Raw genomic sequence first — 57,671 nt, forward strand, 5'->3', positions numbered from 1 at the left:
GAGGAAATATTAAAGATGTCGCGATAATTTGAAACAAAAACGTAAATGAAAAAAGGGCCACCAACGTGGCCCTAAGTAGAGATATCAGCGTTTTTTAAATGCCGCCGCCAGTGCATCACTCATGGCACTGTTGCTACCAGAGTTACTGTCTGCCCGGCCCTTGGCTGCTGGGCGACTGTTCGAATCATTGCTGTTACGAGGCTGGCTGGCACCTCGATTGTCATTACGGCCCTTGGTGCTGCTATTCGCACTATTAGCGCCATTGTTACCACGACGCGGGCCGCCTTCACCAGGCTGTTCATCAAGGCGCATGGTCAGGGCAATGCGCTTGCGTTGCAAATCCACTTCCATGACTTTCACTTTGACGATATCCCCGGCTTTCACCACCTTATGTGGGTCATCGACAAACTTATCCGCCAGTGATGAAATATGTACCAAACCATCCTGATGAACACCAATATCAACAAAGGCACCAAAGTTGGTCACGTTAGTGACCGAGCCTTCGAGGATCATGCCCGGAGTCAGGTCATTGAGTGTCTCTACACCTTCAGCGAAGGTTGCGGTTTTGAACTCAGGGCGTGGGTCACGGCCTGGCTTTTCTAACTCGCGTAGGATATCGGTGACCGTCGGGACACCAAATTGCTCGGTGGTGAAATCACGCGCATTAAGATTACGCAGCGCGGTAGCATTACCCATTAGGTCCTGCAAGGCCTGTTCAGTTGCAGCCAAAATGCGCTCAACAATCGGGTAGGCTTCTGGATGCACGGTTGATGCGTCCAGCGGGTTATTGCCATGATTGATACGCAGGAAGCCGGCACACTGCTCGAAGGCTTTCGGCCCGAGGCGGCTGACTTTGAGCAATTGCTCACGGTTATGGAAGCGGCCATTCTCATCACGCCAGCTAACAATGTTTTGCGCCATCATGCGGGTTAAACCCGCAACCCGGGTCAGTAACGGCACTGACGCGGTGTTTAAATCCACACCCACGGCGTTTACGCAGTCTTCCACTACCGCATCCAGCTTTTTCGCCAGTTGGCTTTGGCTAACATCATGTTGATACTGGCCGACCCCGATAGATTTTGGGTCAATTTTTACCAGTTCAGCCAGTGGGTCTTGTAACCGCCGGGCAATAGACACTGCACCACGGATGGAGACATCCAGATCTGGGAACTCCAGCGCCGCCAACTCAGAGGCGGAGTAAACCGAGGCCCCTGCTTCGCTGACAATCACTTTTTGCGCGGTGACCGCCGGATACTGTTGCTGTAGCTCGACAAAGAAACGCTCGGTTTCCCGCGATGCGGTACCATTCCCGATAGCCACCAGTTCAACCTGATGCTTGATGCACAGGGCGGCCACCACGGCGGCGGCTTTAGCAGCCTGCCCGGTATGAGGATAGATGGTATCAAAGGCAACCAGCTTGCCGGTAGCGTCCACTATCGCCACTTTCACCCCAGTCCGCAGGCCCGGATCAAGGCCCATGGTGGCGCGCATGCCGGCAGGGGCTGCCATCAACAGATCTTGCATGTTACGGGCGAATACGTTGATTGCTTCATCTTCGGCTCGTTCGCGCAGGGTGCTCATCAGCTCGGTTTCCAGATGCATCAGCACTTTGATACGCCAGGTCCAGTTGACCACCGCTTTGCGCCAACCGTCTGCTGGCGCATTATTCAGCCGCAGGTCGAGATGGTTAATAATTATCTGCTCGCCCTGACTTTCGCGCGGCGGTTCGTCAAACTGCGGATCAGGATTCAGTGCCAGTTGTAACACGCCTTCGTTGCGGCCACGGAACATAGCCAGTGCGCGATGAGAAGGGACATGGGCGATAGGTTCGTGGCTGCCAAAGTAATCGCGGAATTTAGCCCCTTCCAGCTCCTTACCTTCCACCACTTTTGACACTAAATGGGCATTTTTCCACAAGTACTGGCGCACTTTCGCCAGTAGGGTTGCATCTTCTGCAAAGCGCTCCATCAGGATATAGCGTGCACCATCCAGTGCCGCTTTCGTATCTGCAACACCTTTATCGGCATCAACATAAGCGAGAGCAACCTGTTCTGGCTCTTGCTGTGGGTCATGCCATAAACTGTCCGCCAATGGCTCCAGACCGGCTTCAATCGCAATCTGACCACGGGTGCGGCGCTTCGGTTTATAAGGGAGATATAAATCTTCAAGCTCAGTTTTACTCATGGTGCCATTGATGGCACCGGCCAATTGCTCAGTGAGCTTGCCCTGATCTTCAATTGATTTAAGAATGGTTTGGCGGCGCTCTTCGAGTTCACGCAGATAGCCCAAACGACTTTCCAACTGGCGCAACTGGGTATCATCCAACCCGCCGGTAACTTCCTTACGATACCGCGAAATAAACGGCACGGTATTACCTTCATCAAGCAGGCGGATAGCAGAGATAACTTGCTCCGGCCGCGCCTGTAGTTCGCTTGCAATAATGCTGCTCAGTTGTTCATTCATAAGTCTGATGTCAAGTCTGATAGTGAGTAGGAAAAATGGCAGAAGATAGTTATACGGATTGCCCGGATAAATTGCCAGTAGAGCGGCAGCAGAGCTTGAGGTAACGTGGACTTATCGGTAAAAAGTTAGGGTATAGTAGAAGCATCAATGCCAAAGGGATAATTATATGGCGAAAAGTAATTACATTACCCGCGAAGGCTGGCAGGCGCTGGATCGTGAATTGCATTATCTGTGGCGGGAAGAGCGCCCGGTGGTAACACAGGCGGTGTCTGAAGCCGCAGCAATGGGTGACCGTTCGGAAAATGCTGAATATATCTATGGTAAGAAGCGGCTACGAGAGATTGATCGCCGGGTACGCTTTCTGACCAAACGCCTTGAGGTGCTGAAAGTTGTCGACCCTGACCCGCGTCAGGAAGGAAAAGTCTTTTTTGGTGCCTGGGTGCGGGTAGAAAATGAATTAGAAGAGCAGCGCATCTTTCGCCTGGTTGGGCCGGATGAGTTTGATCCGGCAAAAAAATGGATTTCTATCGATTCACCGGTTGCCCGTGCCTTAATTGGCAAGCAGGTGGAGGATGAGGTGACGGTTCAGACACCAAATGGTGAAGCAACCTACTGGATATTAGAGATCCGCTACCGCCCATTTGACGAAAGTGTTGATAATTAGGCACAACAATAAGCTTTGTAACAATTTCGACTAGAATGTATACCATAAAAAGCTGTCTGTTATACACGTCATACTTCAAGCTGCATGTGTGTTGGCTTCCTTCGTTCACCCTCCGTCACTGACTCATGTAAGTGACCGGGGGCTCGCTCAGTTGCCGCCTTCCTGCGACTCGAATTATTTAGGGTATAAAGTAAGTTTTTTTAACAATGTACAGGTTCGAGCAATACGGCCTTTGGGAGTAATAAAATGCAAGAGAATCACAAGATTCTGGTCGTTGATGACGATATGCGCCTGCGCGCGCTGTTGGAACGTTACCTAACAGAGCAAGGTTTCCAGGTGCGCAGCGTTGCCAATGCTGAACAGATGGATCGCTTGCTGACCCGTGAGTCTTTCCACCTGATGGTGCTTGATCTGATGTTACCGGGTGAAGATGGCCTATCTATCTGCCGCCGTCTGCGTAGCCAAAGTAACCCGATGCCGATCATTATGGTGACGGCGAAGGGTGAGGAAGTTGACCGTATCGTCGGATTGGAAATTGGTGCTGACGATTATATTCCTAAGCCATTCAACCCCCGAGAATTACTGGCCCGTATTCGTGCGGTGTTACGCCGTCAGGCTAACGAGCTACCGGGTGCACCTTCACAGGAAGAAGCAGTGATTGCGTTTGGTAAGTTCAAACTCAATTTAGGCACGCGCGAGATGTTCCGTGAAGATGAGCCTATGCCACTGACTAGTGGTGAGTTTGCAGTGCTGAAAGCCTTGGTGAGTCATCCACGTGAGCCGTTGTCACGCGATAAGCTGATGAATCTGGCCCGAGGTCGCGAATACAGTGCGATGGAGCGTTCCATCGACGTACAGATTTCACGTCTGCGCCGTATGGTCGAGGAAGATCCGGCGCATCCGCGCTATATCCAAACTGTATGGGGCTTGGGCTACGTATTTGTACCGGACGGCAGTAAAGCATGAGGCGATGGCGCTTTTCTCCACGTAGCTCATTTGCCCGAACCTTATTACTGATTGTGACCTTGCTGTTCGTCAGTCTGGTCACCACGTATTTGGTGGTGCTGAATTTCGCCATCTTGCCCAGTTTGCAGCAGTTTAACAAAGTGTTGGCGTATGAAGTTCGTATGCTGATGACTGACCGGCTGCAATTGGAAGATGGCACGCTACTTGAAGTCCCGCCGGCGTTTCGGCGTGAGATTTACCGTGAATTGGGGATTTCGCTTTATACCAATGCTGCGGCGGAGGAAAGTGGCCTGCGTTGGGCACAGCATTACAAATTTCTCAGTGATCAAATGGCCCAACAATTGGGTGGGCCAACCGATGTTCGGGTCGAAGTTAATAAAAACTCCCCTGTTGTCTGGCTAAAGACGTGGTTATCGCCGGATATTTGGGTACGAGTGCCATTAACTGAGATCCATCAGGGCGATTTCTCGCCACTGTTCCGTTATACCCTGGCAATTATGTTATTGGCTGTAGGGGGAGCCTGGCTGTTTATCCGTATTCAGAATCGGCCATTGGTTGAGCTGGAACATGCTGCTTTGCAGGTGGGGAAAGGGATTATTCCGCCGCCGTTACGAGAGTATGGTGCGTCAGAGGTGCGTTCGGTTACCCGGGCATTTAACCAAATGGCCGCCGGCGTGAAGTTGTTGGCGGATGACCGGACCTTGCTGATGGCTGGGGTTAGCCATGATTTACGCACGCCGTTGACCCGTATTCGTTTGGCGACTGAAATGATGAGTGAAGCCGATGGATACCTTTCTGAGTCAATCAATAAAGATATCGAAGAGTGCAACGCCATTATTGAGCAATTTATCGATTATCTACGCACCGGGCAGGAGATGCCGACAGAGTCGAGTGATTTGAATGCCGTACTCGGTGAAGTGATCGCGGCTGAAAGTGGTTATGAGCGGGTAATCGAGACTGATTTGTGTGCAGGTGAAGTGCTGGTGGATATCCATCCGTTATCGATTAAGCGTGCGTTGGCCAATATGGTGGTGAATGCGGCGCGTTACGGTAATGGCTGGATAAAAGTCAGTAGTGGCACTGAGCTACAGCGTGCGTGGTTCCAGGTTGAGGATGACGGCCCTGGTATCAAGCCTGAAGATTTGAAGCATCTGTTCCAGCCTTTTGTGCGTGGCGATAGCGCGCGGAGTACCAGTGGTACTGGGCTGGGCTTGGCGATTGTGCAGCGGATTATTGATGCCCACGCCGGTTCGTTGGATATCGGTACCAGTGAGCGGGGCGGTTTACGGATCCGGGCGTATATTCCGTTGCCGTTAGATATGAAGCCTAAGCCACCTGCGGTGGTGTGAGTTTTATTTTGGTTATTTAGTATGGTGATCAGGTTCGGTTGTTAAAGCAATGGAGTTTACTTAACCTCCGTAGCCTCAACCGCCAAAGGGTGCGGGCGCGCACCCTTGTGGAATCCCGCGCTTCGCACGTATCGCCTGCCCACTGCGTGGGTTCCCTCACTCATCATTTCGCTGGCGGGACGGCTTTATTCGCATCCCTGCTCATGACGCCTAAATCCGCCGTCCATGGCGGATTTCCCTTGCTCCATTCTTCACTCGGCTGCTCAAATGTGCTTTTAAACTTCAGAATCTAAAACCATGATTTTGATTTTCTCTTTTGATGTTAAGCGCAATCAGGAATATTACCGACCAAGACGGTGGCCCGAGTGAGCCGCCATGGACAAATCTGCTGGGAGCAGATTTGAACGCTGCTAGCAGCGGCCCCGAAGGGGTGAGTCCCAAGGTTCCAAGGGAGTCACGCGCTTGTGACCCCTTTGGCGGTTGAGGCTACGGAGATAAGTTAATCACTGAACTCATGTCAACCGAACCGGATAACTGAACAATTAATAATGAGCACTCGACCCCGATCACTCATCCACCAAACCTGATCTAATCCATTTTTGATTTGCGAAAAACAAAAGGGACACAAATGTGTCCCTTCCATAATCATTACAAAATCAACGCTAACTTAGAGCTTTGGCCCTGCGCTAACCAATGCAGCACCTGCTGGGGTATCAGTATACTTATCAAAGTTAGTGGTAAAACGCTTCGCCAGATCTTCGGCTTTCTCTTGCCACTGCGCCACATCAGCGTAAGTGTCACGAGGATCGAGGATCTCTGGGTTCACGCCCGGTAATGCTGTTGGCACCGCCAGATCAAAGATTGGCAGAGTGAAGGTTTCTGCTTTATCAATCTCACCGTTCAGAATGGCGTCAATGATGCCACGGGTATCCTTGATGGAAATACGTTTGCCAGTACCATTCCAGCCAGTATTGACCAGATAGGCTTGTGCGCCCACCGCTTGCATACGTTTAACCAGCACTTCTGCATATTGTGTTGGATGCAGCGACAAGAAAGCTGCACCAAAACAGGCTGAGAAGGTCGGTGTTGGCTCAGTTACACCGCGCTCAGTACCAGCCAGTTTAGCGGTGAAGCCAGACAGGAAGTGATATTGGGTTTGATTTGCTGTCAGGCGTGATACTGGTGGCAATACACCAAAGGCATCAGCAGTCAGGAAGATAACCTTAGTGGCATGACCCGCTTTAGAAACCGGTTTAACGATATTTTCAATATGATAGATCGGGTAAGAAACACGGGTGTTTTCCGTTTTGGAACCATCATTGAAATCAACGGTACCGTCGGCCAGTACTACCACGTTCTCCAGCAAGGCATCACGCTTAATTGCATGATAAATATCCGGTTCTGCCTCTTCAGATAACTTGATGGTTTTGGCGTAGCAGCCACCTTCAAAGTTAAATACGCCGTCATCATCCCAACCGTGTTCGTCATCACCAATCAACTTACGTTTTGGATCAGTCGACAGCGTGGTTTTACCGGTACCAGACAGGCCGAAGAAGATAGCCACATCGCCTTTCTCGCCGACGTTGGCCGAGCAGTGCATGGAAGCAATGCCTTTCAGTGGCAGCAGGTAGTTCATCATCGAGAACATACCTTTCTTCATTTCGCCGCCATACCATGTGCCGCCAATGAGCTGCATACGTTCTGTCAGGTTAAAGGCAACAAAGTTCTCGGAATTCAGACCTTGCTCTTTCCAGTCCGGGTTGGTGCATTTAGCGCCATTCATGACGATAAAATCAGGCTCGAAATGGGCCAGTTCTTCGTCTGATGGGCGGATAAACATGTTTTTGACAAAATGAGCCTGCCACGCGACTTCAGTGACAAAGCGAACTTGCAGGCGAGTATCGGCGTTAGCACCGCAGAAGGTATCAACAACAAACAGACGTTTACCGGACAGTTGCTCGGTTACCAACCCTTTCAAGTGGCTCCAGGTTTCCTGACTCAGTGGCTTGTTATCATTTTTGCCTTTGCCCTGATCGGCCCACCACACGGTATCTTGAGTGATGGCATCGCGGACAATATATTTATCTTTTGGCGAGCGGCCGGTAAAAATCCCGGTATCTACCGCTATTGCTCCTGTGGTGGTGAGGATTCCGCGCTCGTATCCTTCAAGCGTGGGTTTGGTCTCTTCCTGGAACAGTAAATCATAGCTTGGGTTGTAAACAATCTCGCTGACGTTATGGATGCCATAGGCGGCGAGCTCCTGCGGGGTAATTCCTTTAACACTCATGTCATAACTCCTGGATCGTCAATTTTCTACCAGCGATTGTAAATCCTCATCTCTGATTAACAGCGATAGCTATCAAATATTTCAACATATGACCTATTTTTCGCTAGGTTATGAGAGATAGGACACGGATTGTCGCAAGTATGAAACGCCAGAAGAAATAGCTGGGCACGAGTCAGCACCCAACCAATCATTATGCTTATTAATGAATTTGTTCTGAGGAAGTGCTGTTACCACTCTTTAATGAGGCGATATCAACGGCATCAAACAGGTAGTGATTGCCGCAATACTCACAATGCATATCAATATTGCCATCTTGTTCCAGCATTTCGGTGATGTCATCTTCCGACAGTGTGACTAATGCATCAGCACAACGCTCGCGGGAACAGGTGCAGCAGAAACTGACGTTTTGCGGCTCATATAACGTTACTTCTTCCTGATGATATAAACGATACAGCACTTCATTCGCTGGCAGCGTAAATAGCTCCTCAGCTTTGATGGTAGTGGTAAGCTGTGCCAGGTGATCAAACTCATCTTCATTGCGCTCTTCGGCTGGCAACACTTGCAGCAGCATCCCGCCCGCAGCGGCTTTACCTTCCACACTGCCGGTACGAATAAACAGGCGTGTTGGTAATTGTTCAGACTGCATAAAGTAATTTTCCAGACAGGCGGCGATAGTCTCCCCTTCCAGTGCTACCACACCCTGATAGCGCTCGCCTTTTGCCGGGGTGATAGTGATAACCAGATAGCCGTTGCCGACCATCTCTTTCAGCGTGCTTTCATCGCTGATTTCACCTTTAAAGCGGGCGACACCCCGCATCTGCTGCTGGTTATTACCGTTAATCACTGCCAGTGACAATGGGCCATCCCCTCCTTGTAACTGCACGGTAATATCACCATCAAACTTGAGCGTGGCGGTCAGTAAACTGGTTGCGACCAACATCTCACCCAACAGTTTTTGTACCGCTGGTGGGTAATCATGATTGGCTAATACTTGCTGGTAGGTTTCATTGACTGAAACCAGCTCACCGCGCACAGCATGGTTAGCAAACAGGTAGCGGTGTAATTGGTCGTGATTAGACATAGTTTTCTCTCTTTCTGGCTGCAAGCAAAGCCGTCATCTTTCAAGTTGCAGGTGTGTGGGCTGCCGTCCTGCATGTTGAAATCTATAGGGTTTACTCAGACTCGCCTTGTTTAAATTTAATCAGGTTGCGACGCTCTTTTTTATCCGGCCGTCGGTCAGGATGTGGCATGGTCAGGGCATTCAGTTTACGCGCCTGTGCCACCTTATCGCGATTGGCAATACTGGCTTCAGTCTCTTCATACAATGCCTGTGCTTCGCTTGCACCACGGCGTTGACCGTGTAATGCCAATACCCGCACCGTGCGTTCATCATTGCCCTGACGCAGGCGGATTTCAGCATTGAGTTCAACCAACTTGCTCGGTTTACCGCGCTGGCCGTTGTAGTGGACTTTACCGCCATCCACCATTTCCCGGGCGATTGCTCTGGTTTTATAAAACCGGGCTGCCCAAAGCCATTTATCCAGCCGAACCGATTCGTCAGAAACTGCTTTATCCTTCATGAATACTCCTGCCTGTTATCTCCGTCATATTTCACGTCGCATGCGTGTTGGTCGCCTTGTTGCAACGCGAATTATTTAGGCTATAGGGCTAAACATCTTTTTAGTCACCACGTAACTGTAGCGCGGGTAATAGCTTACGGTAATCATTGATTGCAGGGTGGCTGTGAAATGCTTTGTCAGCACAACTGGAATCCGGATTTTCTATACCCAGACAGTAGCGGATACCAAATGTGCGCGCGGCATCCAGAATCGTTTCACTGTCATCGACGAATAAGGTTCTGGCCGGATTCAGCCCGGTATGCTGCGCGACAGCTTGCCACAGTCGTTGATCTTCCTTCGGATAACCAAATGTATGGGTGGAAAGTAATAAATCAAGGTGCTGGTCCAGTGCAGTATGCTCAATTTTGACTGCCAGACTGTGTGGATGGGCGTTGGTGAGCAAAATGGTTTGTAACCCTTGCTGGCGTAAACTGGACAAAAACGGCTCAGTATCCTGGCGCAGACGAACCCGGTTGCCAGCGGCTGTGGTCATGGCGTAAATATCCAAATCCAGTCGCTCACTCCAATAATCGAAGCAATACCAATTTAAGGTATGTTGCACTGCCAAGTATTCATCATGAATAATTTTGTGGGCCTGCTCCAGCGGGATCCCTCGGTGTTGGCTAAGGGTTTCCGGCACCTGCTTTAGCCAGAAATGGCTATCGAACTCCAAATCCAACAGGGTGCCATCCATGTCCAACAGCACGGTATCAATCTCTTGCCAATTAAATTCTGGGGGCATAGCGACTCCACAATCACATTATTTTTATGCAAACAAATAATACGGGTTACAACGAATACCAGCGCCATCAGGGTGATGTCCCGATAACAGCCACAGATAAAGTTAGCCTAGCATATCAAAGTTACAGAGCCTGCCAGAGATGAATGATATGGCCTGAAAGAAAGCTAACGCAGGAAAGGCGCGGGAGTGAGGGTTTGGTTAAAACAATTATCATAATAGCGTTGAATATTATCCATCCGGTTACGGTTTCGTAGTATCCGTTGAATTAATAAAGTGATATTCACGGCCAGACAGGCAATCAGTATTAGCAGCAATAGGCTGGTACCCAGATAGCGGCCGAGTGTGACGATATCCGGCTCACTGTGTAGCGCGATATGCCGTGTGCCATTGGCATCAATGGTGATATTGGTAATGATGCCTTCGGCCTTAAATGGAGTATTAAGTAGCAGCCCGGAGAGCCGTTGTAATTCCCGCCACTGCTCCAGTGCGCTGTAATCAAACAGGGGGACGGCAGGGGCAGGGTGATTAACTAACTGCTTACCTTCATCACTGGTTAGCAAGAAGCCACCCGGCGGCGGGCTATTTAATGCTTCAGTTGCCAAATGCGTTTCACGATAAACAAACGATGAGGTAGCAGTTTTAACCAGACTTTCCAGGGTATCGGCACTGACTGGGCGCAACAGCACATTCATCCCTTTCAATGTGCCAGATTGTGCTCGTTTAACCAGCCCCGGCCAATTCTTGGCATTACCTAAGTTAACCAAGGCATTTTTCAGGCGGACACAGTCGCTATCTCCACCGCATAATGCCTGTGTTTTTAAAACGATATCTGCAAAATCATTCAGTAAAATCATGCCAGATTTTTCAATGGCGGTTGCCAACTGTGGGTTGACGTTGGCATCAGTACCTTGCGGATGCAACTGCTGATTGACTGTTGCCACCAGTGCGGCGGCTTTTTCAATGGTGTCAGATTCAGGTTGTGGCAGTGGTGCTGCGTTATTCCAATAGATCCCAGAACAATCAAACGGCGTAAAAACAAAACTATGCGGATTTTGAGTATTCGGCGGGACATAACACATACCGGTACCCTGAGCTTTCAGCATATCGCCGATGCGCAGAGGCATTTTATCCAGAGCTTCAACACTAGTAACTTGCTGGCTTTGTGCGCCTTGCAACCAGGCAATACTCAATTTCAATGGCAAGCTGAGCGGCACATAGATTAGCAATAACACCATTATTAACAGTGAACCGGCGATAAGCGTCAGGTTTTTCCCCCAGCGCTGTAACGGGAAATGTTTCATTTCGTCATGCAGGGATAAAAAAGGCCCCTGACGCACGACCTGACGGTTGAGATAGATATCAATGTTGGTTTTCTTGCCCAGGTCATGAGCAAAATAGGGCCCCCAATGGGCCGGATAAATCAGGTCGACAATCCCGAGCGAGATGTTATTCATCTGCCCTTGGTTCGATTCACCAAACAGCCCCCAGCGCTTTGGCGTACCGCTCAAGCAATGGACTTCACGCAAATCTTTTTCAGATAACGGGCGGAACATATTCCAGCATGCCCAACCGGTTAACGTTATCGCCACAATAATCAGCCAGGGCAGTGTAACCACCGGACCGGTGAGTGCGAAAAACAGTAATAACAATGCCAGACAGATCGCAGCGGCTTCTTTTAAGCCATTAGCACCATGTAAGGCATATTCTTCGGGGGTTTCCTTGCGGATATTCAACAGCTCTATATGTTCGCTGTCTGCTTTGCGGATTGAGGCATTTTGCGCTGGAGAAGGCAAAATAGGCTGGTAGCTATTCTCAGCCTGGTGATTTTTAAGCGTATGCCCATTAAGGGAGATCACCAAAGGAATCGTCTGCGTTTGGATAAGTTCTACGTCATTATCCTGAGCGATATATTGCTCCCACGAAGCCGGTAGGTGAACTTCAATCGAATCAAGGTAATAACGCCATTTATTGGGTTCGTCACTTGCCACGCCGTAGCGGGTGATGGCGCGGGTAACCGAATAAACATTTTCGCTTTGTGGCGTCAGAGTCAGCTTTGCTGGCGCAAGATTGGTGTTCGTCAGTGTGCGGGTGTCAAAAGTTGACTGAGATTTGAATCCGAGCTTCTCTTGCTGACCGAGCAGATAATTCTCAATATTAACCCGTTCCTCCGCGGTGAGTTTACGGTGCATGGGTTTAGCGAACGGCAGTATTGCAGTTACGGGGGCGGGGTGGCGGAATCGGAACCACCATAACAAACCTACCGCGATCAGACTGGTCAACAGTAAGGCCAATATTAAGACTATTGTGCTCATCCCATCCCCATCCGAGCGCCTCTGACTTACGTCAACTCTATGAAAGAATGCATATTATGCGTAAAAACAGTACCAAGGCATATAACAGAGTCATTCAGTGAACTAGCATTTTACACGCTATTATTCATCAAAAAACCTAATGCAAGTGCTCTTAAACTGCCCGTAGATTGATAAGGATAGCAAGGCTAAAACAGCGGTAATATCAGCATAATCCTATTTTCAAACACATTTTTTAACGTGTGTTGAGTGGGGGTAGGATGAAATTTAACCGGTTGAATCTTGACTAAACTCGACGTCATGTTAAAAACAGGTAAATTATATCTAACTGAGATTGCGATAAAGGTTCTCACTAACGCACAATGTGATCAAGTTCTAATAAATTCCAGTATAAAGTGTTGGGTTAATCGTTATTGGCAAAAAGTGGCTTACTAAGTAACCATAAAATAGCTCTGGTTATCCTGATGCAAGTCCGATAGGCGGTGAGTATTTAAATTGGGGCTATCATGAAACACCTGCAAAAACCTAAAATTCTTAAAATAGAAACGGTTGCCCACTCCCGCTTGTTTACTGTTGAAGCGGTGGATCTGGAGTTCAGTAATGGCGTGCAACGCGTTTATGAACGAATGCGGCCATCAAACCGTGAAGCGGTGATGATAGTGCCGATTATTGGCGATGATCTCCTGCTGATTCGTGAATATGCCGTGGGTATTGAAGAGTATGAGCTGGGCTTCCCCAAAGGGTTGATTGATCCGGGCGAAGGTGTGCTGGAGGCGGCGAATCGTGAACTGATGGAAGAGGTTGGCTTTGGTGCTAAAAGCTTTGATTATCTCAGTAAGCTGACGATGGCTCCGTCCTATTTCTCTAGCAAAATGAATATTGTTATGGCCCATAACCTCTATCCACAAAGTCTGGAGGGTGACGAGCCGGAACCCTTGCCACAAGTCCGCTGGCCGATCGCCAATATGATGGCACTGCTGGATGAGCCTGATTTTCGCGAGGCCCGTAATGTTAGTGCCCTTTTTCTGGCTCAGGCATTTCTTAATAAGTAATGGTCAGAGATAAAAAAACCGGGACTCTGTTACGAGCTCCCGGCTTTTATATTGGCGCTGCTCCGTCTTGATACTCAGGCAATCAGCGTTTACAGAACAACTCCATCAGAACAGCTCGTGAGTCTGCCCGTTATCCATTAGAGTCGTCCCTGCTTCATGTACTGAATACTCGGTGGGTTGTGTCCCCTCGATAAAGTACTCTGAACGACTGCCTGGCCCGCCACTGGATAACTTACCCGTCTGCTTATCAATCACTACGCTGACAATACCCGGCGGTGGAGAAACCGGTTTTTCTGGCAAACCGTCAAGGGCCGCTTTCATAAAGTCATCCCATGCAGGTTGCGCACTCTTCGCCCCACCTTCAGCACCAGAGATCTGATCTGATATGGCCCCTGATGCAGAGCTGCGGCCTAAGTCGCGGCGATGGTCATCGAAGCCAATCCAGACGGAGGTCACGGTATCCGGGCCGTAGCCAGAGAACCAGGCATCTTTTGAGTTGTTAGTGGTACCGGTTTTACCGCCAATATCCTTGCGTTTCAGGTCACGCCCGGCACGCCAGCCGGTACCCATCCAACCCGGTTCTCCGAAGATATTTGAGTTCAACGCATCGCGAATCAAAAAGGCCAACGGCGTGCTTATCACATGGGGTGCGTATTGCTGGTCACCGTTGAGCTTGGCCTGTTCAGGCGTCACTTTTTCTAACTCAGGCATTGGCACATTACTGGCGTTATTGTTCTGCGAGGTGGCGACGTTTTCGATGTTATCATCAGACAGAACAACTGAGCGCTGAGTGTCACCGTAAATAACCGGTAAGTTACACTCTTCACAGACAATCTTCGGTTTCTCTTCGAACAGCACATTGCCCACATCATCAGTTATCTTGGTGATGAAATAGGGATCGACCAGATAGCCGCCGTTTGCCAACACGGCGTAACCACGGACTAACTGCAATGGTGTAAAGGAGGCGGAACCTAATGCCAGGGATTCTGAGTGCACAATATTTTGTGCCGGGAAACCAAAGCGTTGCAGGTATTCAGCCGCATAATCCACACCCATAGCACGCATTGCCCGCACCATCACCACGTTCTTCGACTGACCTAAACCTTGGCGTAAACGAATGGGGCCGTCGTAAGTCGGTGGTGAGTTTTTTGGCCGCCAATCGGTACCTGCACCTGCATCCCAGCGCGTAATTGGCAGGTCATTGAGGATGGTTGCCAGCGTCAGACCTTTGTCCATTGCCGCGGTATACAGGAAGGGTTTGATATTCGAACCGACCTGGCGTAGTGCCTGTGTCGCACGGTTAAACTTACTTTGGTTAAAGTCAAAACCGCCGACCAGCGCTTTAACCGCACCATTGTTTGGATCGATAGAAACTAAGGCTGAGTTGACGTCCGGCACCTGTGCCAGCCACCAATTATCTTCTACTTTTCTTACCCAAATCTGCTGGCCAGGCTGCACCACATCGGTCACTTGTTTTGGTGTTGGCCCTTGGGCGTTATCCGATTTAAACGGACGAGCCCAACGCATGCCGGACATTGGTAAGGTCACGTTGCTGCCATCTGCCAACAGTGCCGTTGCTTGCGTTGTATTAGCTTCGGTCACCACCGCAGGCAGCAGTGGGCCATAGACCGGCAAGGTTTTCAGTGAATCGATAATCTGCTCGCGGCCCCATGCGCTTTCGCCCACTTTCCACAACACATTGGACGGGCCTCGATAACCATGGCGCATATCATAAGCCAGCACATTGGCACGCAATGAGTCGACTGCCGCCAATTGGAGCTTTCTGGTTATGGTGGTATAGACCTGATAGCCGTCGGTATAGGCATTCTCACCGTAACGCTTAATCATCTCCTGCCGCACCATTTCTGACAGATAAGGTGCTGAGAAGGCGATTTGCGGAGCATGGTAGTTGGCAACCAGCTCTTCACTGCGCGCCTGATCGTACTGCGCCTGGGTGATGTACTTTTCATCCAGCATACGCGAGAGCACTACGTTACGGCGTGCCACTGCTCTGTCATGTGAATAGAGCGGGTTGAAGGTGGATGGCGCTTTTGGCAAACCGGCGATCATCGCCATCTGGCTGAGGGTCAACTCATTGACTTCTTTGCCGAAATAGACCTGAGCTGCCGCACCGACACCATAGGCACGGTAGCCGAGATAAATCTTGTTCAGGTACAGCTCAAGGATTTCATCTTTGGTCAGTAACTGTTCGATACGAATGGCCAGAAAGGCTTCCTTGATTTTACGTATCAAAGTCCGTTCCGGGCTTAAGAAGAAGTTGCGAGCCAATTGCTGGGTAATGGTACTTGCCCCTTGTGAGGCACGCCCAGAAACCATAGCAATTGAGGCAGCACGTAGGATCCCAACCGGGTCCACACCGTGATGCTCATAGAATCGGCTATCTTCCGTAGCAATAAATGCATGCACCATTTCTGGTGGAATTTGTTTTAATGTCAACGGGATACGGCGTTTTTCACCGTATTGAGCGATCAATTCGCCTTCAGCGCTATACACCAACATCGGTGTTTGCAGCCGGACATCTTTCAGCGTGGCAACATCGGGTAGCTGTGGCTCAATATATTTGTACAGGCCAAATATCGAGGCTGCTCCCAGTAAAATGCAACACACTGTAAGGATCAAAAAATACTTTACGAACTTCACCTGAGATTTCCCATTCAATGTCAATTGGGCAGTTTATAAACAACCGCGCCGTAGTATAAAGGCAAGCCCGTAACATGGATACGTTCTTTTATTGTCTCTCGACATGGAGGTCGACAAAGATGTACTCACAATATTGGCAGGTTGGGCTAGATATTCAAATAGATGCTATACGCGCTTTGGCTGTTGTCAGACGCCGCTATGGCTGGCAACTGCGCTACTGGTGGCATCAAACCTTACCTTCTGGCGTTTTGCGGGAGGGTATTTTACAACAGCCAGATATGGTTAGCGACAAACTCAAATTATTGCGCAAACAATTACCAAAACATATTTCATTACGTATCGCATTGCCCGCACAGCGCATATTGCAACACACTATTGCGACACCGGACCGGCGTTTACGCGAACCGCAGCGTGATGGTTTTATCAAAGCCGCAGCAAGTAAGGTCTTTCCGCTCGGCAGTCAGGCTTTAGCCCTCGATTATCGTAGTGAAACCACAGCCAGTAGTGAGTTAATCATCACCGCCGCCCGTCAGTCAGAAGTTCAGCAATGGCAGGCGTGCTTGCATCAAGCGGGTTTACCCTCCGATATGATTGATATTACCCCCTGCGCTCTTCGTTATATGGCGGTGGCGGCAGGATTATCGGGACCATATTGGTTGGTTCATCGTTTGGAGAGTGAGTGGTTGTGGGTGTCATCGGCTGACATGCCGTTTGACTTTGGTGTGGTAGCAGCCGACTCAGAGGATGTAGCACCAGGCCTGCCGCCTACTACATTCAATCCATTACCGACGTTGCTGAGACAACTTCAGGCGCGTTATCCCGAGCAGAGTGGAATACCGATAACGGTGTATTACAGTAATGTGGCGGATGATGCCCCGGTTGAAAATACCACCGGCTGGTCACCCTTTACGGCTTTTGCCCAGTATCAACCGCCACTGCCACCATCCCCCGCTGCATTTATTCTGGCCGGAGGGCTGGCATTACGCCCGGCAGACGACTGATGTATCAAGTTAATTTTTCGTTATGGCGTGCAGAACGTCAATCATCCCGTTACCGTTTTTGGCGCAATCTAGGTTTATGCCAATGCCTGTTTTTAGCCATCCTACTGGTTGTAATACAACTGCAATCACGGGTAGTAAATTCCAGCCAACAAATCCGTCTGGCAGCGCTATCCCAGCAGCAAATAGCCTTAGGCCAGCACCATCAAGAGGTGCAACAGGCAATGGCACAACTACGGCATCGGGAACAGCGCGCTCAGATTTATCGTCAGGCCCACCAACTTGCCCAGCGATATTCAATATTATTGCAGCAGCTATCGCAGCAAATTCCAGATAGCTGCTGGTTGGTCAGCCTGATACCACAAGGCGATAAGGTGGTTTTTGAGGTAATTAGCCAGAGTTATGCCGCAATTAATCTCTTTTTAGTGCGTTTAGGCCGCTTGCCTCTCTTCACAACAGTGCATTTACAAAAAATTGCTCAGCAGGATGACGGTAATTTTCGCTTTGCGGTTTGGGCCGACTGGCAGGACAGAGATAGTGATGAAAGAGGTAGTGATGAATAAGCGGCTGCAACATTGGATGGATAGGCCGGGTTGGCAAATCTTGATAGGGCAGTGGGTTTTTGTTGGGCTTTTAAGTGTAATGGCTTATGGCATGTTATTACGCCCTGCATGGCAACAGCAGAAGCTCACCGCAGATAAGATTATTCAACATCAGCAACAGGTTGATCATCATCAGGCGGCTTTGGCACCGTTACCCTCACTTTCTCTGGTTCGTCAGCAAATGATGGTATTGAAAGAAAAGGAGGCATCGTGGTTGTCACTTGATAGTTCAATGGCCCATCTGACCGGTGAATTGATTGCCCCGTTTGGCGGGCAAGTCATTCGCTGGCAGCGGCAATCCGGGCCAGTTGGCGAGGCCGCAGTGGATTCCATAAGGCACCAACAGTGGCACGCTACTCTGCGGGTCAATTTCTATGGATTGCTCCATTTATTTCGTCAACTAGCCGAAATCCCCACCCCTGTTCAGACCCAGCTAGTTGAGATTAATAGTGATAATTCCGTACTGTCGGTGAAATTAAGCCTGAAAGAGTATCTCGCAGGTGGCGTCAATGAGTAGCGGCAAAGGGAGCACGGTATGGGGCCTCTAAAGATAGTCTCTCTGATAATCGTATCACTGGCACCTGTGGCTTATGCCGACCCCTTATTGACCGCCACAGGGCGTAATCCTTTTCAGGACCTATCAGCACAGCCATGTGATGGTGAGCGGGAGAAACTCACTCATTGGCGATTACAAGGGGTTGTCAGGGGAGGAGATTACTCTTCTGGTTGGATACTGCGGCCAGAGGGCCGCTGGCAGAAGCTGGTGGTCGGCTCACGGCTGTTGTCAAATTGGCAAGTTATCCATATTGGCTCACGGCAGGTGAGCCTGCAGAATACTGGCTTAGTTGGCTTTTGCTCTGGGTTATCGGAGCCAGTGGTGCTGCTGATGCGCTAACTAACGGGTTGTTTTAGATAATGATTATCATCACTAAAGAGCTTGGACGGGCAGCAAAGCACTCTTACCGTTTCAAATATACAGGACATAAAAGGAATTAGTCTGATGAATGTTTCTACTACGAAAACCCGGAGTGGGCTTACCCTAACACTCAGTGCTGGGGTGATGCTGCTGCTGGTATTACTCACAAGTCGTGCCTTTAGCGCAAAAAGTGGGCCGCCGGTAACCGTGGAGTTTCAAGATGCGCCGATAGCGGTAGTGTTGCAGGCACTGGCGGATTATCAGCAACTGAATTTAGTCATTGCCGCTGGGGTTGAAGGTAATCTCAGCCTGAGATTGGCGGATGTTCCGTGGGAGCAGGCTTTGGCAATTATTTTGCGTATGGGCCGTCTAAAAGTAGAGCGCGAAGGGTCGGTAATGATGGTTTTCACCGAACAGGAGATACAGGAAAGGCAGCAACGGGCGGAACAGAAAGATGCATCTGAGTCCCTAAATAATTTCTCCCTGGCCTTGCAGTATGCTGATGCTGAACAAGTTGCCGACAGTTTGACTCTTCCTGAAGGTGGGTTGCTATCGCCACTGGGTAGTGTAGTGGTAGATAAACGTACTAATACATTATTAATTCGCGATACTCCCGCCTCTTTAGCACTATTGAAAAGTTGGCTGGCAGAGATGGATTTGCCTTTACAGCAAGTGCAGTTAGCGGCACACATCGTAACTATGAGTCGGGAAAATTTGCATGAACTTGGTGTGCGTTGGGGTATGGATGAAGCAACGCAGCCCCGTGCGCTGAGAGTGAATAATTTTAATGTGAATTTGCCACTCCCCAATAGCGCCCTCAGCGCTGGATTCAATGTTGCCCGTATCGGTGGGCGTCTGCTGGAACTGGAATTGAGCGCGCTGGAGCAAGAAAATCAGGTTGATATTATTGCCAGCCCTCGGCTGGTGACATCCCATCAGCAAACTGCCAGTATCAAGCAAGGTTCTGATATTCCTTATACGGTCTCGCGGGGTAAAAAAGGGGTGCCTACTATTGAGTTTAAAGAGGCAGTATTAGGGATGGAAGTGACACCGAAAATACTGCGTAATGGCAAGATTACTCTAAACTTGAAAATCAGCCAAAATATGCCCGGAATGGCAATTAAACGCGGAGATAGTGAAGCTTTATTAATAGATAAGCAGGAAATAAAAACCCAAATAACCGTAAACGATGGGGAAACTATTGTGCTTGGGGGGATTTTCCAGCAAAAAAATAGTCAGGGAGTTAATAAAGTGCCCATACTGGCCGATATCCCTTGGCTGGGCGCGCTGTTCAAACAAGACACCCAACAACAAAGTCGGCGGGAGTTAGTGATTTTCATCACGCCAAGGCTAATCAGTGCTTGAGCCTTATGGGGGGGTGTTTTATGAAAACAGACCAATCTTGGTGACTTTCTGCAACTTTTTGTGTGATAGGAGGCTTCTAAATTTGACGCTGCCTCCGATTTAGCTTACAAGGGTTACCGAATTGAGCTCCGAGGTTTTAATAACGTTGATACGCCGATAAAAACGTATGGTTTCCCTCCCACGACGTGTACAACGATTTATTCGGTTGCCAAACTACCAGAAGTGCTGAGATAATTTTCCGTCTGATCTCGCACTATCGCTCATGAGGTTTCAGTTTAGGTCCCGCCGCTGATTTGATTGGCGGGGCGGGTTATCATTAACGAATAGTCTTAGTAATACCAAAAACATGGCAGAGAAACGCAATATCTTTCTGGTTGGGCCTATGGGTGCCGGCAAAAGCACTATTGGTCGTCAGTTAGCTCAGCAACTCAATATGGAGTTTTTCGACTCTGATCAAGAAATTGAGCGACGTACCGGAGCTGACGTGGGCTGGGTATTCGACGTGGAAGGCGAAGAAGGTTTCCGCGATCGTGAAGAAAAAGTTATTAATGAACTGACGGAAAAACAAGGCATTGTTCTGGCAACCGGTGGTGGCTCTGTTAAATCCAGAGAAACCCGTAACCGTTTGTCAGCCCGTGGCGTTGTGGTTTATTTAGAAACTACAATCGAGAAGCAGTTGGCCCGTACACAGCGCGACAAAAAACGTCCGTTGTTGCAGGTTGATGCGCCTCCACGTGAAGTGTTAGAAGCACTGGCAAAAGAACGTAATCCGTTGTACGAAGAAATTGCAGATGTCACCATCCGCACTGACGATCAAAGCGCGAAAGTTGTTGCTAACCAGATTATCAACATGCTGGAAAGTAACTGATTTTAGCATTTTACTAATGCCTCCGGGCGTAAGTTAAGAAGGTTACTGAGCGCGACATGGAGAAGATTACTGTCACGTTAGGGGAACGTAGTTACCCCATTACGATTGCTGCCGGATTGTTCAATGATTCGGCCTCTTTTGCGCCACTAAAGGCGGGTGACCAGGTAATGCTGGTAACTAACCAAACGCTGGCTCCACTCTATCTGGATTCGCTCCGGGCAGTGTTGGAACAAAGTGGCATTAAAGTTGATCAGGTGATTTTACCTGACGGTGAGCAGTACAAATCTCTGAGTGTTCTGGAGCAGGTATTTTCTGCCCTTCTGGAAAAACCGCATGGTCGTGATACTACACTTGTTGCCTTAGGTGGCGGTGTAGTAGGCGACCTGACCGGTTTTGCTGCGGCTTGCTATCAGCGCGGCGTTCGCTTTATTCAAGTTCCTACTACCTTACTGTCTCAGGTGGATTCCTCTGTCGGTGGCAAAACCGCAGTAAATCATCCACTGGGCAAGAACATGATTGGTGCGTTCTATCAACCAGCATCGGTAGTGGTTGACCTTAATTGCCTTAACACTCTCCCTTCGCGTGAGCTTGCCTCCGGGCTGGCTGAAGTTATCAAATATGGCATCATTCTTGATGCGGCTTTCTTTGATTGGTTAGAAGATAATATCGATGCATTACTCGCACTGGATATGTCAGCGTTAGCTTACTGCATCCGCCGTTGCTGCGAATTAAAAGCCGATGTTGTTGCTGCCGATGAACGTGAAGAGAGCGGTATGCGCGCATTACTCAATTTGGGCCATACTTATGGTCATGCTATTGAGGCTGAAATGGGCTATGGCGTCTGGTTACACGGCGAAGCCGTTGCTGCGGGTATGATGATGGCAGCACACACCTCCCGTCGATTGGGTCAGTTCTCAGCTAGTGATGTTGGGCGTATCAAACAACTACTGTTACGAGCCGGTCTGCCGGTCTGCGGGCCGCAGGAAATGACACCAGAGTCTTATCTGCCGCATATGATGCGGGATAAAAAAGTGCTGGCAGGCGAGCTTCGTCTGGTACTGCCAACGGCTATCGGTAAGTCAGAAATCCGTAGCGGTATTGCACATGACACGGTGTTGGCATCGATAGCTGATTGCCAGTTATAAAAATGGCATAAGTCCGATATTTATATGTTCGATACCCAAAGTTATTGGAGTAGCTTGTAGGCAACAAGGGAAAGGCAAATTGGTTGTAAACCATTTTGAACAACACTTGTGCTGGCCCGCAGGGTAATCCCTGATGAGGCTCATAATTCTGCTGAGCTGACGCAAGTTAGCGATTTGGAAGAGAGGGTGGCTAGCACCTTTGCGGCTTCAAGTACGAAGGGTATGCGCATAAGTTCTAAGATGTTGTACTATAAGAACATCATATTCCTTTGCTGCGGGCTGTTTAGCCTGTTTGCAGTCAGTAAAATCAATCAGCCAGATCGCAGCTATCAATGCGGTGGGCTTTTGCCTCTAGTTGGAGGGTTTAGATGGATGATTTAAAGCCGGAAGACGATCTGAAACCAGATAGCAGTGACCGTCGTCCTACACGTGCCCGTAAGTCCTCGGCCGGACCTAAGCTTGCTGTTTCACGCCAACACATCATGATTGGTATCGGCATTTTAGTGCTTTTGTTGATCATTATCGCCATCGGTTCAGCCCTGAAAGCCCCGACTGAGCATGAAGCATCCCAGCAAAACCCGAATGTTGATGCGGCGAGAAATATTAATCTGTCTGATTCATCTTCACTCACTAGCGGCAATAACACTCAGCCCGGTGTGACAAACAATGCCAGCGACGGTCATGATGCCAATGGCGTGAAGAACTCGGCTCAGCCACAGGATATTAGTGCTCCGCCAATTTCGCCAACGCCAACTGAGGCTTCAGTGCCGCCTGCGGCGAATAGCCCGACTCAGCGTGTTGAATTGCCAGGCAATATGTCTGATGCACTTTCTCAAACTCAGGGGCAGGTTGATACCTTGTCTCAGAATATGAACGACGGTCAGACATCGACCTTGCCGACGGCACCTGCAACGGTTTCTGGTTCAAAAGGGGCTAAAGTACCGGCACCGGTTACGGGTGAAACCATTACCCACCCGTCGCAGAAGCAAGCTACGACAGCAGCTAAGCTGCCAACCAGCAACCATAAAAAACCGACCACCGTGGTTTCTCCAGCGGCATCTGCGGTGACCAAATCAGGTTCCGTTGGCAGCAGTAGCACCTTAAAGAATGCACCAGGTAACCATTTCACGTTACAACTGAGCAGCGCATCACGCTCAGACACATTGAATGCCTATGCTAAACAGCAAAAATTAACTGACTATCATGTCTATGAAACTAAACGTGATGGTAAACCTTGGTATATTTTAGTAAGTGGTAACTACCCCTCTTCTGCTGATGCAAAAAGGGCCATCACGACGCTACCAGCCGATGTTCAGGCGAAAAAACCGTGGGTTAAACCTGTACAACAAGTGCAGCAAGACCTTAAAAAATAAATCATTCTTATTTGTGCGCTGATGTGCTGTTTGAAACAGAGTACAATCTGCGGCTCTGAATTATTAAGTAGCTAACTGACGGCATGAAGAAAAACCGCGCTTTTTTAAAATGGGCTGGTGGGAAATATCCGCTGGTTGATGACATACGACGCCATCTTCCAGCGGGAGACTGCTTGATAGAGCCATTCGTCGGTGCGGGTTCGGTGTTTCTTAACACTGAGTATGAGTCTTACATACTGGCCGATATCAACAGCGATCTTATCAACCTCTACAATATCGTGAAGGAACGCACTGATGATTTTGTGCGTGACGCCCGTGTTCTGTTTACGGGCGACTTCAATAAATCCGAGCAGTTTTACTTACTGCGTCAAGAGTTTAACGCCAGTACTGATGCTTATCGCCGCGCATTATTATTTCTCTATCTGAATCGCCATTGTTATAACGGCCTGTGTCGTTATAATTTGAGCGGTGAATTCAATGTGCCTTTTGGTCGTTATAAAAAACCTTATTTCCCTGAGGTAGAGCTGTATTGGTTTGCTGAAAAATCGCAAAATGCGGTATTCGTTTGTGAGCATTATCAGGAAACTCTCTTAAAAGCAGTGCATGGGGCGGTAGTTTATTGCGATCCTCCGTATGCGCCATTGTCAGCGACGGCGAATTTTACGGCATATCACACCAATAACTTTGGCATTGTGGATCAACAGAATCTGGCTCGTCTGGCTTATCAACTTTCGGCCGAAAACAAGATTCCAGTTCTGATTTCTAACCACGACACAGAACTGACGCGCAATTGGTATCATCAGGCGTCACTGCATGTGGTGAAAGCGCGCCGTACTATCAGCCGTAATATTCTTGGTCGTAGTAAAGTGAACGAGCTTTTGGCGCTGTATAGCTGAGCGGAAATACCGCCCGGTAAAGATTCAAACCCAATGGTTTATGAAATAGAACCCCTGACGTAGATGCGCCATCTGTCGGGAAGATGTTTTATAGAACAAAGAGATACGTTTGGAGACGCGGATGAAAAAGTTTTTAATTGCCCCATCTATTCTGTCAGCCGATTTTGCCCGTTTGGGGGAAGATACCGCCAAGGTGCTCGCGGCCGGGGCTGATGTTGTGCATTTTGATGTGATGGACAATCATTACGTTCCTAATCTGACCATCGGGCCGATGGTGTGTCAGGCACTGCGTGACTATGGTATTACCGCGCCGATTGATGTGCATCTGATGGTAAAACCGGTTGACCGTATCGTCCCGGATTTTGCCAAAGCGGGTGCCACGTATATTTCATTCCATCCCGAAGCCTCTGAACACGTCGACCGCACCTTACAACTGATCAAAGAGAATGGCTGCAAGGCGGGCTTGGTGTTTAACCCTGCTACGCCGCTGAGTTACCTTGATTATGTAATGGATAAGCTGGATGTCATCTTGTTGATGTCAGTTAACCCCGGTTTCGGCGGGCAGTCATTTATTCCTGAAACACTGAATAAGTTACGTCAGGTACGTAAATTGATTGATGCCAGTGGCTATGACATTCGCCTGGAAGTGGATGGCGGGGTGAAAGTCGACAATATTCGCCAGATTGCGGCGGCTGGTGCTGATATGTTTGTAGCGGGTTCAGCTATTTTCAGCCAACCGGATTATGCTGCGGTGATTGATGCTATGCGCAGTGAGCTGGCGATGTCTGCTCATGACTAAATTCGATGCTATCCGTGGTGTGGCGTTCGATCTGGACGGTACATTGGTTGATAGTGCGCCGGGTCTTGCCAGTGCCATTGATATGGCGTTACAGCATCAGGGTTTACCGGTTGCCGGTAATGCATTGGTGTCCACCTGGATTGGCAATGGCGCTGATATTTTGGTTGAGCGGGCGCTACGCTGGGCAGGTCATGAGCCGGATGCTCAGTCAGTGGTACATACCCGTGAGCTGTTTGATCACTATTATGCCAAAACGGTTGAACAGGGGAGCCAGCTATTCCCGCAAGTGAAAGCTACGCTGGCTCAACTGGCAGCCCATGGTTTGCCGATGGGGCTGATTACCAATAAGCCGACGCCGTTTGTTGCTCCTTTGCTGGCATCACTGGGTATCGCAGATTATTTCTCAGTAATTATTGGTGGCGACGATGTGGTAGTGAAAAAACCGCATCCGGCCCCGCTCTATTTACTGTTAGCTAAACTTGGCCTTCGCGCCAGCGAAATGCTGTTTGTCGGCGATTCGCGTAATGACATTATGGCTGCGCAGGCCGCGGGTTGCCCTTGTATTGGGCTGACCTATGGATATAACTACGGCGAAGCTATTGCCACCAGTCACCCCGATTGCGTGCTGGAGCATTTTGCCGATCTGTTGCCCGCCATCGGGCTGTCGTCTTTAAAAGATCAGGAAGTATAAAATGAGTAAACCCACTGAGTTAACCACTGTATCCAGTAACCCAATCAAGCCTATCGTATTTAGCGGTGCGCAACCGTCCGGCGAATTGACCATTGGCAATTACATGGGTGCGCTGCGTCAGTGGGTACAGATGCAGGATGATTATGAGTGCATTTATTGCATCGTTGACCTGCATGCCATTACTGCTCGTCAAGATCCGGCGCAGTTACGCAAAAGAACCTTAGATACGTTGGCGCTGTATCTGGCTTGCGGTATCGATCCGAAAAAGAGTACGATTTTCGTTCAGTCCCATGTGCCTGAGCACTCTCAGCTAAGCTGGGCGTTGAACTGCTATACCTATTTTGGTGAGCTGAGTCGTATGACCCAGTTCAAAGATAAGTCAGCCCGTTATGCTGAAAACATTAATGCCGGTTTGTTTGATTATCCTGTATTGATGGCGGCGGATATTTTGCTCTATCAAACTAATCAGGTGCCGGTCGGTGAAGACCAGAAGCAACATCTGGAGCTGAGCCGCGATATCGCTGGTCGATTCAATGCGTTGTACGGTGATATTTTCAAAATTCCTGAACCGTTTATTCCGAAAGCCGGTGCGCGGGTAATGTCTTTGCTAGACCCGACCAAAAAGATGTCTAAATCTGATGACAACCGCAATAACGTCATTGAACTGCTGGAAGATCCGAAATCGGTGGTTAAAAAGATTAAGCGCGCGGTGACGGACTCTGACGAGCCAGCAGTTATCCGTTATGACGTAGAAAAGAAAGCCGGTGTTTCTAACTTGCTGGATATCTTGTCAGGTGTGACCGGTCAGTCAGTTCCTGAGCTGGAAGCACAGTTTGAAGGCCAGATGTATGGTCATTTGAAAGGTGCCGTGGCGGATGCCGTCTCTGGCATGCTGACAGAGCTACAGGCGCGTTATCACACTTATCGTGAAGACGAGGCTTTCTTGCAGGAAGTGATGCGTGAAGGGGCTGCCAAGGCGCGTGCTCGCGCGCAACAGACATTAGCTAAAGTGTACGACGCTATCGGTTTTGTCGCCCATCCGTAAGTGAGCCGAGTCAACAATAAGAGAAGGCGTTCCCTTCTCTTATTGGCGGGTTATTTGTCCACCAAACCCTTAAGGTGGGAGCTGAGAAATAAGTCAGCAACGCTATAATATGCAATACGCTGTTTTAGTTGTATCTATGTGTGTTTTTGTGAGTGTCGCCCTGTGGCATTGACGACACTCATAAATGCTTTGATTCCAGGGTCAACGTCTGGTGACAACATTCTCATAATTGATTTGGAATTACGGCCTACATCTTCGGAGATTGCCGGATAACCACACGTCGCCTTAATCAGCGTTCTTAGCATTCCTTTGGCGACTTCTATTTCGCCCTCAAGAATACGCTGGCGAACTTCCGCTAAAATATCCTGACTTGCTGCTGGGTCATCATGGAGCAAATCAGCCCACATTTTATTACTGTCTGTTGCTGGCATAATTAAACCCTTCTTTTTAAATAATCAGCACGGTAACGTTGCGCCTTTTCTAAGTCACTGTTTTGCATATCTTTGAAACCGGCGCACAATAAGATGATGATCTCGTCGCCTTCTTTCATTAAATAGATTCGTAAACCTGCTCCCCAATTAATCCGATATTCCCCGATACCAGGTCGACCAGATAACCATTTTACTGAGGATAAATTATCGAGCTTTAAACGTTCTTCTACAGCTAACACTTTACTGATTGCCGAACGGTTTTTAGATAACCATTTTTGCAGTGGTATCACGCCGTCTGATGTAGTGTAGTATTTTATCTGCATGACTTCACGGTAACTAATTCGTTACCATGTGTCAATCTCTCCGGTGGGCAGTAAAAGTCCGCTATCCCTCCTTTCTAACCCACCTTTTCTACCTGTTTCGCTGTTTTGCTGTGATCAGTACTGGAGAACCAATTCAGTTTTTCACGTAAACGGACCACGCTACCGACGATGATCAGGCTAGGGCTGTTGACCTGCTGGGACAGTAATCCCAATTGGCTCAGTTCGCCGCTGACTACACGCTGATGCCGCGAGGTGCCATTTTCCACCAATGCCACAGACGTGGTAGCCGGCATCCCATGTTGAATCAGGTGCTGCTGAATTTCTCCCGCCTGGGATAACCCCATATAGAACACCAGTGTTTGTTTCTCTGCCGCCAGATTGGCCCAATCTAATTGAGCGTCTTTTTTGGCATGACCGGTAATCAAACGCACACTTTGTGCATGGTCACGGTGAGTCAGGGGTATCCCGCTATAGGCGGAGCAGCCGGAAGCTGCGGTAATTCCCGGCACTACCGAGAACGGAATCCCCGCTTCTGCCAGTGTTTCCAACTCTTCGCCGCCACGGCCAAAAATAAACGGGTCACCGCCTTTCAAGCGTACCACTCGTTTACCCTGCTGTGCCTGTTGCAATAGGAGCTGATTGATACTTTCTTGCGGAACGCAATGGTAGCCGGACTCTTTTCCGACAAAAATCCGCTCGGCATCGCGCCGTACCAGATTCATCACCTCATCAGACACCAGCCGGTCATACACCACCACGTCTGCTTGTTGGATCTGCTGTAACCCTTTTAACGTCAGCAAACCGGCATCTCCCGGCCCGGCACCCACCAGAACCACCTCACCGCGATCACTCAACGGCGCATTGAACAGATGCTCAATATGTTGTTCGATTTGTCGCTGATCGTCGTTAGCCAATGATTGCGCCAGGCGGTCGTGAGTAAGCAGTTTTTCCCAAAAGCGGCGGCGATCGGCCATCGCGGTAAAATGTTGCTTCACCCGCTGGCGTAAATTGCCCGCCAATTGTGCCAGTTGCCCCAAATGCTGTGGCAACATTGCCTCGAGTTTTTCGCGCAGCAAGCGCGCCAATACAGGGGCTTTACCGCCGGAAGATATCGCTATCATAATCGGCGAGCGGTCAATGATGGACGGCATGATAAAGCTGGTGCGTTTCGGGTCATCCACCACATTACAGAACACCCGCTGTAGGTTGGCACTCTGATAGACCAAGGCATTGACTGCCACCTGATCAGTTGCTGCAATCACCAGCCATTTCTCTGCCAACAAATCCGGTACAAATTCGCCGCAGACTAATGTGAGCAGCCCCTGTTCCGCCCAGTGGTGAAACTGTGGCGTAAATTCACAGGCATTGACGGTAATTACTGCACCCGCATCCAGCAGCAAGCGAGCCTTGCGTTCGGCAACTTCACCACCGCCGACCAACAGGCAGGCTTTATGTTGCAGTTGGCAGAAAATCGGGAAGTAGTCCATCGGCAATCCTTCATTCTAGGGGCGGAAGTGGCTATTGATAAGTTCAGTGATTGAAGGGGCGACCATACCTCGTGGCGCTTCGATGGTTTACACCGAATGGTTCCAACGGCACGTTTCCCCTTAATCAATATTCTCAGTAGGTTACTGTTTCACAGCTTGCGGCGTGTTAATTGCCGCAGGTTGCGGGCGATTTTCCCGTGGTGTGGCATACCAGTAGCCAAGGCCCATAAAGACTGCGCCTGACAAGGTATTACCCAGGGTTACCCACAACAGGTTGTGACCGATGCCACTTAAGGTGTAGGCCTCGCTATGATTGCCAAACCAAGATAGGGCAAACAGTGTCATGTTGGCGACAGAGTGCTCATAGCCTGAGGCAATAAAGGCCAGTAAACACCACCAGATAGCGATAAATTTGGCGGCACCCTCCACACGAATTGCCATCCAGATCGCCAGACAAACCAGCCAGTTACATAATACACCTTTGAAGAATAAGGTCATAGCTGGCGCAGAGGTTTTTGCTAATGCAGCAGTGTGTACCAGGCTGGTATCTACCGACAGCAGGTTACCGCCACCGTAGTAATAGAGCAGAGCCACAAAAACGGAACCCAGTAGATTTCCCAGCCAGGTTTGTGGCAATACTGCCCACATCTGGCTGGATTTGATGGTGCCGGCCTTCACACCGAAAGTCAGGAACATGGTGTGTCCGGTGAACAACTCGGAACCCGCAATAATGACCAAAGTCAGTGCCAGGCCGAAGGTGGCTCCCATTACCAGTGGGCGGTAAGCAGGATCGATCAGGTTACCCAGTGTGAAAATCAGAATAATGCCAAGGCCGACGTAGGCACCAGCCATTGCTGAGCCAATCCAGAAACCCAGCGGACTTTCTTTTGATAACTTGACGATGCGCGCCGCGTTGGCGGCGCATTTGTTGATCGTATCTGTATACATACTCATACCTGTGATCAAGAGTTATTTTATGGTTATCTGGCACTGACCGGATAACTGTTATTTATCACGCTTTGACTTGCACCATGCCGTCGCGAACTCGCACGTCATAATGGGCAACTGAGCGACTTTCATCTTCCAGACAGAAACCATCATGCAGGCGGAAGTGTTGCTTTTTCAGCGGACTGGCCACCCATAGATCACCTTGATGTTCAGCAATCAACCCGCGCGACAGCACACTGGCTTGCGCGAAGGGATCGATATTGCTAATGGCAAAGAGTTGTTCGTCAGCGTAAGGGCGGAAAACCGCGACATGCTGCTCACCGATCAGGCCGCATACGCCGCTACCGGGTAAAATATCGGTTAATGGACAAAGTGGAATCCACTGGCTCATACGTTATCCTCCAATTCCAACACCCGGACTGGGATACGCTCATCTGGGCGCGCTGGGCGATGTTGTTCACGTTCAGGTACTACTTGTACATTCGGGTCGCGTAGCGGGCTGTTAATGAAGTGGGCAAAACGAACCTGTGCCGCAGGGTTCTCAACCGTCACTTTCCATTCACAGGTCACTTTGTCGCGTAGGCGGGCAATATCGGCTTCCAACTGGTCGTTAATAGCTAACTTGTCGTCGAGGATCACGGCGCGCAGATAATTAATGCCGCCTTCCAGACCTTCCAGCCAGACGGAGGTGCGTTGCAGCTTATCGGCGGTGCGGATGTAAAACATCATGAAACGGTCGAGGTAGCGCATCAGGGTTTCTTCATCCAGATCCGCTGCCAGCAGGTCAGCATGACGTGGCTTCATACCGCCGTTACCACAGACATACAGGTTCCAACCATTTTCGGTGGCGATAATTCCGACATCTTTACCCTGAGCTTCCGAACATTCACGGGTACAGCCGGAGACCCCAAACTTCATTTTATGCGGTGTGCGAATGCCTTTGTAACGATGCTCCAGCGCCACACCAAAGCCGACGCTGTCGCCGACACCAAAGCGGCACCAGGTACTGCCAACGCAGGTTTTTGCCATACGTAGGGCTTTGGCATAGGCGTGTCCGGTTTCAAAACCGGCTTCAATGAGTTGCGCCCAGATAGCGGGCAGGTCATCTTTTTGCGCGCCAAACATCCCCACCCGCTGAGAGCCGGTCAGTTTGGTATACAAATTATAGTGTTTGGCGATACGGCCAATGGCTAACAGGCCATCCGGTGTGATTTCCCCGCCCGGTGAGCGAGGGATAACCGAATAGGTACCATCTTTCTGAATATTGCCGAGGAAGTTGTCATTGGTATCCTGCAACGGCGTGTGTTGCGGCTCTAAGATATACTCATTCCAGCACGATGCCAGCAGTGACCCTACGGTTGGCTTACATACTTCACAACCGTAACCTTTACCGTATTTCTCCAGCAAAGCATCGAAGGACTTAATCCCTTCAACCCGAATCAGGTGATATAACTCTTGGCGCGAATAGGCAAAGTGTTCACACAAATGATGGTTAACCTCAATGCCTTGCTTACTCAGTTCGGCATTCAGCACCTGGGTGACCAGCGGAATGCAACCGCCACAACCGGTACCGGCTTTAGTGGCAGATTTCAGTGCGGCAACGGTGTGGCAACCCTGGCCGATAGCCTGAATTATGTCGCCTTTAGTCACATCAAAACAGGAACAGATTTGCGCGCTGTCCGGTAGCGAGTCCACGCCCATTGCCGGTTTGCTGCCCGCATGGGCTGGTAGGATCAGACTGTCCGGGTTTTCTGGTAATTCGATGTTGTTCAGTGCCAGTTGCAGCAAGTTGCCATAATCGGTGGTATCACCCACCAGCACCGCCCCTAACAGGGTTTTGTTATCTGCGCTAACCACCAGACGTTTATAAATTTCTTTATTTTCATCCAGATAAACGTAGCTACGAGCACCCTCAGTGCGGCCATGAGCATCACCAATCCCACCGACATCCACGCCCAGTAGTTTCAGTTTGGCGCTCATGTCAGCACCGTGGAAGGCGTTTTCGCGGCCAAGTAGATGGTCTGCGGTGACCTGCGCCATTTTATAGCCCGGCGCGACCAATCCAAAGGTGCGCTCTTGCCATGAGGCACATTCGCCAATGGCGTACACATCAGGGTCGGAGGTTTGGCAATAATCATTGATAGCAATACCGCCACGGCGCGCGGTGGCTAAACCGCATTGGTGTGCCAGTTTGTCTTGTGGGCGGATACCGGTGGAGAAGACGATAAAATCTACTTCTAACTGGCTACCATCGGCAAACAGCATGGTTTTGCGGCTGTTTTGGCCTGAATGAATAATTTCTTGGGTATTTTTACCTGTATGGACTCTGACCCCCATACGCTCAATCTTCTGGCGCAACTGGTCGCCACCCATAGGATCAAGCTGTTCGGCCATTAATACCGGTGCAAACTCAATGACATGGGTTTCAACGCCAAGGCTTTTTAGGGCACCAGCGGCTTCCAACCCTAACAGCCCGCCGCCGATAACCGCACCACGTTTGCTACGGCGAGTACAAGACTCAATCGCATTCAGATCTTCAATGGTGCGATAGACAAAGCAATCTTGCCCTTCACTGCCTTTAATCGGCGGGATCCACGGGTAAGAACCGGTCGCCATAATCAGCTTGTCGTAATACAGCGTACGGCCACTGTTGGAATGGATCACTTTCTCGGTGCGATTAATAGTGATGGCACGTTCGCCAACCAGCACTTTTACACCGTGCTTTTCATAAAAGCCTTCACGAACCAGTGATAACTCTTCCGCAGTGTGGTGGGAGAAGTAAGAAGAAAGATGTACCCGGTCATAAGCGATGCGCGGTTCTTCGCAAAATACGGTTATCTCAAATTGGTCTTTATCTGCTTTATCTAATAAGTCTTCGATAAAGCGGTGGCCGACCATACCGTTGCCGATGATGGCAAGTTTGACTTTGCTCATTTTTGCCTCAATTTTTAATTTTCTACGCTTACAGTAATCCTCCCCACACCGCACTTCTTGATGTAAATCAATTTGCTTTCCATATACCTCTAAGGTGGTAGATGGATGATTTTTAACGATTTTTGATAAGTTGCGGATTTCATTCATCTTTAGCTGAAAGGTTTCAGTTTTAGATTTTAAATGACTGAAAAGAAAATCGGGCAGCATACTGTTGGTCGGGTAAGCTAAAGCAAATAGCTTTTGGTTATGACCAGAATATAAAAGGGATCATGGAGGCATCGATGACAACACAATCCTTACCAAATCACTTACTCACCACTATCAATAATGTGCGGCTTGCCGGGCAAGCGGGCTTTTGGCAGATAACTATCGCGGAGGGCAAAATCAGTGCTATTAGCCCGCAGCCGGAACAGCAGACGGTTGGCGCCGGGGTGCTGGATGCGCAAGGTGGGTTGGCATTGCCGCCTTTTATTGAGCCACATATCCATCTGGATACCACCCAAACGGCCGGGCAACCGAGCTGGAATCAGTCAGGTACTCTGTTTGAGGGGATTGAGCGCTGGGCAGAGCGCAAAGCCTTGCTCACGCGCGAGGATGTTAAACAGCGGGCATGGCAGACGTTGAAGTGGCAAATCGCCAATGGTATTCAGCATGTCCGTATCCATGTGGATGTTTCCGATCCTAGTCTGACGGCACTCAGTGCGATGTTAGAGGTAAAAGAAGAAGTCAGCCCATGGGTGGATATGCAGATTGTCGCTTTCCCACAAGAGGGGATTCTCTCTTATCCCGACGGTGCCGCGCTGTTAGAAGAGGCGCTGCGACTGGGAGCTGATGTAGTAGGGGCCATCCCACATTTTGAATTCACTCGCGAATATGGCGTTGAATCTCTGCATATCGCCTTCGCCTTGGCACAGAAATATCAGCGGCTGGTAGATGTGCATTGTGATGAAATTGATGATGAGCAGTCACGTTTTGTTGAAACAGTGGCGGCCTTGGCGCACCGGGAAAATATGGGGGCGCGCGTTACCGCCAGCCACACCACAGCAATGCACTCCTATAATGGGGCTTATGCTTCCCGGCTATTTCGTCTGTTGAAAATGTCCGGTATCAACTTTGTCGCCAATCCATTAGTGAATATTCATTTGCAAGGGCGTTTTGATACTTATCCGAAACGACGTGGTATTACGCGGGTTAAAGAGATGCTGGCGGCAGAAATTAATGTCTGCTTCGGCCATGACGATGTATTCGACCCGTGGTACCCGCTAGGCACTGCCAATATGCTGCAAGTCCTGCATATGGGGCTACATATTTGTCAGTTGATGGGGTATAGCCAAATTAACGATGGGTTGAATCTGATAACCACCCACAGCGCCAGAACAATGCATTTATCTGATTATGGCTTGCAGCCAGGTAATAGCGCTAACCTGATTATTCTGCCCGCAGAAAATGGGTTCGATGCCGTGCGGCGACAGGTGCCAGTGCACTATTCCATTCGTCATGGGATGGTGATTGCCAAGACCCAGCCAGCCGAAAGCCGCATATATCTGGGGCAGGAAGAGGTAGTGAATTTTAAATAGGCGCTGCCCTGCAACCGTGATGGCGGCAGGGCAGTAAAACCGATAAATCAGTCAGTCACATGGCCGTGGCTGCGGTGTTTGGTGAAGAAGCCCAGAATCAGACACATCACAAACACTGCCAGGTACAGGCCGTTTGCTGTTGCCAGCGCGGCATGAACACCACTGTTGGCGACAATCGGGCCAGTCACCACGAAGGTCAGCATGGTACCGACAGTACCGCAGGTCAGGATGAAGTTAACCAATTTTGGCGAAGAGACTTTGGTTTGCAATGAACCCAGAGTAATCAGTGTGGTGTAAATTGCACTGGAAACAAAACCCAACGCCAGAATGTAGTAGCTCAGGTATTGTGGGTTATCGGTGCTGACAAACAGATACATCGCCAGTGTTGCCAGTGCCGCCAGTACAGTTACGATGCGTTGTAGGTCAAAGAAGCGCAGGATAAAGCTGAACACCCACATCCCAATCATATAAGAGATCCAGAAGTTACTGACCAGTTGGCCAGCCTGACTGATATCCATATTGAAAGTTTTGGTGGCGTATTCCGGTACCCACTGGATAAAACCAAGTTGGCCAAGGATATAGCACAATGCGGCAATCGACAGGAACAGCACGCCAACTCCCCATTTCTCTTTCGCAACCGGTTTGCTTTGATCAGCGGCTTTGTGGCCCAGAACTGGGAAATCAGAGCACAGTGTTAGCACAAAAATACCGACATACAGCAGGCCGATACAAGCGTACACCCAGTACCATTCGATATGGCGTGCCAGCAGCATTGCGGCGGCGACAGGGAAAATCATCCCCGCCATACTGAAGAACGAATCGGTAAACAGCAGGCGTGAACCGCGCTGACGCCCCTCGTACATATGGGTTATCAGGAAAGTACCAATCGACATGGTTATCCCGCTGACCACCCCGAGGATGAACATGCTGATTGAGAAGACCATTAGATTATGGCCAACCATCAATCCGGCGATAGCAATCAACATCAGAATAAAGCCAAATACCAACTGGCGTTTTAATGGAATGATTTCCATTAACCAGGCATTGAGGAAGATGGAGATTAAAATACCCGCGTTAAGGAAAGTAAATGTGTTACTCATACTGGCAATAGGCAGATTGAAATACTCTGCGATATTCCCCATCACCATCCCGGTGACAATAACTAACGCACCAGTAAGGGCGTAAGAGAAGTAACTGATCCAAGTGAGCCGAATGCGATTGCTGTTATTCATAAATAGGCCTGTGCGTCAGTATCAAATAAATAAAGAGTTAAAGACAGATAATGGCTAAAAACGGACATAGGGCTAAAAGGAGGTCAAACCGGTTTTCAGCACTAAGGCGGCGGATCCTAGCACAGGCATAGTGAGTTTTTGTGATTTACATTCAACTTTTAATGTAATGACTGAAAAGCAATTGCGAATAATAGTGAGCCGTCACAGATTACGCTGCGGCCTCAAATGATAAAGATTCTTAATTCTATTAAAGTGTGGGTCGTGTTAAGGTTGCTTCAGGTATGATTTGCCCCGCTTGTAGATCAGTAAAAACTCATATACCGGTCGCCCTTCAAGATACAGGGGGGTTGGCAGCCCTTGCTCACCCCAGTCACTTAGTTATCTAAGCTCCAGGGGATCTGCTCGGTTGCCGTCTACCTGCATCTCAAAGTAACTTGGGTATAAAACTATTAATAAAACAGATAATTAATCCGCCTTACTTTCTTTTTTTCATCGATATAAAGGAATTTATCGTGATGAGAAGCGTGAATACCGATGTAACACCAACGGCGATAGGCTGCCGTTGAGCCAAATTCTTTATCAAAGAAGGCGCTTTTCTGCCTGGTTGGGGATAGCGGCGATCCTGATGCTATTTATCGCTCCGGTGGTTTCAGTCTCACTGGCGCTTTCGTATGAGCAAAAAACCATCTCAACGATGAGTGTGAGTGCTGCTAAGGCCAATTGTGCTATGGATATGGCGCATCACGCTGACCCTCAACAGAGCCAGACAACGGCCCAACATAGCAATACCGCGCAGGCCGGAGGCGGTCATGATGGCATGATGATGGATCATGCAGCTTGTGGCTATTGCGTATTACTGACTCATTTGCCCCTACTGAATACAGCTTTCAAAGCGGATTTTCGCTCTGCACTACTGTTAGCCGAGATCCCTGCGCCGTTATTTATCTATTGGTTAATTATTCAAGATACCTATTCAGAGAGCCAACCACGCGCACCACCTGCCTTTTATTCCTGATAATCCGATAAAAAATAAAAACCATTTTTCTGGTGTGGATAAATACTCACCGGAGTGATTTGTATTGCCCAAGGAATAATTATGTCTGGCAAGAGTAAAACCTATAAAAAAACATTATTAGCATGCGCAGTAACCGCTGCTTTTTCGGTATTTGCCTTAAATACCGTTGCCGCTACGCATGATCATCTGATGACTCATGATCCGGTGGCGAATAACACCATCAACGATAGCAGTGAGAAAAAACTCAATGATGCTGATGTCATAACTGTTAGCGCGCCTCTTCATTCGCCGCTGGTTATCGTGACCTCGCCTAAAGCGCCGCGCCAACCTGTTCCCGCCAGTGATGGAGCGGACTATCTGAAAACTATCCCCGGTTTCTCGCAAATCCGTAATGGGGGTACCAATGGGGATGTGGTGTTCCGTGGCATGTTTGGTTCACGGATAAAAATTCTGACAGATGGTGGGGAAACACTGGGGGCCTGCCCATCAAGGATGGACGCGCCCACATCCTATATTTCACCAGAGAGTTTTGACCTGCTGACCGTCGTGAAGGGGCCACAATCAGTGTTGTGGGGAGCTGGTGCTTCCGCCGGTACTATTTTGTTTGAGCGGCAACCCCCTCACTTTGACCAGGCGGGCATCAAAGGGAATGCCAGTCTATTGGTGGGCTCTAATGGTCGCTGGGATAAAAATCTCGATACCAGTTTAGGTAACGAGCAAGGCTATTTGCGCATGATGGGCAATCAGTCTCAGGCTGGTGATTACAAAGATGGCAATGGTACGCGGGTGCCCTCGAAATGGGATAAATGGAATGCCGATATTGCCTTGGGCTGGACACCAGACAGCGATACGTTGCTCGAGCTAACGGCGGGTAAAGGTGACGGTGAAGCAAGGTATGCCGGGCGCGGTATGGACGGTTCCCAGTTCTTGCGCGAGAGTCTGGGCGCACGCTTTGAAAAAACAAATATCGGTGAAGTGTTGGACAAAATTGAAGCCAAAGTCTACTACAATTATGCCAATCACATTATGGATAACAATACCTTACGCACACCACCGATGATGGCGATGTCCAGTAATGTAGACCGGCGCACGATGGGGGGCCGGGTCATGGGCACTTGGTTGTGGCGGGATCTGAAATTGGAGGCGGGTACTGATTTGCAAACCAATACGCACCGTAAAAATAAACAAGGCCATTGGGATAAAGATGCTCGCTTTACCAGCAACGGCTTGTTTAGCGAACTGACCTGGAGTGCCAGCGATCAGGATAAACTGATTACCGGTGCCCGCATTGACCATCATGAAGTCACCAATTATGCCCGTGCTTTTCAACCGACACGCTCTGCAACGCTCCCCGCTGGTTTCATGCGTTTTGAGCATAATCTGGCTGACTTACCCGTGATGTGGTACGCCGGTTTGGGCCATACGCAGCGTTTTCCTGATTATTGGGAGCTATTTTCGCCGACGTTCGGGCCTGTTGGCTCCAGCAGTGCTTTTGAGGGGGTGAAGAGTGAAAAGACCACTCAACTTGATATTGGCGCGCAATACAATGGTAAGCAGCTCAACAGTTGGGTCTCTGCTTATCTTGGGCGGGTCAATGATTTCATTTTGTTCAAGTATGACCCGAACAATCTGCGCATCAGTCAGGCAGATAATATCAACGCAACTATTATGGGCGGTGAGATGGGGGCCGGCTATGCCTTTAACGACAATTGGAAAGCTGACGCCAGCCTGGCTTATGCCTGGGGGGAAAATACCAGTAATCATCGTCCGTTGCCGCAAATCCCTCCCCTTGAAGCACGGTTAGGATTGACGTTTGAAGCAGGGGATTGGAGCAGCACGGCATTATGGCGGTTAGTCAGCAGCCAGCACCGGGTCGCGATTAACGAAGGGAATGTGGTAGGTAAAGACTTTGCTGATAGTGCGGGCTTCGGTGTGCTGTCTGCCAATGTGGCTTACAAGGTTACAAAACAAGTCAAAGTCAGCACTGGTATCGATAATCTACTGAATAAAGCGTACAGCGAGCACCTCAATCTGGCCGGTAATAGTGGATTTGGGTACTCGGCCAATACGTCGTTGAATGAGCCGGGTCGAACTCTTTGGGCAAAGTTGAATGTGACGTTTTAATAGAGCGGCCCTTGGTACTTGAAGCAATAGGGGTGTTAGGCACGCAGTCGCATCACTTACTCATGTGAGTGATGCGGGTGATGAGCCACTGATAAGGTTTATTCTGTGCCAGCAATGCCAATAACATTCGCTATCTTCATGAACGAAAAGAGAGATAAGCAGGAAAGAGCGATAACTTGCCACCGGGGCTGACTAGCGGAGTTGTTTCGGTGGCATAACAGAATCGCGCATAATAATTGTTGGCGGGAAACTGGCACTGGGGAGCTGCGGATTAATCAACAACTGGGTGGCGAATTGCGCCATTCCAACAATCGGGAAATGCAGGCTGGTTAATGCCGGGCTAACAAAAGGAGCGCGTTCGCCACTGTCATAGCAAATCAATGAAATGTCCTGTGGCACCTGCAAATGGTGTTTATTAATAGCCAACAGCGCGCCGATTGCCATTTCTTCGTTACAGCAATAGATAGCGGTTGGTAGGCGAGGCCGCTTTAAGATCTCGTCCGCGCGTTGATAGCCACTTTCCAGATCGTAAACGCCTTCCACACAGGCGGTAGGTTCTAAACCTGCGAGTTGCATGGCATCCAAAAAACCCTGACGGCGTAACACACTGGAATAGCGCTGAGAAGAGCCACTGATACAGGCAATATGACGGTGGCCTGCATCGATAAGTACCTGAGTCGCCATCTGACTCGCACGCCGGTGATCAAAGGTCACACAGCGGGGTTCAAGACCGGGAACCATCCTGTCTAATAACACAAATGACCGGCCTGCCGCTGCAAGTTGTTGCAGTTTCTCGTCACTGAGAAAACGTACATGGAGGATTAAACCGTCGCAGCGTAAGTTATACAGGCGCTGAATTGCTTGCCACTCTTTATCAGCATTATCCCGCCCTTGGGTGACCAATAACTGCTTACCCTGTGATTCTGTTTCGGTTTGTACGAAATCCATCAACGCGCCAAAAAAGCCACCGCGATATGAGGTTGTCACCAACCCCAAGGTATTACTTTGGCTGGAAGCCAGTGCACGTGCGGCAGGGTTTGGGGTGTAACCCAATACCGCGACCGCTTGTTCAACCTTTTCGCGGGTCAGGGTTTTGACATTGGTATCACCGTTGACCACGCGGGAAACCGTAGCGCGGGAAACCCCGGCTAATACCGCGACGTCTTCCAGTGTAACCATTTCATGCTCCTGTTTAGGCTAAAAGTAGCCCTTGGCTATTGAGGCCGCAGGGGGTTAGCGGCGTTCGTGACTCACTCCAGACTGCAGCAATCAGCATTCAAATCTGCCGATTGGTCACCCGAATCGCTTGATTGCGCAAGTTCATCGGGGTTTATGCGGGTTATCTGGCTATAACGCCTATAGCGTTGGGTATAAAGTCAGAACCCGCAACAATAGTTAATTTACCATCACAGTTCTGTGAACTGAGGCAAGTAAGGTTTATTTACCTGTAGAACTTCTTCCAATAGTGGCTGAGCAATGCTGGCGTTAGCAATCAGTGGGTTAGTCACTAACGCCAACAAGGCACTACGACGGTCACCATGAACCGCAGCTTCAATGGTCAGGCGCTCGTAGGCTTTTACTTGCTGGGTCAACCCATGCATAGCAACAGGTAATGGGCCGAAGGTGAGTGGGTGTGCACCTTGTGCATCAACAATACAGTTAGTTTCTACTACTGAGCCGTCAGATAAACCGCGAATTGCACCTCGGTTTGTTGTATTGACAACAAGTTGCGTACCTAAATTATTATGAATGGCACGAATAAGTTCCAGTGCAACTTCAGAATAAAATGATCCGCCACGGAAGCTGAGTTGCTCTGGTTTACTGTCCAGATGCGGATCAGCGTACAGCTCGAACAGCTCTTTTTCTACCTGCATAACTTGTTCCGCACGGGTGCCACGCTCGGCTGCTGCGGCCATCTCTTCTGCCAACATATCCTGAGTCTGATAGAAATAGCGATGATACGGACAAGGAATCGCCCCCATTGCCCGCAGGAACTCTGGCGGCCATGGTGCTTCCTTAATGTTGTTCATGGTTAGTGAGGCCCCGTCACACAACATGTCCAGTACCTCGGCGGTAACATCTTTGCCACGTTGTAACACCTCATGCACCCACACCATATGATTTAGCCCGGCAAAGCGCAGTTGGATATCTTCATAAGGTGCGTGGAGCAAGTTGGCAATCATATGGTGCATGCTGATTGGGACATTACACAAGCCGATGATTTTCGCTTTGCTATAACGTGTCACTGCTTCAGTAACGATACCGGCTGGATTGGTGAAGTTAATGATCCAGGCATCCGGTGCTAATCGCTCAACTCTGGCGGCAATATCAAGCATCACCGGAATGGTACGCAGAGCTTTGGCGAACCCACCAACCCCGGTAGTTTCCTGCCCAAGCAGGTTATATTTCAGCCCTAAACGTTCATCCGCGGCGCGTGCCGGGAGTTGGCCGACACGGAACTGTGTCAGGACAAAACTGGCTCCGGCAATCGCGTCATCCAGTGAGAAGTGAATGCTGACTTTTACATGCTCTAGCCCATGCCGATCCAGCATTCTTCGGGTTAATGCAGCAATGATTTCCACTTTTTGACGGCCCAATTCGACATCAGCCAGTGCCAGTTCAGTGACCGGTAACTGGTCAATACGCTGAATCAGCCCATCAACCAACTCCGGGGTATAGCTACTACCGCCACCGATAATGGCAATTTTAAAGGTTTTCATCATTTGGCTTCCATATAGATTAATTAGAAATGAGAGCGCTCTCATTTGGAGGCAGACTAGCGATTAACCAAAAACAAAATGAGATGTTTCTCTCAAAAATGGCAGATAAGATAAAGGAAAATAAACAAGACGTGATCCCTATAGCAGAATTCCACTGTTGCCTGGGAGTGCGGGAATGGTTTAATTTGGCTAATTAATCATCATGGTGCGGTTTAACTGCTGAAGAGGCAGCTTTTCAGCCTAAATGCGCATTCTGTTACGTAAAATTCCGTAAATGGGTGGCATTGCGCGGGTCAGCTCTCTAGAATCAAAGCGCTTTTCCGTTGTTCGCATCCTACAGAAAGGAACCGTTAATGTTTAAACGTACTTTAGTGACCTTCATTGCACTTTGTTCCCTTAGCGCCGTGGCCCCCGCAGCTTTTGCTGCCGGTGAGCCTCATGTGTTGTTAACGACGTCGGTGGGGAATATTGAGTTGGAACTCAATAGCCAGAAGGCCCCGGTTTCAACACAAAACTTCGTTGATTATGTTAACAACGGCTACTACAACAACACTATTTTTCACCGTGTTATCCCTGGTTTTATGGTTCAAGGTGGTGGTTTTACTGCTGACTTCAAACAGAAAACTGCTAAAACACCAATCAAGAATGAAGCGGATAACGGCCTGCGCAACCTGCGTGGCACCATCTCTATGGCCCGTACTGCTGATAAAGACAGTGCTACCAGCCAGTTTTTCCTGAATGTGGCAGATAATGCCTTCCTTGACCACGGCCAACGTGACTTCGGTTATGCGGTGTTCGGTAAAGTGGTTAAAGGGATGGATGTGGTAGAGAAGATCTCCCAGGTTCAGACCGAAAATGTCGGCCCGTATCAGAATGTGCCGGTCAAACCTATCACTATCCTGTCAGCGAAAGTTTTACCTTAATCGCTGGTTACCAGCCTTCACGCTAAACCTCGAAGGCTGGTTTACAACCAATCTGTCTTTTGCTTGCTGCCCACCTGCAACGCCACGTTCTTTGGGTAACAGTCGCATTGCTGTCATAAATTAATCCGTTTGCCCGAATCGGGTGCTTATAATCAATTATCTGTCTCTAACGTAAACGTGATGGGGTGAAGGTTTATGAGTGAAACATTGCTTATCGCGAAGGTGCCGCCGGCACAGGATTTAGTGATTTTATCGGCTCTGGCTAACCGTCATGGCTTGATTACTGGCGCGACCGGCACTGGTAAAACAGTCACCCTGCAAAAAATGGCTGAGCAATTTTCCCGTATTGGTGTGCCGGTATTTCTCGCCGATGTGAAAGGGGATTTATCTGGCATTGGGGCGGAAGGGGTTGATTCGGAAAAACTTCAAACCCGACTGGCAGCGATAGGTGTTACGGATTGGCAGCCACAAGCTTGCCCGATTGTGCCGTGGGATATCTTCGCTGAAAAGGGTCATCCGATCCGTGCCACTATTTCCGATCTTGGCCCGCTGCTGCTAGGGCGTCTGCTTGATCTGAATGACGTGCAAAGTGGTGTGTTGCAACTGGTATTCAAAATTGCCGATGACAACAACCTGCTGCTGCTTGATATGAAAGACTTGCGGGCTATCGTGCAATATGTTGGTGACAACGCGAAACAGTTCCGTACGCAATACGGCAACATCACGCCGGCCTCAATTGGTGCTATCCAGCGTGGTTTACTGGCTTTGGAAGAGCAAGGTGCCAATCAATTCTTTGGCGAGCCGATGCTGGATATTCACGATTTAATGCAAATCGACAGCCATGGGCAGGGAGTTATCAATCTGTTAGCGGCTGATCGGTTAATTAATCAGCCCAAACTGTATGCGATTTTTCTGTTGTGGTTGCTGGCAGAACTTTTCGAGCAACTTCCTGAAGTGGGTGATGTTGATAAACCTAAGCTGGTGTTTTTCTTTGATGAAGCCCATCTGTTGTTCAGTGATGCGCCAACGGCGCTGGTGGATAAAGTTGAACAGGTGGTCCGGCTGATTCGCTCGAAAGGGGTCGGCATCTATTTTGTGACGCAAAATCCATTAGATATTCCCGATAAAATCCTCGGCCAATTGGGCAACCGGGTACAGCATGCCCTGCGTGCCTTTACCCCAAGGGATCAAAAAGCAGTTAAAGCCGCAGCTCAGACTATGCGCGCGAATCCGGCATTCAGTGCCGAACAGGTGATTACCGAATTGGGGGTTGGCGAGGCACTCATCTCTTTCCTTGATGAGAAAGGGCGGCCTAATGTGGTCGAGCGGGGTATGGTTATCGCACCACAATCAAAAATGGGCGCATTGGATGCGGCAGCGCGTAATCACGCTATCAATCATTCCCCACTGTATGGCCGTTATGAAGAGGGGGTGGATCGCGAGTCTGCTTATGAGAAATTATCTGCGGGTGGATTCTCTACCATGGGGGATGCAGCGGCCGGAGGGGGGGCGGCTTCTCAGCCGTCAACCGATCAGCAGGGTAGCGCGGGCGGTGGTTTGATGGATGGGCTGAATGATCTACTGTTTGGCTCTACCGGCCCGCGCGGTGGCAAACGTGATGGTATCGTCCAGACGGCAGCCAAGAGCATGGCGCGGGACTTGGGACGACAAATTTTGCGTGGTGTCCTGGGGTCAATTACCGGTGGGCGTAAGCGTTAACCTGATTTTTTTGGATATGAAATGCTGCTATTGATCGATAATTACGATTCGTTTACTTACAACCTCTACCAGTATTTTTGTGAATTGGGGGCTGAGGTGGTGGTTAAACGTAATGATGAGGTACAACTCGCTGATATTGAAAAGTTATCACCCTCACATTTGGTGATTTCGCCTGGTCCTTGCACGCCCAATGAGGCCGGAATTTCTTTAGCTGCCATCAGCCATTTTGCCGGAAAATTACCGATACTGGGTGTTTGCCTGGGGCATCAGGCACTAGGGCAGGCTTTTGGCGCACGCGTAGTGCGAGCGCGGCAAGTGATGCACGGTAAAACCACGGCTATTTGCCATAATGGTCAGGGGGTTTTTCGGGGGCTTAACCAACCGCTGACCGTGACCCGTTATCACTCTTTGGTGATTGCGACCGACTCATTGCCAGACTGTTTTGAACTGACCGCCTGGACCGAACATGAGGGAGTGATGGATGAGATTATGGGTATCCGTCATCGCACCTTGCCATTGGAGGGAGTGCAGTTCCATCCTGAGAGTATCCTCAGCGAGCAAGGTCATCAATTATTAGATAATTTCCTTAAAAATTAGCTGGTTGAGTTGTATTTATTATTTAATTGTTTTTTTGTTTGCCTGATTGTGATTTTTTATGCATATTTTGTGATTATATTTTCACATACCAATAATTGGTAACTCAATGGATTATACCCAAAGTAATTGGAGTTGCAGGTAGGCAGCCCGCAAACGAATCCCGATGAGCTTACACAGTCAAGTGATTCGGGTGACAAATCTGTCGGGAACAGATTTGAACGCTGCGTGCAGCTAACAACCCTGTAGCTTCAAGTGCGAAGGGGATATCAGGGTGGACAGTATAATGGCGGATAAGTTAGCAGTAACTCGCAGTACATTCGATCAGGTTATTTTGCCTGTTTATGCACCAGCACAGTTCATTCCGGTAAAAGGGAAGGGCAGCCGAGTGTGGGATCAACAAGGCAAGGAATATATTGATTTTGCTGGTGGGATCGCGGTTACTGCTCTGGGGCATTGCCACCCGGCGCTGGTAGCGGCATTGCATCAGCAAGGTGAGACGTTATGGCATACCAGTAACGTTTTCACTAATGAGCCTGCGCTGCGTTTGGCGCAAAAACTGATTGATGCCACCTTTGCGGATCGCGTGTTTTTTGCCAACTCGGGTGGCGAGGCAAATGAAGCGGCCTTTAAGCTGGCCCGTCATTATGCCATTGAGCGTCATAGCCCCTATAAGACTAAAATCATTGCTTTCCATAATGCTTTCCATGGCCGCACCTTGTTTACTGTATCGGTGGGGGGGCAGCCCAAGTATTCCGATGGTTTTGGCCCGAAACCTGCTGATATCATCCATGTGCCGTTTAATGATCTGGCTGCGGTGAAAGCCGTTATGGATGATCATACTTGTGCGGTGGTGCTCGAACCCATTCAGGGAGAAGGGGGGTTAACCTCTGCGACGCCTGAATTTCTACAAGGGGTGCGGGCTTTATGTGATCAGCATGATGCGCTGCTGGTATTTGACGAAGTACAAAGCGGTATGGGGCGTAGCGGCAAGCTGTTTACCTATATGCATTATGGTGTGACGCCAGATATTCTGACCACGGCGAAAGCCTTAGGTGGTGGTTTCCCTATCAGTGCGATGCTAACCACGGAAGAAATTGCGTCGGTAATGGCGGTGGGAACTCACGGCACCACCTATGGGGGCAATCCTCTGGCCTGTGCCGTCGCTGAGGCTGCTCTGGATGTGATTAATACCCCTGAGGTACTTAATGGTATTGAACAGCGCCACAGCCTGTTTGTGCAGGCTCTGCAAGAGATCAATAACAAGTATCACCTGTTTGGCGATATCCGTGGCATGGGGTTATTGATTGGTGCCGAGTTAACGCCGCAATACCATGGCCGTGCGCGCGAGTTGCTGATGGCTGCGGCGGCTAATGGCTTGATGGTCCTCAATGCCGGGCCAAATGTGTTGCGGTTAGCCCCTTCATTAGTGGTGGAGCTGGATGATATCAAACAAGGAATGGCGCGGTTAGAGCAAGCCATCGCCAGTCTGGTCCAGGGTTAACTCAATTATGGAGAGGTATTTTGCCTCTCCATTGCTATACATGCTCCCGCAATCTCCGACTGCGCCAAATACCGTGATGGGGTTGTTGTTGCCAAGCCATGGCAGACACCGTATGCATCACGCTTAAGTGTGACAAAACCCGGCGTAAATTACGTTCCAGTTCAGAAATTTGTGTATCCGGTGTGACATCCGGCATCTGCACGAAATCGTTATTCCCCTCGCTGTTGTCTGACTCCAGCCGTTGCTGGCATTGCTGAATGGCTATCTCACAGAGTTGTAAATAATCCGCCGCCAGTTCGACGCTGAGCTGAATGTGATGTTTACCTGGTACTGAACTCCCCAAGGGATAAGCCCGCGTCAGGATAGTCATCTCATTGATATGCCCAACAATCAACTCACTGTGAGTGGCCCATAATCGCATATCTGCCAAATATTTTGAGTTGAACCCCGGCTCTTGCATCGCCTGATTTAAGGAACTTAACACGGTGTTACTGGCCTTATTTACTGCAATGCGTTCATAGGCCAGTTGGTTGATATCAGGCTCAGGCGTCAGCAGCAAGCGCAAAATCTTCTGATACGCCTCTAGCGCCTGATGGGCATTCTTACGCAGTAAACCGCTCTGCCACTGAGGCCACAGCCATAAGGCGCTGGCAAAGGCCAATGCGCAGCCAATTAAGGTATCCAGCAATCGCGGAACCAAGAAGTCAGCGCCTTCTCCGGTCAATAATTGCAAGATATAGACTGCGGTTATGGTTCTGCCAACAACAGATAGCCCGTAGTTTTTACGTTGAACCAGATAAGCGGCAAGGGTAATGAGCAGCATAATGCCAAGGGTGGCACCCTCTGGCATTGGCAGATGCAATAGGCCAGCGGCCAATATCAGCCCTATCAAGGTGCCGAGTGCACGGTGATGGATTCGTACCTTGGTGGCGTTATAACCGTTCTGCGTTACCAGCATCACAGTAAGCAAAATCCAATAAGGTTTGGGTAGATGAATTAAGTTACCGATATAGCTACCTGCTGCCAGTGTTACGCCCAGACGAGCGGCTTCCCGCAGTGCACCTGATTTGAACGACAGATAGCTGATCAACGCCGGCCAGAAAGGTTGTGGTTGTTGGCTGGACATCAGGTCACGGTCATACAGTGGTCGCCGGTCACTCAATAGCTGGGTCACGTGGCTGATATGGTAGTAGTAGAATTGTGCGACCGGGTTGTCTGGGTGTGCCTGTGCGATGCTTGCCAGTTCTGTCAGACCATCATCGGCAGTGAAATGCTCATCAGTATGGTGGTGATAGAGAATGTCGTTGGCGATGCTGCGCATTTGAGCTGAGATTTTCTGGCAATTACGGCGCATCACGCTCTCAATCTGTGTCTGCTCCATTAACTCTTGTGCTTTTTCCGGCTGAATCAAGGCTGCAGTAATATGCTCTTGCAAATCGAGAGCCATTTGGAACAATCCCAACAACCGTTTCTGCTCTTTCTTCGTGGTGTTATGAATCAGATTAAATTGCTGATAAAGCTGATTAATCTTGTCCATAATCGCCTGTTGTCTGTCCAGCAGCGGCGGTATCGATTTTTCCGGCTCAAGGTGCTGAGCAAATAGGCTGTATTTGGTGTCACAATAATCGGCTAGTAAGCGATAAAGCTGACTCAAAGGTTCGCGAATCGGTTGATCCTTGCAGAGTCGGAACCATAACCCGTTAAACACCCCATACCACAGTGTCCCTACGGCACACAGCAACGGGGCTTGCCAGATCGGCGCGCGGCCCACCATGCTGAGGCTGAAAATAGCAGCAATCAGTGCCGCGGGTAACAAATGGCCATTCAACTGGCTAATCGCCCCACTCACCCCCAGAACTAATGCCAGGCTGAGCATGACGGCAGGCAACGGAATATCCCATAGCAGCAGTTGCTGGGTTAGGAAGCTACTCACAGTAAACAGCGCGCCGCCGACCAGCAGACGCCGGAAAAAATGTTGGTGTGGTGTATCCAGTGAGGCAATGTTGCAACAGGCGGGTATCAGAGAAAACATCAAGCCCAGCCGAAGTTCGCCGAGAGCGAACCCTAATGCTGCGGGCAGACAGAGAACCAATGTTTGGCGTAGTGCGTAATTAACTTCAGGATGATAAATAAGCCGTTGCCATTTCATAAAGGCCCCAGAAATTTATAGATCACAAAAGATTAAAAAACTGATGCCGACAGTATCGGCACCAGTTTAGGGGGAATTAACGGGTGCCGTAGACGACAATCGTTTTACCGTGTGCGGAGATCAGGTTTTGATCTTCCAGCATTTTTAGTATCCGCCCCACGGTTTCGCGGGAGCAGCCAACTATCTGACCAATTTCCTGGCGGGTAATTTTAATCTGCATCCCATCTGGGTGGGTCATGGCATCAGGTTGTTTTGCCAGATTAAGCAGCGTTTGTGCAATACGCCCAGTCACATCAAGGAAAGCAAGGTTGCCCACTTTCTCAGATGTAATCTGTAAGCGACTCGCCATCTGTGAAGATAGGCGCATTAAAATATCTGGATTGACCTGAATCAGCTGACGGAATTTTTTGTAAGAAATTTCAGCCACTTCACAGGCGGTTTTTGCTCTAACCCAGGCGCTACGTTCTTGGCCTTCTTCAAATAATCCAAGTTCGCCGATGAAATCTCCCTGATTTAGATAGGAGAGAATCATCTCTTTACCTTCCTCATCTTTAATAAGCACCGCAACGGAGCCTTTCACGATGTAGTAAAGTGTTTCGGCCTTTTCACCTTGGTGAATCAGCGTACTCTTCGATGGATATTTGTGGATATGGCAATGAGACAGGAACCATTCGAGAGTCGGGTCTGTTTGTGGCTTGCCGAGAACCATTCGCTGTTATCCTCTGTTGTTATCGCTGCCTAACATAACAGGGCTCAGAGTTCCCTGTACGGCGTGCTTATAAAATACACTTTCTCGTAGCATATTAATTTGCTCAACTGCCGAAAGGTATAGCCAAGATACGTACCGGGTAGAAACCCTCCACTGAGTATTGAGAAGCTACCCTATTTAATTCTAGAAACAACACTTTCGGTTCTGTTTGTAGCACAGGATGAAGCCAGTGTCTTGTGTTGTATCGCTTCAGCATGATGAACATCGGGTTACATTGCCAGTTTGTAAATGAAAGGGTAGTCTGGATCAGAAAATTTAACCGGGAGCAAGAGTTATGCAGGCACGTGTAAAGTGGGTTGAGGGGCTGACATTTTTGGGTGAATCGGCATCAGGTCATCAGGTGTTGATGGACGGTAATGCTGGAGACAAAGCACCGAGTCCGATGGAAATGTTGTTAATGTCAGCAGGCGGCTGTAGCGCGATTGATGTGGTCTCTATTTTACAAAAAGGCCGCAATGATGTGCGTGATTGCGAAGTGACATTAACCTCGCAGCGTCGCGAAGAGGCACCGCGTCTGTTTACGCAAATCAACCTGCATTTTATTGTCAGCGGCAAAGGTCTGACCGACAAAATTGTGGAACGAGCCGTTGAGTTGTCAGCAGAAAAATATTGCTCCGTCTCACTGATGTTGGGTAAAGCGGCGACTATTACCCACAGTTTTGAGATCCGTGACATCGCCTAAGCAAACCCTTCGTACTTGAAGCTGCAGGGTTGTTAGCTGCGTTCGCTCACCCGAATCAGTTACTTATGTAAGCTCATCGGGATGAGTTCGTTTGCCGCCTACCTGCAGCTCCAATTACTTTGGGTTGGGATAGCGCCAAATTATTTTTCTCTCTCCAGCAATTGCTATACTGCAACGCCAAGAACGAAGGCGATTAACTGATTTTCTTCCCTTCCAACAACTGCTGCACTAGCGGCGCCATAATCAGCTCCATTGCCAGCCCCATTTTTCCGCCGGGTACCACCAATGTATTGATATTCGAGATAAATGATCCTTGCAACATCGCCAGTAAGTAAGGGAAATCAATTTGATCCAAACCCCGGAAATGAATAACCACAAAGCTTTCATCCAGTGACGGAATCGCTTTGGCAGCAAACGGATTTGATGTGTCAACGGTTGGAACGCGCTGGAAGTTGATATGAGTGCGTGAGAACTGCGGCGTAATGTAGTTGATATAATCATCCATGGAGCGCACTACGGAATCCATCACCGCTTCACGCGAATGGCCGCGTTCGCCGGTATCGCGTACTAATTTCTGAATCCACTCCAGATTGACGATAGGTACCACGCCCACCAACAGATCGACGTGTTTCGCCACATCATGATGTTCAGTCACCACGCCGCCATGCAGCCCTTCATAAAACAGCACGTCGGTGGGTTGTGGCAATGCTTCCCACGGGGTAAACGTGCCGGGAATTTGGTTGTATGGCACCGCTTCATCATAGGTATGTAAATACTTACGTGAACGGCCAGTGCCGTGTTCACCGTATTCCGACACACTTTGCTCCAACTGGCCAAAGTCATTGGCTTCGGGGCCAAAATAGCTGATATGTCGGCCTTGATCTCGTGCTTTACGGATGGCTGCATCCATCTCAGGGCGGGTATAGCGATGGAAACTGTCACCTTCAATTTGCGCTGCGCGAATATTCAATTGCTGAAAGATCTTACGGAATGCCAGGCTGGTGGTGGTTGTCCCTGCGCCACTTGAGCCGGTAACGGCTATAACCGGATGTTTAGTCGACATATTAGCTGTAACTCCATGGGGGTTAGATCTTCAGTGACCGGGCTGCAATCGCCTGTTTTTTATCGTTGATGATTATTTTTAGGGCAAAGTGGCGGGCTTGTCACCCTGTTTCAGTCAATGTCTTCGTAACAGCGGAAGGACTATTGCTGCTCTTCTGCTCCGGCGCGAAATGCGCTGCGCGGCATAATATTGATGGTTTCATGTAATTCGGACCACACCAATATGGCTTCACCGCTGATCAACTGGCGGCGTACATCCTCGACTTTTTGCGCTAATGAGCGCTCATGCTCGCCGTAATCGGTACCTTCACGTAACACAAAGGCTTCAAGTAAGTTATCCAGTGTTTCACCGTCAACTTGCTGCCAGGGAACTATCATTGCTGTTGCTCCAGATAAGGGGAAAGCCAGGCCGGAATACGTTGTTCCAGCCACATTTGTGGGTGTTTCAATGAGCCACCGACAAAACCAACGTGACCGCCATGTTCGGTTAACTGATAGTCAATATTGGCCGGTAACTCGCTGAGATCCGGGATAACTTCAGCCGTCATAAACGGATCATCTTTGGCATGAATGATCAGCAGCGGAGTCGTAATCTGCGGCAATAGCGGCAGGGCGCTGCAACGGCGATAATAATCAACTGCATCATTAAAACCATGAATTTTAGCAGTAATGACATCATCAAAATCTCTGATTCGCCGCAACCCTTTCAATTGAGCCAGATCCAAAGGCAGACTTCCGGGGTAATGCAAAAGCTTACGCGTGGCATTTAACTTTAGTTGGCCCAGTAAATAATGCTGATAGACCCGGGAGAAACCTTGCTCCATACGATTAGCACAGGGTTCAAGCATCAGTGGTGCTGACACCACCACTGCGGCCTGCAACAGGCTATCTTGGCCTTGCTCTGCCAAATACATCGCCAGCATATTGCCACCCAAAGAGACCCCGACGGCGGCGGTTGGCACCTGGCCATAGCGCTCTCGCAGCCAGCGGAGAAAGAAGCGAGCATCTTCTGTTTCACCGGAGTGATAAATGCGTGACTTACGATTTGGCTCTCCACTGCATCCACGAAAATGCATCACCACACCGAGCCAGCCTTTGGCTTGCCATGCACTTAATAACCCATGGGCATAAGGGCTGTAAAAATTACCTTCCAAACCGTGGAAGAGTACGACTCTGGGTTTATCTCTTGCCAGCTCGGGATTTTCACTCCAGGCCAGATCGACAAAATCGCCATCAGGCAGTTCCAGCCGTTGCCAGAACGGTTGCAATTGCACATGCCGTCTGACCAATCGTGGCAACAGTGTTTGTAGATGTGGATTACTGGCTCCGGCCAGTGGGCGAAATAATTCATGCATATAGTGAATGGAAATCATGTTGTTGCTCTTGTGTGATCAATAACACACTGTTAGCTTCATGGGTATATCGCGCATCATTTTGGGTGAGAGGCACCCGTCTCATGGAACTGAGTTTATTTCTTTCAATGGTAGGCTTTCTTTGGGTTGCAGCTATTACCCCCGGTCCAAACAATATGTTGTTAACCTCTGCGGGGGCTAACTTCGGCTTTATGCGTTCTATCTGGCTGATGTTAGGTATTATGTTAGGCATGCAGAGCATGTTGCTGTTGGTGGCTTTTGGTGTCGGCGGCCTGATTCTTATCTACCCCTCCCTCCATCTGGTTCTGAAAATTTTGGGTAGCCTATATCTGCTATGGCTGGCATGGAAAATTGCCACTTCTGCCTATGAGAAATTGGAAACCAATGTCGCACCGCCAAAACCGTTGCGCTTGTATCAGGGCTGGTTATTGCAGTTCCTTAATCCCAAAGCCTGGTTGATGGGACTCGGGTCAGTCGCCAGCTTCAGTATGACCGGGGCCGCCTATAATCATTCTATCGTAATGATAAGCCTTGGTATGTTTATGGTGAACCTGGTGGCCGGTATCATTTGGTTGGGTTTTGGTACTTTGATTGGGCGCTTGTTACGCAGCCGCCGCGCCTGGTTTAGCTTTAATATCTCGATGGGCTTACTGACGGCAGCCTGTGTGTTATTGATTTGGCATTAATCAGTGGAGCTAATTGATGGCCTATAACTATTTTCATGTTGATGCATTTGTTGGCGCAGGGTTATCCGGTAACCCGGCAGGGGTGTATCTGCTGAAGAAACCGTTGTCGGCCGCAGAGATGCAAAGTATCGCGGCCGAGATTAATTTACCGGAAACCAGTTTTGTCTGGGATGAAGGGGATAAATCGGCGATCCGCTGGTTTACCCCGGAACGTGAAGTCGACTTATGTGGACACGGCACATTGGCGGCGGCGCATGTGATGTTCAGCATCGTTAATCCTGGCTTGCATGATATCTGTTTTCGCAGTGCCAGCGGTGACTTGTACGTCAAGCGCGATGGCGATAACTTCGGCCGACTGTCGCTGGATTTCCCTTCATTACCGCCCGACCAAATCGCTATCGCGGCAGAGTTGAGTGCATTGCTTGGCAGCAACATTCAGCAGGTATGGCAGGCAAAATCTCTGTTGGTGGTGCTGGAAAACGAGCAGCAGGTACGGCAGTTACAACCCTATATTGTTGCGCTGATTGCCTATACCGGTTGTGGGGTGATTGTGACCGCGCCGGGTGATGAAGTGGATTTTGTTTCGCGTTACTTTACCCTTGGCTGCAATGAAGATCCGGTTACCGGCTCAGCCCATTGTACCTTAATGCCCTATTGGGTCGCGCGACTGGGAAGGTCATCACTGCACGCCCGGCAGATATCAGCACGCGGTGGCGAATTATTCTGCACCTTAGCCGGTGATCGTACTTTAATTGCCGGTGATGCTCGCATTTTTATGAAAGGCCAAATAGATCTTTAAGTTAACTGCATAGACAATTCCTTCAGATTTTTCTTATCACCAAAAGGAATAAAGAATATTCTTTTATTCCTTTTGTCGTATTACTCCTTCGGGTAACACTGTCATCTCAGAGCGCCCGGTGCGCTCAGGGTCGCAGCAATAGCGAATGACACAGTTAACCCAGCGGAGTGAACCATGGCGATAACCTTATCTTCTGCAAGTCTTACCGCCGCAATACGCGGCTTTTTACGGCCAGGTGGTGCACTGTTAGCTCTGTCGCTGGTTGCTGCCAGTGCACATGCTGTCGATGTGACGGTGGCTTATCAAACTTCCGCAGAACCGGCAAAAGTCGCGCAAGCGGATAACAGCTTTGCCAAGTTGTCCGGTGCCAATGTGGATTGGCGCAAGTTTGACAGCGGCTCTAGCGTTGTGCGGGCATTGGCCTCGGGTGATGTGCAAATTGGTAATATCGGCTCCAGCCCATTAGCCGTTGCTGCCAGCCAGAAGGTGCCAATTGAGGTCTTCCTACTGGCGTCACAACTGGGGAGTTCAGAGGCGCTGGTGGTGAAGAAAGACATTAAAACCCCACAAGATTTAATTGGTAAACGTATTGCCGTGCCGTTTATCTCCACGACACATTACAGTCTGCTGGCAGCCCTGAAACATTGGGGAATTAAGCCGGATCAGGTCACTATCCTCAACTTGCAGCCACCTGCTATCGCCGCCGCTTGGCAGCGGGGTGACATTGATGGCGCTTATGTTTGGGCTCCTGCCGTTAACGAATTAGCCAAAACCGGCACCGTCCTGACTGATTCTGCCCAAGTAGGTCAATGGGGCGCGCCAACCCTGGATGTCTGGGTGGTGCGCAAAGATTTCGCCAAAGCCCATCCTGAGGTGGTCACCGCCTTCGCCCGCAGTGCATTGGCCGCCCAAGGTGCTTATCTGGCCCAACCAGAACAATGGCTGAAAAATCAGCAGTATCTGGGGCAGCTTTCGCGCTTAAGTGGTGTCCCTACCGATCAAGTGCCGGAGCTGGTGAAGGGCAATACTTATTTGCCTGTCGCTGAGCAGATAACGCAACTGGGTCAACCAGTGGATCAGGCCATCCGCGATACTGCCGCGTTCCTGAAAGAGCAAGGCAAAATCCCGCAAATTGCCAGCGATTATAGTGATTTCGTCACTGACCGCTTTGTGAAAGCAGTGCAGGCCACACCGCAGTCCTAGGAGCCATCATGCTAAACGTGCGCGGCCTGTGGGCCGAATATCAGGGCAAACCTGCCTTACAGGATGTGTCACTGCAAATCGCATCTGGAGAGTTGGTCGTGGTATTGGGGCCATCAGGTTGCGGTAAAACCACGTTATTGAATCTAATTGCCGGATTTATGGAGCCTTCAGCTGGCAGCATCACTCTGGATGATATACCGGTTCACGGCCCGAGTGCCGAACGGGGAGTGGTGTTCCAGCATGAGGGCTTACTGCCGTGGCGGGATGTGGTCAGCAATGTGGAGTTTGGCCTGCAACTGGCAGGATTAAGCAAACAACAGCGGCGCGAAACTGCCCTGAAAATGCTTCATCGGCTAGGGTTAGCTGGTTTTGAACATCACCTTATCTGGCAACTCTCTGGTGGGATGCGCCAACGGGTAGGGATTGCTCGTGCACTGGCGGTTGACCCGCGCTTGTTGCTGTTGGATGAGCCGTTTGGCGCGCTGGATGCTTTTACCCGCGAGCAGATGCAAGAGCTGTTGCTGACTATTTGGCGTGATACCGGCAAACAAATTTTGCTGATCACCCACGATATCGAAGAGGCGGTGTTTCTGGCCAGCGAGCTGCTATTGCTGTCTCCAGGGCCGGGGCAGGTGGTCGAACGACTGTCGCTGAATTTTGGTCAGCGTTATGCCGCTGGTGAGCCATGCCGATCCATTAAGTCTGATCCTGAATTTATCGCCCGCCGCGAATATGTGTTGGGTAAAGTCTTCCAGCAACGGGAGGTATTGATATGAGCCTGCACAGCACGTTACGTAATCAAGCCGTCACGCTGCCGCTTCACCGCCTACCGGCTAACGATGAACCCCCGTTGATTGCCAAGAAGGCGGCTCGCCGTTTACCTGCGGGTAATGGCTTGTGGCTTAGCATCACTACTCTGATTGTGGTGGTCGCGTTGTGGTGGGCGGTGACGGCGTTACAGCTTATCAGCCCACTCTTTTTACCCGCGCCGCAGCAGGTATTACATCAGTTATTGGTGATTGCCAGCCCGCAGGGGTTTATGGATGCCACGCTATGGCAACATCTGGCCGCCAGTTTGGGGCGAATTCTTATCGCATTACTCGCTGCGGTCGCACTTGGTGTTCCAACGGGCATTGCGATGGGGCTAAGCAGCACCGTACGTGGTGTGTTGGACCCACTGATTGAGATTTATCGCCCCGTTCCCCCCTTAGCCTATTTGCCCCTTATGGTTATCTGGTTCGGCATTGGTGAAACCTCAAAGATCCTGCTGATTTATCTGGCGATATTTGCGCCGGTGACGTTAGCCGCTGTGGCTGGCGTGCGTAGCGTGGCACAGGTGCGGGTTAGAGCTGCTCGTGCATTGGGGGCCAGTCGCTGGCAGGTTTTATGGTTTGTGGTGCTCCCCAGCGCCTTGCCAGAAATCTTAACCGGTATCCGCATTGGGTTGGGTGTGGGGTGGTCAACGTTGGTGGCTGCTGAGCTTATTGCCGCTACGCGCGGATTAGGGTTTATGGTGCAATCAGCCGGTGAGTTTCTCGCAACCGATGTCGTCATCGCCGGCATCAGTGTGATTGCTATTATCGCTTTTGGTATGGAGCTAAGTTTGCGGGCGATCCAACGCCGGCTAACACCTTGGTATGGAGCACAGCAATGAATGAACGCTTGGTAGTCACGCCGTTAGGGCCGCATATTGGTGCTTTGGTTGAGAATATTAATATTGCCCGCCCGTTGGGTGATAGTCAGTTTGAACAGCTTTATCATGCGTTACTCAAGCATCAGGTACTGTTTTTCCGCAATCAACCCATCACGCCATTACAGCAGCGTGAACTGGCCGGGCGTTTTGGTGATTTACATATTCATCCGGTTTATCCGCACACCAAAGAGTGTGAGGAGATTATCGTGCTGGATACCCATGATAATAATCCGCCGGACAACGATAACTGGCACACCGACGTGACGTTTATCGCCAATCCGCCATTAGGTGCGATTCTGGCGGCAAAGCAGCTACCGCCAACCGGTGGTGATACCTTATGGAGCAGTGGGATTGCGGCTTATGAAGCGCTTTCTGCTCCGTTTAAACAGCTTTTGGCCGGTTTACAGGCCGAGCATGACTTTGCGCACTCCTTCCCCGAGCACAAACATCGTGCGACCCCGGAAGAGCATCAACGATGGCTACTGGCTAAAGAGAATAATCCGCCGATATTGCATCCGGTGGTACGTACCCATCCGGTGAGCGGGCGTCAGGCATTGTTCGTCAATGAAGGATTCACCACCCGAATCGTTGAATTGAGTGATAAAGAGAGCGATGCTTTACTGCGTTTCCTGTTTGCACACACCACCAAGCCCGAGTTTCAAGTACGCTGGCGCTGGCAGCAGGATGATGTGGCGATGTGGGATAACCGTGTCACCCAGCACTATGCCAATGCCGATTATCTGCCACAACGGCGGGTGATGCATCGGGCGACTATTCTGGGGGATAGGCCGGTGTACCGGCCTGGTTAACGGGCGATTTGATTTAGTCTGTGATTAACAACGAGCGGGCCGCTGCGTCAACGGCATCAACGGTGATGTCATCAACCTGTGGCCCGGCATGTAACAACACATGGC

Annotated in this window: 52 protein-coding genes (1 of these 52 running past the window's edge); 30 read left to right on the top strand and 22 right to left on the bottom strand. The window is 49.6% G+C overall.

Features of this window, described 5'->3' with window-relative positions:
• Window positions 1–84: 84 nt before the first annotated feature.
• A complete protein-coding gene (locus V1952_RS00005; protein ID WP_420071180.1) occupies window positions 85–2,463 on the bottom strand; it encodes a Tex family protein in 2,379 nt (792 codons plus the stop codon).
• A gap of 166 nt (window positions 2,464–2,629) precedes the next feature.
• On the opposite strand from V1952_RS00005, the gene greB reads away from it, so the two are divergent.
• The 3 genes from greB to envZ all read left to right on the top strand — a co-directional run bounded on the left by greB (window position 2,630) and on the right by envZ (window position 5,442).
• Window positions 2,630–3,127, top strand: a complete 498-nt coding sequence (gene greB, locus V1952_RS00010) for a transcription elongation factor GreB (protein ID WP_005186101.1) — start codon at window positions 2,630–2,632, stop codon at window positions 3,125–3,127.
• Window positions 3,128–3,373: 246 nt separating this feature from the next.
• A complete protein-coding gene (ompR, locus tag V1952_RS00015; protein WP_004709363.1) occupies window positions 3,374–4,093 on the top strand; it encodes a two-component system response regulator OmpR in 720 nt (239 codons plus the stop codon).
• Window positions 4,090–5,442, top strand: coding sequence for a two-component system sensor histidine kinase EnvZ (gene envZ / locus V1952_RS00020; protein WP_420074186.1), 1,353 nt, complete (start codon window positions 4,090–4,092; stop codon window positions 5,440–5,442). The genes ompR and envZ overlap by 4 nt, the downstream gene beginning before the upstream one ends.
• A gap of 667 nt (window positions 5,443–6,109) precedes the next feature.
• On the opposite strand, the gene pckA is transcribed toward envZ, so the two are convergent.
• From pckA to V1952_RS00045, 5 genes are all read right to left on the bottom strand, one after another.
• Window positions 6,110–7,729: a phosphoenolpyruvate carboxykinase (ATP) gene (gene pckA, locus V1952_RS00025; RefSeq protein WP_083161237.1), complete on the bottom strand. Its 1,620-nt coding sequence runs from the start codon at window positions 7,727–7,729 to the stop codon at window positions 6,110–6,112.
• Between the two features lie 199 nt (window positions 7,730–7,928).
• Window positions 7,929–8,810, bottom strand: a complete 882-nt coding sequence (gene hslO, locus V1952_RS00030; protein WP_372560316.1) for an Hsp33 family molecular chaperone HslO — start codon at window positions 8,808–8,810, stop codon at window positions 7,929–7,931.
• A gap of 91 nt (window positions 8,811–8,901) precedes the next feature.
• Window positions 8,902–9,309, bottom strand: coding sequence for a ribosome-associated heat shock protein Hsp15 (gene hslR, locus V1952_RS00035; RefSeq protein WP_083161235.1), 408 nt, complete (start codon window positions 9,307–9,309; stop codon window positions 8,902–8,904).
• 100 nt (window positions 9,310–9,409) lie between these two features.
• Window positions 9,410–10,090, bottom strand: coding sequence for a GMP/IMP nucleotidase (gene yrfG / locus V1952_RS00040; RefSeq protein ID WP_083161234.1), 681 nt, complete (start codon window positions 10,088–10,090; stop codon window positions 9,410–9,412).
• Between the two features lie 164 nt (window positions 10,091–10,254).
• Window positions 10,255–12,402, bottom strand: coding sequence for an intracellular growth attenuator family protein (locus V1952_RS00045; protein ID WP_372560317.1), 2,148 nt, complete (start codon window positions 12,400–12,402; stop codon window positions 10,255–10,257).
• A 503-nt stretch (window positions 12,403–12,905) separates the two neighbouring features.
• On the opposite strand from V1952_RS00045, the gene nudE reads away from it, so the two are divergent.
• A complete protein-coding gene (gene nudE, locus V1952_RS00050; RefSeq protein ID WP_420074187.1) occupies window positions 12,906–13,451 on the top strand; it encodes an ADP compounds hydrolase NudE in 546 nt (181 codons plus the stop codon).
• A gap of 105 nt (window positions 13,452–13,556) precedes the next feature.
• On the opposite strand, the gene mrcA is transcribed toward nudE, so the two are convergent.
• Window positions 13,557–16,112: a peptidoglycan glycosyltransferase/peptidoglycan DD-transpeptidase MrcA gene (gene mrcA / locus V1952_RS00055; protein WP_420071177.1), complete on the bottom strand. Its 2,556-nt coding sequence runs from the start codon at window positions 16,110–16,112 to the stop codon at window positions 13,557–13,559.
• A 119-nt stretch (window positions 16,113–16,231) separates the two neighbouring features.
• Here mrcA and pilM point away from each other — a divergent pair, with 119 nt between their 5' ends.
• The 12 genes from pilM (at window position 16,232) to trpS (ending at window position 26,810) form a co-directional block, all read left to right on the top strand.
• Window positions 16,232–17,113 (top strand): type IV pilus biogenesis protein PilM, encoded by an 882-nt coding sequence (gene pilM, locus V1952_RS00060; protein ID WP_372560319.1) that lies wholly within the window; start codon window positions 16,232–16,234, stop codon window positions 17,111–17,113.
• A complete protein-coding gene (locus V1952_RS00065; protein WP_420074188.1) occupies window positions 17,113–17,673 on the top strand; it encodes a PilN domain-containing protein in 561 nt (186 codons plus the stop codon). Before pilM ends, V1952_RS00065 begins: the two co-directional genes overlap by 1 nt.
• Window positions 17,666–18,229 carry a pilus assembly protein PilO gene (locus tag V1952_RS00070; protein WP_372560321.1) on the top strand — a complete coding sequence of 188 codons (564 nt, stop codon included), beginning with the start codon at window positions 17,666–17,668 and terminating at the stop codon, window positions 18,227–18,229. The genes V1952_RS00065 and V1952_RS00070 overlap by 8 nt, the downstream gene beginning before the upstream one ends.
• A gap of 18 nt (window positions 18,230–18,247) precedes the next feature.
• Window positions 18,248–18,607, top strand: a complete 360-nt coding sequence (locus tag V1952_RS00075; protein ID WP_420074189.1) for a pilus assembly protein PilP — start codon at window positions 18,248–18,250, stop codon at window positions 18,605–18,607.
• Between the two features lie 165 nt (window positions 18,608–18,772).
• Complete coding sequence (gene hofQ, locus V1952_RS00080; RefSeq protein WP_372560687.1) at window positions 18,773–19,993, top strand: DNA uptake porin HofQ; 1,221 nt, start codon at window positions 18,773–18,775, stop codon at window positions 19,991–19,993.
• Between the two features lie 346 nt (window positions 19,994–20,339).
• Complete coding sequence (aroK, locus tag V1952_RS00085) at window positions 20,340–20,861, top strand: shikimate kinase AroK (RefSeq protein ID WP_004702222.1); 522 nt, start codon at window positions 20,340–20,342, stop codon at window positions 20,859–20,861.
• A gap of 56 nt (window positions 20,862–20,917) precedes the next feature.
• Window positions 20,918–22,006 carry a 3-dehydroquinate synthase gene (gene aroB / locus V1952_RS00090; RefSeq protein ID WP_372560323.1) on the top strand — a complete coding sequence of 363 codons (1,089 nt, stop codon included), beginning with the start codon at window positions 20,918–20,920 and terminating at the stop codon, window positions 22,004–22,006.
• Window positions 22,007–22,374: 368 nt separating this feature from the next.
• The gene (locus V1952_RS00095; RefSeq protein WP_372560324.1) at window positions 22,375–23,379 is read left to right on the top strand and encodes an SPOR domain-containing protein; all 1,005 of its coding nucleotides are present in this window, start codon (window positions 22,375–22,377) and stop codon (window positions 23,377–23,379) included.
• A gap of 83 nt (window positions 23,380–23,462) precedes the next feature.
• Complete coding sequence (gene dam / locus V1952_RS00100) at window positions 23,463–24,275, top strand: adenine-specific DNA-methyltransferase (protein WP_372560325.1); 813 nt, start codon at window positions 23,463–23,465, stop codon at window positions 24,273–24,275.
• A 121-nt stretch (window positions 24,276–24,396) separates the two neighbouring features.
• On the top strand, window positions 24,397–25,074 hold the full coding sequence (gene rpe, locus V1952_RS00105; RefSeq protein ID WP_042568757.1) for a ribulose-phosphate 3-epimerase: 678 nt from the start codon (window positions 24,397–24,399) through the stop codon (window positions 25,072–25,074).
• A complete protein-coding gene (locus tag V1952_RS00110; protein ID WP_420071174.1) occupies window positions 25,067–25,765 on the top strand; it encodes a phosphoglycolate phosphatase in 699 nt (232 codons plus the stop codon). The genes rpe and V1952_RS00110 overlap by 8 nt, the downstream gene beginning before the upstream one ends.
• A gap of 1 nt (window position 25,766) precedes the next feature.
• Window positions 25,767–26,810: a tryptophan--tRNA ligase gene (trpS, locus tag V1952_RS00115; protein ID WP_372560327.1), complete on the top strand. Its 1,044-nt coding sequence runs from the start codon at window positions 25,767–25,769 to the stop codon at window positions 26,808–26,810.
• Between the two features lie 134 nt (window positions 26,811–26,944).
• Here the strand turns inward: trpS and V1952_RS00120 are convergent, their stop codons facing one another.
• The 6 genes from V1952_RS00120 to nirB all read right to left on the bottom strand — a co-directional run bounded on the left by V1952_RS00120 (window position 26,945) and on the right by nirB (window position 32,933).
• A complete protein-coding gene (locus V1952_RS00120) occupies window positions 26,945–27,241 on the bottom strand; it encodes a hypothetical protein (protein ID WP_080985852.1) in 297 nt (98 codons plus the stop codon).
• 2 nt (window positions 27,242–27,243) lie between these two features.
• Entirely contained in the window at window positions 27,244–27,564 is a 321-nt protein-coding gene (locus V1952_RS00125) for a type II toxin-antitoxin system RelE/ParE family toxin (RefSeq protein WP_050088654.1), read from the bottom strand.
• Window positions 27,565–27,638: 74 nt separating this feature from the next.
• Window positions 27,639–29,051, bottom strand: coding sequence for a siroheme synthase CysG (cysG, locus tag V1952_RS00130; RefSeq protein WP_420074190.1), 1,413 nt, complete (start codon window positions 29,049–29,051; stop codon window positions 27,639–27,641).
• A gap of 141 nt (window positions 29,052–29,192) precedes the next feature.
• On the bottom strand, window positions 29,193–29,999 hold the full coding sequence (nirC, locus tag V1952_RS00135; protein ID WP_372560329.1) for a nitrite transporter NirC: 807 nt from the start codon (window positions 29,997–29,999) through the stop codon (window positions 29,193–29,195).
• 64 nt (window positions 30,000–30,063) lie between these two features.
• Window positions 30,064–30,390 carry a nitrite reductase small subunit NirD gene (gene nirD, locus V1952_RS00140; protein WP_032906583.1) on the bottom strand — a complete coding sequence of 109 codons (327 nt, stop codon included), beginning with the start codon at window positions 30,388–30,390 and terminating at the stop codon, window positions 30,064–30,066.
• Window positions 30,387–32,933: a nitrite reductase large subunit NirB gene (gene nirB, locus V1952_RS00145; RefSeq protein ID WP_420074191.1), complete on the bottom strand. Its 2,547-nt coding sequence runs from the start codon at window positions 32,931–32,933 to the stop codon at window positions 30,387–30,389. Before nirB ends, nirD begins: the two co-directional genes overlap by 4 nt.
• A gap of 281 nt (window positions 32,934–33,214) precedes the next feature.
• Between nirB and V1952_RS00150 the strand changes: the two genes are divergently transcribed.
• Window positions 33,215–34,510, top strand: coding sequence for a cytosine deaminase (locus V1952_RS00150; protein ID WP_420074192.1), 1,296 nt, complete (start codon window positions 33,215–33,217; stop codon window positions 34,508–34,510).
• Between the two features lie 47 nt (window positions 34,511–34,557).
• On the opposite strand, the gene tsgA is transcribed toward V1952_RS00150, so the two are convergent.
• On the bottom strand, window positions 34,558–35,742 hold the full coding sequence (gene tsgA / locus V1952_RS00155; RefSeq protein ID WP_420071170.1) for an MFS transporter TsgA: 1,185 nt from the start codon (window positions 35,740–35,742) through the stop codon (window positions 34,558–34,560).
• Between the two features lie 562 nt (window positions 35,743–36,304).
• On the opposite strand from tsgA, the gene V1952_RS00160 reads away from it, so the two are divergent.
• Together V1952_RS00160 and V1952_RS00165 are read left to right on the top strand one after the other, a co-directional pair.
• Complete coding sequence (locus V1952_RS00160) at window positions 36,305–36,757, top strand: DUF2946 domain-containing protein (protein WP_420074193.1); 453 nt, start codon at window positions 36,305–36,307, stop codon at window positions 36,755–36,757.
• Window positions 36,758–36,946: 189 nt separating this feature from the next.
• On the top strand, window positions 36,947–38,881 hold the full coding sequence (locus V1952_RS00165; protein ID WP_372560688.1) for a TonB-dependent copper receptor: 1,935 nt from the start codon (window positions 36,947–36,949) through the stop codon (window positions 38,879–38,881).
• A 192-nt stretch (window positions 38,882–39,073) separates the two neighbouring features.
• Here the strand turns inward: V1952_RS00165 and V1952_RS00170 are convergent, their stop codons facing one another.
• Entirely contained in the window at window positions 39,074–40,060 is a 987-nt protein-coding gene (locus V1952_RS00170; protein WP_372560333.1) for a LacI family DNA-binding transcriptional regulator, read from the bottom strand.
• A gap of 227 nt (window positions 40,061–40,287) precedes the next feature.
• Entirely contained in the window at window positions 40,288–41,601 is a 1,314-nt protein-coding gene (locus V1952_RS00175; RefSeq protein ID WP_083163947.1) for a 6-phospho-beta-glucosidase, read from the bottom strand.
• 353 nt (window positions 41,602–41,954) lie between these two features.
• Between V1952_RS00175 and ppiA the strand changes: the two genes are divergently transcribed.
• The 4 genes from ppiA to argD all read left to right on the top strand — a co-directional run bounded on the left by ppiA (window position 41,955) and on the right by argD (window position 46,341).
• The gene (gene ppiA / locus V1952_RS00180) at window positions 41,955–42,524 is read left to right on the top strand and encodes a peptidylprolyl isomerase A (RefSeq protein ID WP_083161196.1); all 570 of its coding nucleotides are present in this window, start codon (window positions 41,955–41,957) and stop codon (window positions 42,522–42,524) included.
• A gap of 195 nt (window positions 42,525–42,719) precedes the next feature.
• Window positions 42,720–44,243, top strand: coding sequence for a helicase HerA-like domain-containing protein (locus V1952_RS00185; protein ID WP_420074194.1), 1,524 nt, complete (start codon window positions 42,720–42,722; stop codon window positions 44,241–44,243).
• A gap of 21 nt (window positions 44,244–44,264) precedes the next feature.
• Window positions 44,265–44,840, top strand: a complete 576-nt coding sequence (locus V1952_RS00190) for an aminodeoxychorismate synthase component II (RefSeq protein ID WP_420070869.1) — start codon at window positions 44,265–44,267, stop codon at window positions 44,838–44,840.
• Between the two features lie 283 nt (window positions 44,841–45,123).
• Window positions 45,124–46,341, top strand: a complete 1,218-nt coding sequence (gene argD, locus V1952_RS00195) for a bifunctional acetylornithine/succinyldiaminopimelate transaminase (protein WP_420074195.1) — start codon at window positions 45,124–45,126, stop codon at window positions 46,339–46,341.
• A gap of 34 nt (window positions 46,342–46,375) precedes the next feature.
• Here argD and V1952_RS00200 read toward each other — a convergent pair whose 3' ends face one another.
• Window positions 46,376–48,490 (bottom strand): YccS/YhfK family putative transporter, encoded by a 2,115-nt coding sequence (locus tag V1952_RS00200; protein WP_420070868.1) that lies wholly within the window; start codon window positions 48,488–48,490, stop codon window positions 46,376–46,378.
• Between the two features lie 76 nt (window positions 48,491–48,566).
• The gene (gene crp / locus V1952_RS00205; protein ID WP_005186183.1) at window positions 48,567–49,199 is read right to left on the bottom strand and encodes a cAMP-activated global transcriptional regulator CRP; all 633 of its coding nucleotides are present in this window, start codon (window positions 49,197–49,199) and stop codon (window positions 48,567–48,569) included.
• 334 nt (window positions 49,200–49,533) lie between these two features.
• On the opposite strand from crp, the gene V1952_RS00210 reads away from it, so the two are divergent.
• On the top strand, window positions 49,534–49,941 hold the full coding sequence (locus V1952_RS00210; RefSeq protein WP_004391459.1) for an OsmC family protein: 408 nt from the start codon (window positions 49,534–49,536) through the stop codon (window positions 49,939–49,941).
• Between the two features lie 193 nt (window positions 49,942–50,134).
• Here the strand turns inward: V1952_RS00210 and V1952_RS00215 are convergent, their stop codons facing one another.
• The 3 genes from V1952_RS00215 to V1952_RS00225 form a co-directional block, all read right to left on the bottom strand.
• Window positions 50,135–51,004 carry a phosphoribulokinase gene (locus V1952_RS00215; RefSeq protein WP_372560338.1) on the bottom strand — a complete coding sequence of 290 codons (870 nt, stop codon included), beginning with the start codon at window positions 51,002–51,004 and terminating at the stop codon, window positions 50,135–50,137.
• A 140-nt stretch (window positions 51,005–51,144) separates the two neighbouring features.
• A complete protein-coding gene (locus V1952_RS00220; protein WP_032906589.1) occupies window positions 51,145–51,381 on the bottom strand; it encodes a YheU family protein in 237 nt (78 codons plus the stop codon).
• Window positions 51,378–52,358 carry a hydrolase gene (locus V1952_RS00225; RefSeq protein ID WP_372560689.1) on the bottom strand — a complete coding sequence of 327 codons (981 nt, stop codon included), beginning with the start codon at window positions 52,356–52,358 and terminating at the stop codon, window positions 51,378–51,380. Before V1952_RS00225 ends, V1952_RS00220 begins: the two co-directional genes overlap by 4 nt.
• 101 nt (window positions 52,359–52,459) lie before the next feature.
• Between V1952_RS00225 and V1952_RS00230 the strand changes: the two genes are divergently transcribed.
• The 6 genes from V1952_RS00230 (at window position 52,460) to tauD (ending at window position 57,566) form a co-directional block, all read left to right on the top strand.
• Window positions 52,460–53,062, top strand: a complete 603-nt coding sequence (locus tag V1952_RS00230; RefSeq protein WP_032906591.1) for a LysE family translocator — start codon at window positions 52,460–52,462, stop codon at window positions 53,060–53,062.
• Window positions 53,063–53,078: 16 nt separating this feature from the next.
• Window positions 53,079–53,861 (top strand): PhzF family phenazine biosynthesis protein, encoded by a 783-nt coding sequence (locus V1952_RS00235; RefSeq protein WP_420074196.1) that lies wholly within the window; start codon window positions 53,079–53,081, stop codon window positions 53,859–53,861.
• A gap of 174 nt (window positions 53,862–54,035) precedes the next feature.
• A complete protein-coding gene (gene tauA, locus V1952_RS00240) occupies window positions 54,036–55,064 on the top strand; it encodes a taurine ABC transporter substrate-binding protein (protein WP_102970493.1) in 1,029 nt (342 codons plus the stop codon).
• Window positions 55,065–55,072: 8 nt separating this feature from the next.
• Window positions 55,073–55,840, top strand: coding sequence for a taurine ABC transporter ATP-binding subunit (tauB, locus tag V1952_RS00245; protein WP_420070866.1), 768 nt, complete (start codon window positions 55,073–55,075; stop codon window positions 55,838–55,840).
• On the top strand, window positions 55,837–56,718 hold the full coding sequence (tauC, locus tag V1952_RS00250; RefSeq protein ID WP_372560340.1) for a taurine ABC transporter permease TauC: 882 nt from the start codon (window positions 55,837–55,839) through the stop codon (window positions 56,716–56,718). Before tauB ends, tauC begins: the two co-directional genes overlap by 4 nt.
• On the top strand, window positions 56,715–57,566 hold the full coding sequence (gene tauD, locus V1952_RS00255; RefSeq protein WP_372560341.1) for a taurine dioxygenase: 852 nt from the start codon (window positions 56,715–56,717) through the stop codon (window positions 57,564–57,566). The genes tauC and tauD overlap by 4 nt, the downstream gene beginning before the upstream one ends.
• 13 nt (window positions 57,567–57,579) lie before the next feature.
• Here the strand turns inward: tauD and V1952_RS00260 are convergent, their stop codons facing one another.
• Window positions 57,580–57,671: the 3' end of a glycosyltransferase family 9 protein gene (locus V1952_RS00260; RefSeq protein WP_420070864.1), read on the bottom strand. 886 nt of this gene lie beyond the right edge of the window; only the last 92 of its 978 coding nucleotides appear in the window; its start codon lies beyond the right edge, outside the window — the gene reads right to left on this strand; the stop codon is at window positions 57,580–57,582.

Origin of the sequence: Yersinia sp. 2542 StPb PI, from assembly GCF_048593855.1 — a bacterium.
Classification (GTDB): domain Bacteria; phylum Pseudomonadota; class Gammaproteobacteria; order Enterobacterales; family Enterobacteriaceae; genus Yersinia; species Yersinia enterocolitica_E.

Coding starts and splice junctions, on each gene's coding strand:
- V1952_RS00005 (WP_420071180.1), bottom strand. CDS start 2,463: ATGAATGAACAACTGAGCAGCATTATTGCAAGCGAACTACAGGCGCGG.
- greB (WP_005186101.1), top strand. CDS start 2,630: ATGGCGAAAAGTAATTACATTACCCGCGAAGGCTGGCAGGCGCTGGAT.
- ompR (WP_004709363.1), top strand. CDS start 3,374: ATGCAAGAGAATCACAAGATTCTGGTCGTTGATGACGATATGCGCCTG.
- envZ (WP_420074186.1), top strand. CDS start 4,090: ATGAGGCGATGGCGCTTTTCTCCACGTAGCTCATTTGCCCGAACCTTA.
- pckA (WP_083161237.1), bottom strand. CDS start 7,729: ATGAGTGTTAAAGGAATTACCCCGCAGGAGCTCGCCGCCTATGGCATC.
- hslO (WP_372560316.1), bottom strand. CDS start 8,810: ATGTCTAATCACGACCAATTACACCGCTACCTGTTTGCTAACCATGCT.
- hslR (WP_083161235.1), bottom strand. CDS start 9,309: ATGAAGGATAAAGCAGTTTCTGACGAATCGGTTCGGCTGGATAAATGG.
- yrfG (WP_083161234.1), bottom strand. CDS start 10,090: ATGCCCCCAGAATTTAATTGGCAAGAGATTGATACCGTGCTGTTGGAC.
- V1952_RS00045 (WP_372560317.1), bottom strand. CDS start 12,402: ATGAGCACAATAGTCTTAATATTGGCCTTACTGTTGACCAGTCTGATC.
- nudE (WP_420074187.1), top strand. CDS start 12,906: ATGAAACACCTGCAAAAACCTAAAATTCTTAAAATAGAAACGGTTGCC.
- pilM (WP_372560319.1), top strand. CDS start 16,232: ATGTACTCACAATATTGGCAGGTTGGGCTAGATATTCAAATAGATGCT.
- V1952_RS00065 (WP_420074188.1), top strand. CDS start 17,113: ATGTATCAAGTTAATTTTTCGTTATGGCGTGCAGAACGTCAATCATCC.
- V1952_RS00070 (WP_372560321.1), top strand. CDS start 17,666: ATGAATAAGCGGCTGCAACATTGGATGGATAGGCCGGGTTGGCAAATC.
- V1952_RS00075 (WP_420074189.1), top strand. CDS start 18,248: ATGGGGCCTCTAAAGATAGTCTCTCTGATAATCGTATCACTGGCACCT.
- hofQ (WP_372560687.1), top strand. CDS start 18,773: ATGCTGCTGCTGGTATTACTCACAAGTCGTGCCTTTAGCGCAAAAAGT.
- aroK (WP_004702222.1), top strand. CDS start 20,340: ATGGCAGAGAAACGCAATATCTTTCTGGTTGGGCCTATGGGTGCCGGC.
- aroB (WP_372560323.1), top strand. CDS start 20,918: ATGGAGAAGATTACTGTCACGTTAGGGGAACGTAGTTACCCCATTACG.
- V1952_RS00095 (WP_372560324.1), top strand. CDS start 22,375: ATGGATGATTTAAAGCCGGAAGACGATCTGAAACCAGATAGCAGTGAC.
- dam (WP_372560325.1), top strand. CDS start 23,463: ATGAAGAAAAACCGCGCTTTTTTAAAATGGGCTGGTGGGAAATATCCG.
- rpe (WP_042568757.1), top strand. CDS start 24,397: ATGAAAAAGTTTTTAATTGCCCCATCTATTCTGTCAGCCGATTTTGCC.
- V1952_RS00110 (WP_420071174.1), top strand. CDS start 25,067: ATGACTAAATTCGATGCTATCCGTGGTGTGGCGTTCGATCTGGACGGT.
- trpS (WP_372560327.1), top strand. CDS start 25,767: ATGAGTAAACCCACTGAGTTAACCACTGTATCCAGTAACCCAATCAAG.
- V1952_RS00120 (WP_080985852.1), bottom strand. CDS start 27,241: ATGCCAGCAACAGACAGTAATAAAATGTGGGCTGATTTGCTCCATGAT.
- V1952_RS00125 (WP_050088654.1), bottom strand. CDS start 27,564: ATGCAGATAAAATACTACACTACATCAGACGGCGTGATACCACTGCAA.
- cysG (WP_420074190.1), bottom strand. CDS start 29,051: ATGGACTACTTCCCGATTTTCTGCCAACTGCAACATAAAGCCTGCCTG.
- nirC (WP_372560329.1), bottom strand. CDS start 29,999: ATGTATACAGATACGATCAACAAATGCGCCGCCAACGCGGCGCGCATC.
- nirD (WP_032906583.1), bottom strand. CDS start 30,390: ATGAGCCAGTGGATTCCACTTTGTCCATTAACCGATATTTTACCCGGT.
- nirB (WP_420074191.1), bottom strand. CDS start 32,933: ATGAGCAAAGTCAAACTTGCCATCATCGGCAACGGTATGGTCGGCCAC.
- V1952_RS00150 (WP_420074192.1), top strand. CDS start 33,215: ATGACAACACAATCCTTACCAAATCACTTACTCACCACTATCAATAAT.
- tsgA (WP_420071170.1), bottom strand. CDS start 35,742: ATGAATAACAGCAATCGCATTCGGCTCACTTGGATCAGTTACTTCTCT.
- V1952_RS00165 (WP_372560688.1), top strand. CDS start 36,947: ATGACTCATGATCCGGTGGCGAATAACACCATCAACGATAGCAGTGAG.
- V1952_RS00170 (WP_372560333.1), bottom strand. CDS start 40,060: ATGGTTACACTGGAAGACGTCGCGGTATTAGCCGGGGTTTCCCGCGCT.
- V1952_RS00175 (WP_083163947.1), bottom strand. CDS start 41,601: ATGAAAACCTTTAAAATTGCCATTATCGGTGGCGGTAGTAGCTATACC.
- ppiA (WP_083161196.1), top strand. CDS start 41,955: ATGTTTAAACGTACTTTAGTGACCTTCATTGCACTTTGTTCCCTTAGC.
- V1952_RS00185 (WP_420074194.1), top strand. CDS start 42,720: ATGAGTGAAACATTGCTTATCGCGAAGGTGCCGCCGGCACAGGATTTA.
- V1952_RS00190 (WP_420070869.1), top strand. CDS start 44,265: ATGCTGCTATTGATCGATAATTACGATTCGTTTACTTACAACCTCTAC.
- argD (WP_420074195.1), top strand. CDS start 45,124: ATGGCGGATAAGTTAGCAGTAACTCGCAGTACATTCGATCAGGTTATT.
- V1952_RS00200 (WP_420070868.1), bottom strand. CDS start 48,490: ATGAAATGGCAACGGCTTATTTATCATCCTGAAGTTAATTACGCACTA.
- crp (WP_005186183.1), bottom strand. CDS start 49,199: ATGGTTCTCGGCAAGCCACAAACAGACCCGACTCTCGAATGGTTCCTG.
- V1952_RS00210 (WP_004391459.1), top strand. CDS start 49,534: ATGCAGGCACGTGTAAAGTGGGTTGAGGGGCTGACATTTTTGGGTGAA.
- V1952_RS00215 (WP_372560338.1), bottom strand. CDS start 51,004: ATGTCGACTAAACATCCGGTTATAGCCGTTACCGGCTCAAGTGGCGCA.
- V1952_RS00220 (WP_032906589.1), bottom strand. CDS start 51,381: ATGATAGTTCCCTGGCAGCAAGTTGACGGTGAAACACTGGATAACTTA.
- V1952_RS00225 (WP_372560689.1), bottom strand. CDS start 52,358: ATGCATGAATTATTTCGCCCACTGGCCGGAGCCAGTAATCCACATCTA.
- V1952_RS00230 (WP_032906591.1), top strand. CDS start 52,460: ATGGAACTGAGTTTATTTCTTTCAATGGTAGGCTTTCTTTGGGTTGCA.
- V1952_RS00235 (WP_420074196.1), top strand. CDS start 53,079: ATGGCCTATAACTATTTTCATGTTGATGCATTTGTTGGCGCAGGGTTA.
- tauA (WP_102970493.1), top strand. CDS start 54,036: ATGGCGATAACCTTATCTTCTGCAAGTCTTACCGCCGCAATACGCGGC.
- tauB (WP_420070866.1), top strand. CDS start 55,073: ATGCTAAACGTGCGCGGCCTGTGGGCCGAATATCAGGGCAAACCTGCC.
- tauC (WP_372560340.1), top strand. CDS start 55,837: ATGAGCCTGCACAGCACGTTACGTAATCAAGCCGTCACGCTGCCGCTT.
- tauD (WP_372560341.1), top strand. CDS start 56,715: ATGAATGAACGCTTGGTAGTCACGCCGTTAGGGCCGCATATTGGTGCT.